The organism is Salinilacihabitans rarus, assembly GCF_024296665.1.
Taxonomy (GTDB): domain Archaea; phylum Halobacteriota; class Halobacteria; order Halobacteriales; family Natrialbaceae; genus Salinilacihabitans; species Salinilacihabitans rarus.
Genome location: NZ_CP100762.1, coordinates 1,107,281 through 1,161,067 on the forward strand (window position 1 = coordinate 1,107,281; position 53,787 = coordinate 1,161,067).

Annotated in this window: 62 protein-coding genes and 2 tRNA genes (2 of these 64 only partly in view); 38 read left to right on the forward strand and 26 right to left on the reverse strand. The window is 71.3% G+C overall.

Annotated elements, in window-relative coordinates:
* Positions 1 to 495, reverse strand: the start of a protein-coding gene (locus NKG98_RS05825; RefSeq protein ID WP_254768722.1) for a heavy metal translocating P-type ATPase. It extends 1,413 nt beyond the left edge of the window; 495 of the gene's 1,908 nt are visible here — the first part of the coding sequence; it begins with the start codon at positions 493 to 495; its stop codon lies beyond the left edge, outside the window.
* Positions 496 to 501: 6 nt separating this feature from the next.
* On the reverse strand, positions 502 to 717 hold the full coding sequence (locus tag NKG98_RS05830; RefSeq protein ID WP_254768723.1) for a heavy-metal-associated domain-containing protein: 216 nt from the start codon (positions 715 to 717) through the stop codon (positions 502 to 504).
* A gap of 164 nt (positions 718 to 881) precedes the next feature.
* Here NKG98_RS05830 and NKG98_RS05835 point away from each other — a divergent pair, with 164 nt between their 5' ends.
* Positions 882 to 1,433: an ArsR/SmtB family transcription factor gene (locus NKG98_RS05835; RefSeq protein ID WP_254768724.1), complete on the forward strand. Its 552-nt coding sequence runs from the start codon at positions 882 to 884 to the stop codon at positions 1,431 to 1,433.
* Here the strand turns inward: NKG98_RS05835 and NKG98_RS05840 are convergent.
* Positions 1,430 to 1,906, reverse strand: coding sequence for a GNAT family N-acetyltransferase (locus NKG98_RS05840; protein ID WP_254768725.1), 477 nt, complete (start codon positions 1,904 to 1,906; stop codon positions 1,430 to 1,432). The two genes, NKG98_RS05835 and NKG98_RS05840, sit on opposite strands and share 4 nt — an antisense overlap.
* A 132-nt stretch (positions 1,907 to 2,038) precedes the next feature.
* Between NKG98_RS05840 and NKG98_RS05845 the strand changes: the two genes are divergently transcribed.
* Genes NKG98_RS05845 through NKG98_RS05855 form a run of 3 tightly spaced genes read left to right on the forward strand, consistent with a single transcriptional unit; the run spans position 2,039 to position 5,105 of the window.
* Positions 2,039 to 2,458, forward strand: coding sequence for an archease (locus NKG98_RS05845; RefSeq protein ID WP_254768726.1), 420 nt, complete (start codon positions 2,039 to 2,041; stop codon positions 2,456 to 2,458).
* A 60-nt stretch (positions 2,459 to 2,518) separates the two neighbouring features.
* Positions 2,519 to 3,595, forward strand: a complete 1,077-nt coding sequence (locus tag NKG98_RS05850; RefSeq protein WP_254768727.1) for a DoxX family protein — start codon at positions 2,519 to 2,521, stop codon at positions 3,593 to 3,595.
* Positions 3,596 to 3,644: 49 nt separating this feature from the next.
* Positions 3,645 to 5,105 (forward strand): RtcB family protein, encoded by a 1,461-nt coding sequence (locus NKG98_RS05855; RefSeq protein WP_254768728.1) that lies wholly within the window; start codon positions 3,645 to 3,647, stop codon positions 5,103 to 5,105.
* A 1-nt stretch (position 5,106) separates the two neighbouring features.
* Here the strand turns inward: NKG98_RS05855 and NKG98_RS05860 are convergent, their stop codons facing one another.
* Both NKG98_RS05860 and NKG98_RS05865 read right to left on the reverse strand, forming a co-directional pair.
* A complete protein-coding gene (locus NKG98_RS05860; protein ID WP_254768729.1) occupies positions 5,107 to 5,319 on the reverse strand; it encodes a hypothetical protein in 213 nt (70 codons plus the stop codon).
* A 53-nt stretch (positions 5,320 to 5,372) separates the two neighbouring features.
* A complete protein-coding gene (locus NKG98_RS05865; protein WP_254768730.1) occupies positions 5,373 to 6,053 on the reverse strand; it encodes a helix-turn-helix domain-containing protein in 681 nt (226 codons plus the stop codon).
* A 171-nt stretch (positions 6,054 to 6,224) separates the two neighbouring features.
* Between NKG98_RS05865 and moaA the strand changes: the two genes are divergently transcribed.
* Positions 6,225 to 7,202: a GTP 3',8-cyclase MoaA gene (gene moaA, locus NKG98_RS05870; RefSeq protein WP_254768731.1), complete on the forward strand. Its 978-nt coding sequence runs from the start codon at positions 6,225 to 6,227 to the stop codon at positions 7,200 to 7,202.
* Between the two features lie 10 nt (positions 7,203 to 7,212).
* Here the strand turns inward: moaA and NKG98_RS05875 are convergent, their stop codons facing one another.
* The 3 genes from NKG98_RS05875 to NKG98_RS05885 are packed head-to-tail and all read right to left on the reverse strand — an operon-like array spanning position 7,213 to position 10,645.
* A complete protein-coding gene (locus tag NKG98_RS05875) occupies positions 7,213 to 7,737 on the reverse strand; it encodes a DUF7519 family protein (RefSeq protein WP_254768732.1) in 525 nt (174 codons plus the stop codon).
* Positions 7,734 to 9,707, reverse strand: a complete 1,974-nt coding sequence (locus NKG98_RS05880; protein WP_254768733.1) for a DUF58 domain-containing protein — start codon at positions 9,705 to 9,707, stop codon at positions 7,734 to 7,736. The genes NKG98_RS05875 and NKG98_RS05880 overlap by 4 nt, the downstream gene beginning before the upstream one ends.
* Positions 9,704 to 10,645, reverse strand: a complete 942-nt coding sequence (locus tag NKG98_RS05885) for a DUF4129 domain-containing protein (RefSeq protein ID WP_254768734.1) — start codon at positions 10,643 to 10,645, stop codon at positions 9,704 to 9,706. Before NKG98_RS05885 ends, NKG98_RS05880 begins: the two co-directional genes overlap by 4 nt.
* Positions 10,646 to 10,813: 168 nt before the next feature.
* Here NKG98_RS05885 and NKG98_RS05890 point away from each other — a divergent pair.
* From NKG98_RS05890 to NKG98_RS05965, 16 genes are all read left to right on the forward strand, one after another.
* Positions 10,814 to 10,897, forward strand: a tRNA-Ser gene (locus NKG98_RS05890).
* 70 nt (positions 10,898 to 10,967) lie between these two features.
* Positions 10,968 to 11,474 carry a 30S ribosomal protein S13 gene (locus NKG98_RS05895; protein WP_254768735.1) on the forward strand — a complete coding sequence of 169 codons (507 nt, stop codon included), beginning with the start codon at positions 10,968 to 10,970 and terminating at the stop codon, positions 11,472 to 11,474.
* The gene (locus NKG98_RS05900; RefSeq protein WP_254768736.1) at positions 11,474 to 11,995 is read left to right on the forward strand and encodes a 30S ribosomal protein S4; all 522 of its coding nucleotides are present in this window, start codon (positions 11,474 to 11,476) and stop codon (positions 11,993 to 11,995) included. The genes NKG98_RS05895 and NKG98_RS05900 overlap by 1 nt, the downstream gene beginning before the upstream one ends.
* A gap of 3 nt (positions 11,996 to 11,998) precedes the next feature.
* The gene (locus NKG98_RS05905) at positions 11,999 to 12,388 is read left to right on the forward strand and encodes a 30S ribosomal protein S11 (protein WP_007261289.1); all 390 of its coding nucleotides are present in this window, start codon (positions 11,999 to 12,001) and stop codon (positions 12,386 to 12,388) included.
* 4 nt (positions 12,389 to 12,392) lie between these two features.
* Positions 12,393 to 13,142 carry a DNA-directed RNA polymerase subunit D gene (locus NKG98_RS05910; RefSeq protein ID WP_254768737.1) on the forward strand — a complete coding sequence of 250 codons (750 nt, stop codon included), beginning with the start codon at positions 12,393 to 12,395 and terminating at the stop codon, positions 13,140 to 13,142.
* A gap of 123 nt (positions 13,143 to 13,265) precedes the next feature.
* Positions 13,266 to 13,350, forward strand: a tRNA-Leu gene (locus NKG98_RS05915).
* On the forward strand, positions 13,339 to 13,767 hold the full coding sequence (locus NKG98_RS05920; protein ID WP_256558485.1) for a 50S ribosomal protein L18e: 429 nt from the start codon (positions 13,339 to 13,341) through the stop codon (positions 13,765 to 13,767). The genes NKG98_RS05915 and NKG98_RS05920 overlap by 12 nt, the downstream gene beginning before the upstream one ends.
* Positions 13,764 to 14,216: a 50S ribosomal protein L13 gene (locus tag NKG98_RS05925; RefSeq protein WP_254768739.1), complete on the forward strand. Its 453-nt coding sequence runs from the start codon at positions 13,764 to 13,766 to the stop codon at positions 14,214 to 14,216. Before NKG98_RS05920 ends, NKG98_RS05925 begins: the two co-directional genes overlap by 4 nt.
* Complete coding sequence (locus NKG98_RS05930) at positions 14,210 to 14,608, forward strand: 30S ribosomal protein S9 (protein ID WP_254768740.1); 399 nt, start codon at positions 14,210 to 14,212, stop codon at positions 14,606 to 14,608. Before NKG98_RS05925 ends, NKG98_RS05930 begins: the two co-directional genes overlap by 7 nt.
* A gap of 12 nt (positions 14,609 to 14,620) precedes the next feature.
* Complete coding sequence (locus NKG98_RS05935; protein ID WP_254768741.1) at positions 14,621 to 14,815, forward strand: DNA-directed RNA polymerase subunit N; 195 nt, start codon at positions 14,621 to 14,623, stop codon at positions 14,813 to 14,815.
* Positions 14,815 to 14,994: a DNA-directed RNA polymerase subunit K gene (locus NKG98_RS05940; RefSeq protein WP_254768742.1), complete on the forward strand. Its 180-nt coding sequence runs from the start codon at positions 14,815 to 14,817 to the stop codon at positions 14,992 to 14,994. The genes NKG98_RS05935 and NKG98_RS05940 overlap by 1 nt, the downstream gene beginning before the upstream one ends.
* A complete protein-coding gene (gene eno / locus NKG98_RS05945) occupies positions 14,991 to 16,196 on the forward strand; it encodes a phosphopyruvate hydratase (protein WP_254768743.1) in 1,206 nt (401 codons plus the stop codon). Before NKG98_RS05940 ends, eno begins: the two co-directional genes overlap by 4 nt.
* Positions 16,193 to 16,972: a 30S ribosomal protein S2 gene (gene rpsB, locus NKG98_RS05950; protein WP_254768744.1), complete on the forward strand. Its 780-nt coding sequence runs from the start codon at positions 16,193 to 16,195 to the stop codon at positions 16,970 to 16,972. Before eno ends, rpsB begins: the two co-directional genes overlap by 4 nt.
* A 178-nt stretch (positions 16,973 to 17,150) precedes the next feature.
* On the forward strand, positions 17,151 to 18,137 hold the full coding sequence (mvk, locus tag NKG98_RS05955) for a mevalonate kinase (RefSeq protein ID WP_254768745.1): 987 nt from the start codon (positions 17,151 to 17,153) through the stop codon (positions 18,135 to 18,137).
* Positions 18,134 to 18,889, forward strand: a complete 756-nt coding sequence (locus NKG98_RS05960; RefSeq protein WP_254768746.1) for an isopentenyl phosphate kinase — start codon at positions 18,134 to 18,136, stop codon at positions 18,887 to 18,889. The genes mvk and NKG98_RS05960 overlap by 4 nt, the downstream gene beginning before the upstream one ends.
* A gap of 49 nt (positions 18,890 to 18,938) precedes the next feature.
* Positions 18,939 to 19,733: a TraB domain-containing protein gene (locus NKG98_RS05965; RefSeq protein WP_254768747.1), complete on the forward strand. Its 795-nt coding sequence runs from the start codon at positions 18,939 to 18,941 to the stop codon at positions 19,731 to 19,733.
* A gap of 11 nt (positions 19,734 to 19,744) precedes the next feature.
* On the opposite strand, the gene NKG98_RS05970 is transcribed toward NKG98_RS05965, so the two are convergent.
* Entirely contained in the window at positions 19,745 to 20,656 is a 912-nt protein-coding gene (locus tag NKG98_RS05970) for an alpha/beta hydrolase (protein WP_254768748.1), read from the reverse strand.
* 116 nt (positions 20,657 to 20,772) lie between these two features.
* Here NKG98_RS05970 and NKG98_RS05975 point away from each other — a divergent pair, with 116 nt between their 5' ends.
* A complete protein-coding gene (locus NKG98_RS05975; protein WP_254768749.1) occupies positions 20,773 to 21,801 on the forward strand; it encodes a DUF7351 domain-containing protein in 1,029 nt (342 codons plus the stop codon).
* A 22-nt stretch (positions 21,802 to 21,823) separates the two neighbouring features.
* On the opposite strand, the gene NKG98_RS05980 is transcribed toward NKG98_RS05975, so the two are convergent.
* From NKG98_RS05980 to NKG98_RS05990, 3 genes are all read right to left on the reverse strand, one after another.
* Positions 21,824 to 22,564: an archaeal proteasome endopeptidase complex subunit alpha gene (locus NKG98_RS05980; protein WP_254768750.1), complete on the reverse strand. Its 741-nt coding sequence runs from the start codon at positions 22,562 to 22,564 to the stop codon at positions 21,824 to 21,826.
* A complete protein-coding gene (locus NKG98_RS05985) occupies positions 22,565 to 23,293 on the reverse strand; it encodes an Ntn hydrolase family protein (protein ID WP_254768751.1) in 729 nt (242 codons plus the stop codon).
* Positions 23,294 to 23,396: 103 nt separating this feature from the next.
* Positions 23,397 to 24,527, reverse strand: a complete 1,131-nt coding sequence (locus tag NKG98_RS05990) for a M24 family metallopeptidase (protein ID WP_254768752.1) — start codon at positions 24,525 to 24,527, stop codon at positions 23,397 to 23,399.
* 195 nt (positions 24,528 to 24,722) lie between these two features.
* On the opposite strand from NKG98_RS05990, the gene NKG98_RS05995 reads away from it, so the two are divergent.
* The 3 genes from NKG98_RS05995 (at position 24,723) to NKG98_RS06005 (ending at position 27,832) form a co-directional block, all read left to right on the forward strand.
* Complete coding sequence (locus NKG98_RS05995) at positions 24,723 to 26,345, forward strand: alpha,alpha-trehalose-phosphate synthase (UDP-forming) (RefSeq protein ID WP_254768753.1); 1,623 nt, start codon at positions 24,723 to 24,725, stop codon at positions 26,343 to 26,345.
* A 3-nt stretch (positions 26,346 to 26,348) separates the two neighbouring features.
* The gene (gene otsB / locus NKG98_RS06000; protein ID WP_254768754.1) at positions 26,349 to 27,191 is read left to right on the forward strand and encodes a trehalose-phosphatase; all 843 of its coding nucleotides are present in this window, start codon (positions 26,349 to 26,351) and stop codon (positions 27,189 to 27,191) included.
* A 290-nt stretch (positions 27,192 to 27,481) separates the two neighbouring features.
* Positions 27,482 to 27,832, forward strand: a complete 351-nt coding sequence (locus NKG98_RS06005) for a winged helix-turn-helix domain-containing protein (RefSeq protein WP_254768755.1) — start codon at positions 27,482 to 27,484, stop codon at positions 27,830 to 27,832.
* Positions 27,833 to 27,883: 51 nt separating this feature from the next.
* Here the strand turns inward: NKG98_RS06005 and NKG98_RS06010 are convergent, their stop codons facing one another.
* From NKG98_RS06010 to NKG98_RS06020, 3 genes are all read right to left on the reverse strand, one after another.
* A complete protein-coding gene (locus NKG98_RS06010) occupies positions 27,884 to 28,615 on the reverse strand; it encodes a zinc metalloprotease (RefSeq protein WP_254768756.1) in 732 nt (243 codons plus the stop codon).
* An 81-nt stretch (positions 28,616 to 28,696) separates the two neighbouring features.
* On the reverse strand, positions 28,697 to 28,963 hold the full coding sequence (locus NKG98_RS06015) for a hypothetical protein (RefSeq protein ID WP_254768757.1): 267 nt from the start codon (positions 28,961 to 28,963) through the stop codon (positions 28,697 to 28,699).
* 177 nt (positions 28,964 to 29,140) lie between these two features.
* On the reverse strand, positions 29,141 to 29,791 hold the full coding sequence (locus NKG98_RS06020; protein ID WP_254768758.1) for a helix-turn-helix domain-containing protein: 651 nt from the start codon (positions 29,789 to 29,791) through the stop codon (positions 29,141 to 29,143).
* Between the two features lie 87 nt (positions 29,792 to 29,878).
* Between NKG98_RS06020 and hutU the strand changes: the two genes are divergently transcribed.
* Genes hutU through hutH form a run of 4 tightly spaced genes read left to right on the forward strand, consistent with a single transcriptional unit; the run spans position 29,879 to position 35,473 of the window.
* Positions 29,879 to 31,669 carry a urocanate hydratase gene (gene hutU, locus NKG98_RS06025; RefSeq protein WP_254768759.1) on the forward strand — a complete coding sequence of 597 codons (1,791 nt, stop codon included), beginning with the start codon at positions 29,879 to 29,881 and terminating at the stop codon, positions 31,667 to 31,669.
* Positions 31,666 to 32,616 carry a formimidoylglutamase gene (gene hutG / locus NKG98_RS06030; RefSeq protein ID WP_254768760.1) on the forward strand — a complete coding sequence of 317 codons (951 nt, stop codon included), beginning with the start codon at positions 31,666 to 31,668 and terminating at the stop codon, positions 32,614 to 32,616. The genes hutU and hutG overlap by 4 nt, the downstream gene beginning before the upstream one ends.
* On the forward strand, positions 32,613 to 33,881 hold the full coding sequence (hutI, locus tag NKG98_RS06035; protein WP_254768761.1) for an imidazolonepropionase: 1,269 nt from the start codon (positions 32,613 to 32,615) through the stop codon (positions 33,879 to 33,881). Before hutG ends, hutI begins: the two co-directional genes overlap by 4 nt.
* Positions 33,878 to 35,473 (forward strand): histidine ammonia-lyase, encoded by a 1,596-nt coding sequence (gene hutH, locus NKG98_RS06040; RefSeq protein ID WP_254768762.1) that lies wholly within the window; start codon positions 33,878 to 33,880, stop codon positions 35,471 to 35,473. Before hutI ends, hutH begins: the two co-directional genes overlap by 4 nt.
* 248 nt (positions 35,474 to 35,721) lie before the next feature.
* On the opposite strand, the gene NKG98_RS06045 is transcribed toward hutH, so the two are convergent.
* Positions 35,722 to 37,695 (reverse strand): bacterio-opsin activator domain-containing protein, encoded by a 1,974-nt coding sequence (locus NKG98_RS06045; protein ID WP_254768763.1) that lies wholly within the window; start codon positions 37,693 to 37,695, stop codon positions 35,722 to 35,724.
* A gap of 190 nt (positions 37,696 to 37,885) precedes the next feature.
* Between NKG98_RS06045 and NKG98_RS06050 the strand changes: the two genes are divergently transcribed.
* On the forward strand, positions 37,886 to 38,803 hold the full coding sequence (locus NKG98_RS06050; protein WP_254768764.1) for an NAD-dependent epimerase/dehydratase family protein: 918 nt from the start codon (positions 37,886 to 37,888) through the stop codon (positions 38,801 to 38,803).
* A gap of 58 nt (positions 38,804 to 38,861) precedes the next feature.
* Complete coding sequence (locus NKG98_RS06055) at positions 38,862 to 39,692, forward strand: aldo/keto reductase (protein ID WP_254768765.1); 831 nt, start codon at positions 38,862 to 38,864, stop codon at positions 39,690 to 39,692.
* Between the two features lies 1 nt (position 39,693).
* Here the strand turns inward: NKG98_RS06055 and NKG98_RS06060 are convergent, their stop codons facing one another.
* Together NKG98_RS06060 and NKG98_RS06065 are read right to left on the reverse strand one after the other, a co-directional pair.
* A complete protein-coding gene (locus tag NKG98_RS06060; protein WP_254768766.1) occupies positions 39,694 to 40,098 on the reverse strand; it encodes a DUF8147 domain-containing protein in 405 nt (134 codons plus the stop codon).
* 40 nt (positions 40,099 to 40,138) lie between these two features.
* Complete coding sequence (locus NKG98_RS06065; RefSeq protein WP_254768767.1) at positions 40,139 to 40,453, reverse strand: YbjQ family protein; 315 nt, start codon at positions 40,451 to 40,453, stop codon at positions 40,139 to 40,141.
* An 87-nt stretch (positions 40,454 to 40,540) separates the two neighbouring features.
* On the opposite strand from NKG98_RS06065, the gene mce reads away from it, so the two are divergent.
* Positions 40,541 to 40,924, forward strand: coding sequence for a methylmalonyl-CoA epimerase (mce, locus tag NKG98_RS06070; RefSeq protein WP_254768768.1), 384 nt, complete (start codon positions 40,541 to 40,543; stop codon positions 40,922 to 40,924).
* A gap of 6 nt (positions 40,925 to 40,930) precedes the next feature.
* Here the strand turns inward: mce and NKG98_RS06075 are convergent, their stop codons facing one another.
* The 3 genes from NKG98_RS06075 to NKG98_RS06085 are packed head-to-tail and all read right to left on the reverse strand — an operon-like array spanning position 40,931 to position 43,345.
* Entirely contained in the window at positions 40,931 to 41,812 is an 882-nt protein-coding gene (locus tag NKG98_RS06075; RefSeq protein ID WP_254768769.1) for a hypothetical protein, read from the reverse strand.
* 36 nt (positions 41,813 to 41,848) lie between these two features.
* Positions 41,849 to 42,703 (reverse strand): alpha/beta fold hydrolase, encoded by an 855-nt coding sequence (locus tag NKG98_RS06080; RefSeq protein WP_254768770.1) that lies wholly within the window; start codon positions 42,701 to 42,703, stop codon positions 41,849 to 41,851.
* 3 nt (positions 42,704 to 42,706) lie between these two features.
* Positions 42,707 to 43,345 carry an FAD-dependent oxidoreductase gene (locus NKG98_RS06085; protein WP_254768771.1) on the reverse strand — a complete coding sequence of 213 codons (639 nt, stop codon included), beginning with the start codon at positions 43,343 to 43,345 and terminating at the stop codon, positions 42,707 to 42,709.
* A gap of 165 nt (positions 43,346 to 43,510) precedes the next feature.
* Here NKG98_RS06085 and NKG98_RS06090 point away from each other — a divergent pair, with 165 nt between their 5' ends.
* Positions 43,511 to 45,265, forward strand: a complete 1,755-nt coding sequence (locus tag NKG98_RS06090; RefSeq protein ID WP_254768772.1) for a 2-oxoacid:acceptor oxidoreductase subunit alpha — start codon at positions 43,511 to 43,513, stop codon at positions 45,263 to 45,265.
* Positions 45,262 to 46,125: a 2-oxoacid:ferredoxin oxidoreductase subunit beta gene (locus NKG98_RS06095; protein WP_254768773.1), complete on the forward strand. Its 864-nt coding sequence runs from the start codon at positions 45,262 to 45,264 to the stop codon at positions 46,123 to 46,125. The genes NKG98_RS06090 and NKG98_RS06095 overlap by 4 nt, the downstream gene beginning before the upstream one ends.
* A gap of 12 nt (positions 46,126 to 46,137) precedes the next feature.
* Here NKG98_RS06095 and NKG98_RS06100 read toward each other — a convergent pair whose 3' ends face one another.
* Positions 46,138 to 46,476 (reverse strand): hypothetical protein, encoded by a 339-nt coding sequence (locus tag NKG98_RS06100; protein ID WP_254768774.1) that lies wholly within the window; start codon positions 46,474 to 46,476, stop codon positions 46,138 to 46,140.
* Positions 46,477 to 46,627: 151 nt separating this feature from the next.
* Between NKG98_RS06100 and NKG98_RS06105 the strand changes: the two genes are divergently transcribed.
* Positions 46,628 to 47,407, forward strand: a complete 780-nt coding sequence (locus NKG98_RS06105; RefSeq protein ID WP_256558474.1) for a PHP domain-containing protein — start codon at positions 46,628 to 46,630, stop codon at positions 47,405 to 47,407.
* A 4-nt stretch (positions 47,408 to 47,411) separates the two neighbouring features.
* Here NKG98_RS06105 and NKG98_RS06110 read toward each other — a convergent pair whose 3' ends face one another.
* On the reverse strand, positions 47,412 to 48,074 hold the full coding sequence (locus NKG98_RS06110; RefSeq protein WP_254768775.1) for a DUF6517 family protein: 663 nt from the start codon (positions 48,072 to 48,074) through the stop codon (positions 47,412 to 47,414).
* A gap of 129 nt (positions 48,075 to 48,203) precedes the next feature.
* Between NKG98_RS06110 and NKG98_RS06115 the strand changes: the two genes are divergently transcribed.
* Together NKG98_RS06115 and NKG98_RS06120 are read left to right on the forward strand one after the other, a co-directional pair.
* On the forward strand, positions 48,204 to 49,325 hold the full coding sequence (locus NKG98_RS06115; protein ID WP_254768776.1) for a pyridoxal phosphate-dependent aminotransferase: 1,122 nt from the start codon (positions 48,204 to 48,206) through the stop codon (positions 49,323 to 49,325).
* Positions 49,326 to 49,408: 83 nt separating this feature from the next.
* Entirely contained in the window at positions 49,409 to 49,735 is a 327-nt protein-coding gene (locus NKG98_RS06120; RefSeq protein WP_254768777.1) for a DUF5789 family protein, read from the forward strand.
* A gap of 22 nt (positions 49,736 to 49,757) precedes the next feature.
* Here NKG98_RS06120 and NKG98_RS06125 read toward each other — a convergent pair whose 3' ends face one another.
* On the reverse strand, positions 49,758 to 50,036 hold the full coding sequence (locus NKG98_RS06125) for a DUF8152 family protein (RefSeq protein WP_254768778.1): 279 nt from the start codon (positions 50,034 to 50,036) through the stop codon (positions 49,758 to 49,760).
* Positions 50,037 to 50,121: 85 nt separating this feature from the next.
* Between NKG98_RS06125 and NKG98_RS06130 the strand changes: the two genes are divergently transcribed.
* A complete protein-coding gene (locus NKG98_RS06130; protein WP_254768779.1) occupies positions 50,122 to 51,516 on the forward strand; it encodes an FAD-binding oxidoreductase in 1,395 nt (464 codons plus the stop codon).
* A gap of 1 nt (position 51,517) precedes the next feature.
* On the opposite strand, the gene NKG98_RS06135 is transcribed toward NKG98_RS06130, so the two are convergent.
* Entirely contained in the window at positions 51,518 to 52,843 is a 1,326-nt protein-coding gene (locus NKG98_RS06135; RefSeq protein WP_254768780.1) for a S8 family peptidase, read from the reverse strand.
* A gap of 160 nt (positions 52,844 to 53,003) precedes the next feature.
* A protein-coding gene (locus NKG98_RS06140) for a thiamine pyrophosphate-binding protein (RefSeq protein ID WP_254768781.1) crosses the window boundary here: on the reverse strand, positions 53,004 to 53,787 show its end. It continues 932 nt past the right edge of the window; 784 of the gene's 1,716 nt are visible here — the last part of the coding sequence; its start codon lies beyond the right edge, outside the window; it ends in the stop codon at positions 53,004 to 53,006.

Consider the following 53,787-nt stretch of genomic DNA (forward strand, 5'->3'; position numbering starts at 1 on the left):
CTCGCCGTCGACGACCTCGCCGTCGACGGGGACCTTCGCGCCCGGCTTGACGATGACGGTCTCGCCCGCCTCGACCTCGCGGGCCGGAACCTCGACGTCCTCGCCGTCGCGGCGAACGATCGCCGTGTCGGGAGTCATCTCGAGGAGTTCCTGGAGCGCGTTGCGGGTCTTGCCCATCGTCCGCGCCTCGAGGTAGTTCCCGAGCGCGAACAGGAAGACCACGGCGCCGGCCTCCCAGAACTCCCCGATGTAGATCGCGCCGAGCGCGGCCAGCGTCACGAGGGTGTTGATGCCGACCGTGCCGCTCCGGAGCGTGTGGTAGGCCTTCTTCGCGACGTCGTAGCCGCCGACGACGGCCGCGAGGACCATCAGCGCCGCGCTCGCCGTTTCGAGGTCGTAGAAGTAGCCGAACCCCCAGCCGACAGCGAAGAGCGCGCCGCTGGCGACGACGACCGCCGGCTTCCGATGTCTCCGCAGGTACCGTGTGACGTTCACGGCTCGTCACCTGGGCTGGGGCGTGTACCCCTGCTTCTCGATTGTGCGTTCGAACGTCTCGGGATCGGCGGCCGCATCGTCGTACTCGATCTCGACGCGGCCGGTCGTGTAGTGGACCTCGGCGCGCTCGACGCCGTCGGCCCGCTTCAGGGCTCGTTCGACGTTGCTCGCGCACGTCGGGCAGTCGAAGTCGGTCACGCGGAACTGTGTGATTTCGGTCATTGTCGTCCCTCGATTCGAGGTAGACACCCCGACACCATAAATATCACTCAAATGATGTGTTGGGGCGCGTGGAGGGACGGTCCGACCGGTACGACGGGTCGTCTAGGGCTTTCGGCGCCGTCCTGAACGACTTATGCCGCTCGGTCGCCAACCCCCGACGTCAGATGGCCGAATTCACGTCGGACGTCACGGTGACGGACATCGCGGTGCGGGACACGAACGTCTCCAGCGCCGTCGACGAACCCGTCCGGGCGACCATCCTCGACATGCTCGCCGAACGGGAACTGACCGTCGCGGACCTCCACGAGGAACTCGCGACGGTCGGCTACGACCGGACGGAGAACACGGTCCGCCACCACGTCAACGAACTGCGCGACGCCGGCCTCGTCGAGGTCGCCCGCCTCGAGGAGCGCCGCGGCGGCACGACAAAGTACTACCGCGCGAACACCATCGTCCTCTCGTACGCGCTGCCGCCCGGCGCCGACGAGACGGTCGCCGACCTCGCCGGCGAACTCGCCCCCGAGGTCGGACGGCTCGTCGACGACCTCCGCGAGCGCCACGGGGAGACGATCGACCGGATCGCCGAGGAGATGGCCCCCTGCGAACACTGCCGGACCCAGAAGTACGAGACGTACCTCCTGCTGACCGTCCTGCGGCGGGCGTTCGTCGAGGGGTACGTCCGGGACGGCGGTCGGGGCGAGACAGACGGGGACTAACGGCGCATCAGGTCCGAGATGCGGTCGGCGATGCCGGCGTCCGACCCCAGTTTCAGGTAGTAGGCGTCGCCGCCGTCCTCGTAGTAGTTCTCGATGCGGCGTTTGATCTCGAAGCCGAGGTGCTCGTAGAACTGGAGGGCGTTCTCGTTGCTCGTCCGGGCGTGGCAGGTGACGCTGCGGTGGTCCTCGGCGACGCGGGCGACCAGCCGCTTGCCGATGCCCTCGTCGCGGTAGTCGGGGTCGACCGCCAGAAAGAGGATGTAGCCGTCGCGGCGGACGGCCGCGAAGCCGACGAGGTCGTCGTCCCGGAGGTAACAGTGGACCGTCGAGCGTCGGTAGGCGTCGGTGAAGAAGTCGCGTCGCTGCTTGAGCACGTCCTCCTCCCGTCGGATGCGCTCTTTCAGCCGCCACGCCCGTTCGACGTAGTCGTCGCTTCCGGGCGCGACGACGCGACTGTCGACGTTGACGCTCACTACCACACCGTAACAGCGACGCCAATATAATTCCACCGGCAGGCGGGGCTCCGAAACGTCGGACGCCGTTCACGGCCGGGATTCGAGTCGGAAGCGACGGACATACGACCCCGCCGGTCGAACCGACGACCGATGGCGTTCGAACTGCGCGAGCACACCGCCGACGTGGCCGTCGCCGCGACCGGGGACACCCTCGGGGAGGTCGTCGCCGCCGTCGCCGACGGCCTCGCCGCCGCCTCCTGCGACGAGATTCCCGCCGACGCCGGCGAGCGGTTCGCCCTCTCGGTCGCCGCCGAGCGCCGCGAGGCCCTGCTGTTCGATTACCTCGACGAACTGATCTACCTCCGGGACGTCCGCGCCGAACTCCCCGTCGACAACCGCGTCGAGGTCGTCGAGCGTGACGGCGACGAGCGCTGGCGCCTCGAAGCCAGCGCCCGCGGGGTCCCCCTCGCCGCGGTCGACGCCCGCGAGGTCAAGGCCGTCACCTACTCCGAGATGCGACTCGAAGAGCGCGAAGCGGGGTGGGAGGCCTACGTCGTCTTCGACGTCTGAGCCGCCGTGGTTGCGGTCGCGGGCGAGAGCGTTTTCCGTCGTCCCCGGCTATCGACGTTCGTGTCACGAGCGTCGCGGGCGGCGTCGGCCGCGGTCGTCGCAGCGTCGCTCCTCCTCGCCGTCGGTCCCGTCGCCGCCCACGAGGAGTACGTCGTCGACGGGGAGCGCGACGCCGGCGTCGAATACCTGCTCGACGCGCTGACCGAACCGGCCGTCGTCGGCCCGCTGGCGGTCGGCGCGGTCGTCGCGGGCGGCGCCGTCGTCGCCTACCTCGCGCTCCGACCGTTCCCGCGGGACGTCGCGGCCTTCAGGTCGGCGATGGCCGAGTACCGGGAGTACGTCCCGTGGCTCCTGCGGATCTCCTTCGGCATCCCGCTGATCGGCGCGGGATTCGGCGGCTACTTCGTCAGCCCCGCGGTCGAGGCCGATCCGCGCCTGTTGCAGATCGGGCTGGGCTTCCTGCTGCTGTTCGGCCTCGCGACGCGGCTCGTCGCGGTCGCCACGCTCGCGGCCTACCTCGTCGGGCTGGCCGTCGAACCCGCCCTCGCGTTGCAACTGGAGTTCGTCGGCGGGACGGCCGCGATTGCCCTCCTCGGCGGCGGGCGACCCAGCGCCGACCACGTCCTCGGGCGGATGGCCGGCGCCCCCGGGACGGTCTACGGCCGCGTCGACCCGGTCTACGACCGTATGCGGGCGTTCCGGGGGCGCGTTCGGTCGTACGAGCGGTTCGCGCCGACGGTCGCGCGCGTCGGCCTCGGCGCGACGTTCGTCTACCTCGGGGTCGGCCAGAAGTTGCTGCGTCCGGGACTCGCGCTCGCGGTCGTCGAGAACTACGACCTGACGGCGGTCGTCCCCGTCGCGCCCGAACTCTGGGTGCTCGGTGCCGGGCTCACCGAGGCGGGCCTCGGCCTCGCGCTCGTCGTCGGGGCGTTCACCCGCGCGAGCGCCGCGACGGCCATCGCGACCTTCTCGCTGACGCTGTTCGCGCTCCCCGACGACCCCGTGCTCGCGCACGTCTCGCTGTTCGGGATGGCGTCGATGCTGCTGATCACCGGGGCCGGCCCCTACTCGATCGACGCGCGGCTGGCGTCCGCCGAGGAGGAGGCCCGGACCGACGCTCCCCGGGCGACCGCCTGACCCCCGTCGGAGAGACGAACTTTTCAACGCCGGCGTCGCAGTGTCGCGTATGACCAGCTTCGACGCCGACGGCATCACCCTCGAACGGGTGCGCGAGTACGTCTGGGAGATTCCCCGGGAGGGCGAGATGCGCACGCCGGCGCGCGTGTTCGCGAGCGAGGCGCTGCTGGAGGAGATCAGCGAGGACAGGACCCTCCAGCAGTTGAAAAACACCACGCACCTCCCCGGCGTGACCAAACACGCCATCTGCATGCCCGACGGCCACCAGGGGTACGGCTTCCCCGTCGGCGGCGTCGGCGCGATGGACGCCGAGGACGGCTGTATTTCGCCCGGAGCGGTCGGCTACGACATCAATTGCGGCGTCAGGATGATGCGGACGAACCTCACCTACGACGACCTCCGCGGGCACGAGGCGGAACTCGTCGACTCCCTCTTTGCGAACGTCCCGTCGGGGCTCGGCGGCGGCGGGGTCGTCGAGGCTGGCGTCGACACCGTCGAGGAGATCCTCGAACGCGGCGTCGAGTGGGCGCTGGAGAACGGCCACGCCGTCGAGGACGACCTGCTTCACTGCGAGGACGAGGGCGTCCGCGAGGGCGCCGACGCCTCGAAGGTGAGCCAGAAGGCCAAAGACCGCGGGAAAAACCAGATCGGCTCGCTGGGCTCGGGCAACCACTTCCTCGAGGTCCAGCGCGTCACCGACGTCTTCGACGGGGAGGTCGGCGCGGCCTTCGGCCTCGAAGAGGACCAGATCGTGGTGCTGATCCACTGTGGCTCCCGCGGGCTGGGCCACCAGACCTGCAACGACTACCTGCGCCAGATCGAACAGCAACACAGCGGACTGCTCGACCGGCTGCCGGACAGGGAACTCGCGGCGGCGCCCGCGGGCTCGCAGCTCGCGGAGGACTACTACGGCGCGATGAACGCCGCGATCAACTTCGCGTGGGTCAACCGCCAGCTGATCATGCACCGCACGCGGAAGGTGTTCGAGCGCGTCTTCGACCGGCCGTGGGAGGAGATGGAGATGGAACTGCTGTACGACGTCGCCCACAACATCGCGAAGAAGGAGACCCACGAGGTCGACGGCCAGCAAGGCGAGTACTTCGTCCACCGCAAGGGCGCGACGCGGGCGTTCCCGGCGGGCCACCCCGAGGTGCCGGCGGCGTACCGCGACGTCGGCCAGCCGGTGATCATCCCCGGCAGCATGGGCGCCGGCAGCTACGTCCTGCGCGGCGGCGAGCGCTCGATGGAGCTGTCGTTCGGCTCGACGGCCCACGGGGCGGGCCGGCTGATGAGCCGCACGCGCGCGAAAAACGAGTACTGGGGCGGCGACGTCAAACAGGAGCTGCAGGATCAGCAGGGTATCTACGTGAAAGCCCAGTCTGGCGCGACGGTCGCCGAGGAGGCCCCCGGCGTCTACAAGGACGTCGACGAGGTCGTCCGCGTCTCCGACGCGCTCGGCATCGGCGACAGGGTCGCGCGGACGTTCCCGGTCTGTAACATCAAGGGCTGACTCACTTCACCCGGTAGGGGCTGTCGTCGTCTTCGTCGCCGTCCTCGCCGTCGTCGTACGGCTTCCGCGCGGTGAGCGTCACCGTCGCCTCGGGGTCGTCCTCGTCGGCCCACGGGCTGTCGTACGCCGAGAGTTCGACGTCGGTCACCTCCCAGCCTTCCGCCTCGACGAGTTCGACGAGCCGGCGCTGGTCGGCGAGCATGTCCTCGTCCATACCCGCCGTTCGGCGCTGACGGTGGTATGCGTTGCGCCGGCGAGCAGCCGCGGTCACGCCGACCGGCCCTCGTCGTCGTCCGCGAGGCCGATCTCGACGGCCTCCTCGACCAGCGTCCGGTGGGCCCGTCGCAACCGCTCGGAGAGCGCCTGGTGGGAGATGCCGAGTTCCGCCGCGAGTTCCTCCATGTCGACCTCGCGGGGGATCCGGTAGTAGCCCCGCTCCAGGGCCGCCACGAGGGTCTCGTGCTGGGCGTCGGTCAGGCCGTACCGGCCGCCGCGTTCCTCCCGGAGTTCGTGGATCTTCTCGACGTCGACGGTCAGGCCCTTCTCGTCGGCGAACTCGTAGGTCCGCGAGAGCGTCTCGCGCTCGGGAAAGAGGATGCGCAGGCGCCAGCGGGTCCGCTCGCCGACCGCGTCGAGGATCGTCGCGTTCTCCTCGGTCAGCAGGTGGACGATCATCGTCACGTCGTCGACCCAGTCCATCCGGTAGAGCCGCTCGCTTTCGAGATCGGTCAGCAGTTCGGCGTTGTCGACGCTCCGGTCGTCCGCGAGCGCCTCGCCGACCCCCTCCAGTGACTCCTCCGGCCCCGTGAACCAGACGTAGGGCATCACGCGGTCGCGCTCGTAGGCGACGACGCGCTCGACCTCCACTTCGAGGTCCGGGACGGCGTCGAGAGTGCCCGCGAGCGCGAACTCGTCGGCGGGGATCGTGAGTTCGGCGATGGTGCTCATGACCCGTACCACCACCCCCACGCCCAAGAGTAATATCCCGTCTCGACGGACGAGTTCCGCCCGCGACGGAACCGCAGCCGGTCCGTCCGCCGCCGCGGGCGTAACCGCGAACGGTTACGATCCGGCGAGATCGCCGGCGCGCTTAAGCGACCGTACCGCCAACTCCGTGGTATGCTTGCCGACGAGTTCGGGCGCGAGGTGACGGGGGTCCGCGTCTCGCTCACCGATCGGTGTAATTTCGACTGTATCTACTGTCACAACGAGGGGCTGGGGGACACGCGGGGCCCGATGGCTCCGAGCGACGACGAGATGGGAACCGACGACGTCGTCCGGTTTCTCGAGGTCGCCGCCGAGTTCGACGTCGACGCCGTCAAGTTCACCGGCGGCGAGCCGATGCTCCGCGAGGACCTGGAGGAAATCGTCGCACGCGCCCCGGACTCGATGGAAGTCTCGGTGACCACGAACGGGACGTTCCTCCCCGACCGCGCCGAGGCGCTCGTCGACGCCGGCCTCGAACGCGTGAACGTCTCACAGGACGCCCTCGATCCGGAGGCGTTCGCCGCGGTCACGAAAAGCGGCGCCTACGACCGCGTCATCGAGGGCGTGGAGGCGGCTCTCGACGCCGGCCTCGATCCCGTGAAGCTCAACATGGTCGTCTTCGAGCACACCGCGGGCTACGTCCCCGAGATGGTCGACCACGTCGCCGAGAACGAGGGGCTCCAGCTCCAGCTGATCGAGTACATGCCCGAACTCACCGGCAAGCCGGAGTGGAACGTCGAGATCGAGCGCGTCCACGACTGGCTGGCCGAGCGCGCCGACAGGATCGAACACCGCGAGATGCACGACCGCCGGCGCTACCACGTCGGCGAAGGGATGGTCGAAATCGTCGACCCCGTCGAGAACCCCACCTTCTGTGCGAACTGCCACCGCGTGCGCGTCACCCACCAGGGCTACCTCAAGGGCTGTCTCAACCGCAACGACGACCTCCGGTCGATGGGCGAGATGACCAGACCCGAGATCCGCGAGGCGTTCCGCGAGGTCGTCGCGAACCGCGTCCCCTACTACGGCGAGTACCTCGTGCGCGACGGCGACGGCGACGGCGAGTGGGAGCTCAACGAGAAGTACGTCGAGGAGTACGCCGGCGTCTAGACCCCGCCCGTCACCGCCGTCGCCGGTTCCGCGACCGCCCGCTCCCGAGACCGACCGTGAGGAGGATCGCCGCGATCAGCAACAGCACCGCCGCGGAGACTGGCCGGCCGCCCGCCCCGACGAGGTAGACCGCGTAGCCGGCCGCCGCGGCCGTCAGCCCGACGAGCAGGCTCGAAACGGCGTGGACGGCCTCCAGTCGGGCGGTCCGCGCGCCGCGGCCGAGCTGGTCGCCGAGGTCGATCGCGCCCTGGGCGAGGTCCCAGGCGACGACGGTCGCGACCGTCCCGATCAGGGTCAGTTCGACCGAGCCGATCCCGAGGCCACCCGCGACGACGCCGAGGAACAGGACCAGACAGCCGACGTCGACGCCGGGGCGGGCGCCTCTGGCCAGCCCGGCCGCGACGCCGGCGGCGCCGATCGCGCCGAGGGCGAGTCCGGCCGTCGAGCCGAGGCCCGCGGCCGCGACGGCGACGAGCGCGGCGACACCCGCGACCCCGGCGGCGACCGTCGTCGGGCGGCGGACGATCTCGCTCACCGCCGACCACCCGTGGTGGTCACGTTCGCCGCGTTCGTCCGGGCGAACGCCTCGTCGACCGTCTCGTCGGCCCGCCAGTCGACGACCGGGATGCCGGCGCGCTGGAGGTCGAACCGGCGGATGCGGCGGGCGACGCGCGCGAGTTGCTGGCTCGTCGTCCGTTCTGCCGTCGGGTCCGGGCTCACGACGGTGACGGGGTGGCCCCGGGAGTCGAGCCGACGTGCGATCTCGACCGAGCCGCGGTCGCAAAGCGGCGTGAGCAACACGACCTGCGTCTCCGCGGAGAGCCGGCGCCTGACGGTCCGCAGTTGCGTGAGCCACAGGGCGCCGTCGGTCGGCGGGATGGTGGAGAACTGCGGGTGGGTCGCGAGCAGTTCCCGGAACCGGACGCGGTGGTCGTGCCCCGAGGAGGGGGCGAGCCAGCACGGGTACCAGCCGTCGCCGCTCCGGCGGTCGGTCGGGCCGAGCCCTGCCAGCCCGACGGTGTCGCCGCGTTCGAGCAGCGTCGCCGCGATCCGGCCGGCGGCGTCGACCGAGCGGTCGACCGCGTGGGCGGCGTCGGGTTCGGGCGCGAGGTACGCGTCGCGTCTGGCGTCGACGAGCACGAGCACCCGCGCCGCCCGCTCCTCGTGGAACTGGAGGGTGGCGAGTTCGCCGGTCCGGGCGTGGCGGTTCCAGTCGATCCGGCTGAGCGGGTCGTTCCGGCGGTACTCGCGGACGGAGTGAAACTCCGTGCCGCCGCCGCCCTCGGCCGTCGTCAGCCGGCCGGAGAACGTCGCGGCCGTCGTCCGCAGCGGCACCGCCGCCGACAGCGGCCGGAGGACCGGTTCGGCGACGAGTTCGGTCGACTCCCCGACGAGGAACTCCCGCTCGGTCGACCGCGAGAGCCCCCGCACCAGCGCCAGCGCGGGGTCGAACTCGTGGCTGCCGCGGCGGGCCGTCACGACGTACTCCAGTGTAGCCGACTCGCCGGGCCTGAGCGCGGTGCCGAGCCGGGCCGAGCCCTCGACGACCGAGAGACCGGCGGGCACGCCGTCGACGAACCGCAGGTCCGGCAGGAACGAGTCGCCCTCGTTTGTCACCGTCACGGTCACGTCGACCTCCTCGCCGGGTTCGGGCGCGTCGTCGCTCACCGTCCGCTCGACGGCGAGCCGCGGCGTCGGCGCCGACCCCGCCCGCGCGAAGCCGGCGTAGCCGACGCCGACGACGCCGGCGAGGACGACGGCCGCGGACTCGGCGGCGGCGCCGACGCCGACCGCCAGCAGCGCGACGACGCCGATGCCGGTCCAGTGAGCCGTCGAGCGCTCGCGGCGCAGGTCGACGCCGTCGAGGCGGACGCTCGCCGTCCGCGGCGCGACGTCGTCGCCGTCCTCGGGGTCGTATCGCGGGAGCCGCTCCGGACTGCGCCGCTCGCCGAACCCGCCGTAGCCGATGGCGGCGACGGCGGCGGCGGTGCGCCGGACGCCCAGCCGGAACGCGGTGCTGCGGTCGAGCGCGGCGGCGATCCGGTAGCGGAGGGGGCGGGGCGAGGCCTCCACGTCGGGGGAGAGGAACGCCGCGGCCCGCTCGTCGCTCGTCCACGTTCCCTCCTCGACCCGCCGGTGGGCCTCCTCGTCGGAGAGCCCCTCGAACCGCGTGAGGACGGCGACGGCGGCCGCCCGCAGCCCGTCGGTGATCCGCCGACTCGTGGCCGAAAAGCCCGCGCTGCCGGGGTCGAACTGCTCGACGGCGGCCGAGAGGCTGGTGCCCGGCGTCGGCGCGCGGCCCCGGCGCTCGGGGTCCGGCGTCTCGGCGCGCTCGCGGACGCCGCGCCGGCCGAGCGCCGCGCTCGACCCGGCGACGATCGCGGTCAGGCCGACGAGGATCAGGGTCGAGTCGGCGAAGTTCAGCGACGCGTACCCCGCGAGGTGGACGATCCCGAGCACGAACGCGGCGACGCCGAGCGCCAGCGGGACGGGGCGGCGGGTCACCGGCGCTCACCCCCGCCGCCGGTCGCGTCCTCGCCGGCGTCGGCGTACTCGGCCTCGATCCGTTCGAGCACCGACACGGCCCGGGCCTCCATCTCGGCGGTCGTCTCCTCGTGGCCGTAGCGTACGTCCTCGAACAGGCGAGTAAGTTCTTCTACGTGCCCGCGCGCGAGGCCCGCGTCGACGGCCGCCGCCGCGAACTCGCCGGGCGTGCTCGTCTCGGGTCGGTCGACGTCGAGGAGGTCGGTCATCTCCCGCCACGCGCGGTAGACCTCGTTGTCGACGTCGGCGGCGCCGTCGATCCGGTCGGCCGCCCGGCCCGCCGCGGCGCCGACGGCGGCGACACCGGGGTCGGATTCGGACTCCGCGTCGCGGGCCGCGGAGACGAGGCCGTCGTCGTCGGCGTCGCGGCCGCTCAACAGGAGCGCGCCGACGAAGACCGCGGCGACCGCGGCGACGACCGTCAGCAGCGGGCCGAACGGCACGCGCTCGGCCTCGGCGTCGCCGGAGCCGGGGAGTCCGGGGTCGTCGGCCTCGTCGTCGAGGCCGGGTTCGATCGGCTCCGAGGTGTCGTCGAGGCCGGCGGCGGGAAAGAGGGTGATGGCGTAGACGACCGCCAGAACGACGAGCGCGAGCAGGCAGCCGAGCGCGATGGCCCTGACGGCCTCGCGGCGGTGGACGATCAGGTACCAGGCGAGCGCGATCGCTCCGAGGATGGCGACGGCGTAGACGAGGTACTCCAGGAACGCGGGGAACTCGATCGGCACCGGCTCCTCCGGCGGCGGCGGTCGGGCGGGCACGCCGCCGGCCCCTTCGCCGCCGCCGCTGCCGCCGGAGCCGCCGGGGCTGACCGGGGAGTCGATCGTGGCCGCGGCCAGCGCGAGCGCGACGATCCCGAGCAGCGCCGCGGCGAGCCGCGTGAGGAGGTCGTTGCGGGACACCTGTCGGTTCCCGTTATCCCGCCGACACCAATAAGGTACCGTCATCGACGCCGACGGACCGACCGATGGCGACTTTCGTTGCGCTTAAGTACCCCACGCGGGTACGTTTGGGTGCGATCGATGTAGGGGATCCGTCCCCGAGTCCGCGAGGGCGACGATAGACGCGGTGTCGTGGTAGCCAAGCAGGCCCAAGGCGCATGGTTGCTAACCATGTGGCGTCAAGCCTCCGGGGTTCGAATCCCCGCCACGACGTCGACTACACTGCTGGCGTTTTCCGCCAGACGTTCGCACCGCTCGCAGACCAGACACACGTACACGACACATGAGCGAGGAAGAACCGCAAGAACCGGAGGGCGAAGAAGACCTGCAGTACTTCGTCCGAATCGGGCAGACCGACCTCGACGGTACCAAGACCGTCGAGCGCTCGCTCTCGGAGATGAACGGGATCGGTCGCCGGACCGCCCGGATCATCGCCGAGGAAGCGGGCGTCGACCGGACGGCGACGTTCGGTGCGCTCGATCAGGAACAGATCGACGAGGTCGTCGAGCTCGTGGAGAACTACGCCGACGAGGTACCCGAGTGGCTCACCAACCGCCGCCGGGACTTCTACACCGGCGGGACCACCCACGAGATCGGCAACGACCTCCAGTTGACCCGACAGCACGACATCAACCGCATGAAGATGATCGACGCCTACCGTGGGGTCCGACACAAACGCGGCCAGAAGGTCCGCGGCCAGCGGACCAAGTCCACCGGCCGGTCGGAGGGCACCATCGGGGTCAACGTCGAAGAGATTCGGGAAGAAGAAGAAGCGGAGGGTGGTGAATAATGGCACTCGGAACGAAGACCAAACAGTACGAGACGCCGAACCACCCCTATCAGGGTGAGCGCATCGCCAGCGAGCACTCGCTGCTCGACCGCTACGGCCTGAAGAACAAAGAGGAGCTCTGGCGCGCCCAGTCCGAACTGCGCTCGTACCGCCGCGAGGCCCGCGAACTGCTCGGGCAGGTCCAGGGCGACGAGACCGTTCGACGCCGCGCCGACGAGTTCCTCGGCCGGCTCAAGCGCGTCGGCGTCCTCGACGAGGAGGACGAACTCGGCGACGTCCTCTCGCTCGAAATCGAGGACGTCCTCGAACGTCGCCTCCAGACGGTCGCCTACCGCAAGGGGCTGGCGAACACGCCCCAGCAGGCCCGTCAGTTCATCACCCACGGCCACGTCGTCGTCGGCGACCGGCGCCACCGAGTGCCCTCGTACGTCGTCGACGTCGACGAGGAGGGCCTCGTCGAGTTCGACGAGAACAGCCCGCTCGCGGACGAACTCCACCCCGAGCGCGCGGAGGGTCAGTAAACCATGAGCCAGGACGACGATAAGTGGGGGATCGCCCACGTGCACGCATCGTTCAACAACACCATCATGACCGTGACCGACCTCACGGGCGCGGAGACGATCGCCAAGTCCTCCGGCGGGACGGCGGTCAAGCAGAACCGCGACGAGGCGTCGCCGTACGCGGCCATGCAGATGGCCGAGTCCGTCGCCGAGGAGGTCAAGGCCGCCGGAATCACGGGCCTGCACGTCCGCGTGCGCGGCCCGGGCGGCAACCTCCAGAAGTCCCCCGGCCCCGGCGCGCAGGCGACGATCCGCGCGCTGGCCCGGTCGGGCATCGAGATTGGCCGCATCGAGGACGTGACGCCGATCCCGCACGACGGATCGCGCGCCCCGAAGGGCAAGGGCGGATACTAGAGCCATGTCAGGAGAGTACGACGTCGAGTTCGTCGAACGCGAGGACCGCAAGGCGCGGTTTCTCGTCCGCGGCGTGACGCCGGCGTTCGCCAACGGCATCCGGCGGGCGATGATCGCCGACGTGCCGACGATGGCGATCGACACCGTCCGGTTCGTCGAGAACTCGTCGGTCATGTTCGACGAGCAACTCGCACTGCGGCTCGGGCTCGTCCCGCTGACGACCCCGCCGGAGGGCGAGTTCGGCGAGGACGACGTCGTCACGCTCTCGATCGACGTCGAAGGGCCCGCCACCGCCTACTCGGGCGACCTCGAGACGAGCGACGACCTCGTCCGGCCGGCCGACGAGAACGTCCCGATCATCGAACTCAAGGACGGCCAGCGCCTCGAAGCCGAGGCCGACGCCGTCATCGACTACGGTCGGGACCACGCCAAACACCAGGGCGGCGTCGCGGTCGGCTACCGCCACCTCCAGCGCGTGGCGGTCGGCGCCGACCTCCCCGAGTTCGAGGACCAGGAACGCCGGATCGTCCGCGGCGTGATCGAGGCGGACGGCGAACTCGTTCCGACGAGCGAGTTCGACCACGACCTCTCGAAGCGCTACCCCGGCAAGGAGGTCACCGTCGAGGACGTGCCGAACGCCTTCGTCTTCCACGTCGAGACGGACGGCTCGTTCACCGTCGAGGAACTCGTCACGCGCGCGATCGACTCGATCGAGGCGCGCGCGGCAGAACTCGAAGAGGCAGTACAGCTGTAACGATGATCCGACGCCCCACCCCACGAACGGCCGACGCCGGCGCCGCGAGCGACGAGACCGGCGGGCGGTCGTTCACGCGAATCGAAAGGGGTTTTACGGGGCGGCGGATAGACGGAAGTGCGAGCAGGGATAGCCAAGTCTGGCCAACGGCGCAGCGTTCAGGGCGCTGTCTCGTAGGAGTCCGCAGGTTCAAATCCTGCTCCCTGCATCACTTCTCCCGCGCGACTGTCACCGCGACAGTCCGCACTCCCGCAGATTCCGGAGGAAACCAATGAGTACCAAGACCAACCCGAGGCTCAACGATCTCATCGCCGAGCTGAAGTCGACGTCCCGCGAGACGGACGCCGACGTCTGGCGTGACATCGCGGATCGCCTCGAGAAGCCCCGGTCCAGTCACGCGGAGGTGAATCTGGGGCGGATCGAACGATACGCACGCGAAGACGAGACCGTCGTCGTCCCCGGCAAAGTGCTGGGGTCGGGCGCACTCCAGAAGAACGTCACCGTCGCCGCCGTCGACTTCTCCTCGTCGGCGGAGACGAAGATCGACCAGGTCGGCGAGACCGTACCGCTCGAGCGACTGCTCGAAGAGAACCCCGAAGGCTCCGACGTCCGGGTGATCGCATGAACGCGAACACGGCCGAATTCGACCCCGACGTCGTCGTCGACGCCCGCGACTGCATCATGGGACGCGTCGCCAGCGAGGTCGCCCAGCGCGTCCTCGACGGCGAGCGCGTCGCCGTCGTCAACGCCGAGGACGCCGTCATCACCGGCGACAGGAACGACGTCTTCGGCACCTACCGCAAGCGCGCGCAACTGGGCTCCGATCAGGGGCCGGCCTACCCCAAGCGCCCGGACACCATCTTCAAGCGCGCCGTCCGCGGCATGCTGCCGTACAAGAAGGCTCGCGGCCGCGAGGCGTTCTCGAACGTCCGCGTCTACGTGGGCAACCCCTACGAGGACGACGACCACGAGGCGGCGGTCCTCGAGGACACGTCGCTGGATCGGCTCTCGAACATCCGCTTCGTCCACCTGCACGAAGTGAGCGAACAACTCGGTGCTAACGTCACATGGTAACGAACACGAGCGGCAAGAAGAAGACCGCCGTCGCGCGAGCGACGGTACACGACGGCGAGGGTCGCGTGCGAATCAACTCCCAGCCGGTCGAACTCGTCGAGCCCGAGATGGCGCGGCTGAAGATGCTCGAACCGTTCCGCATCGCCGGCGAGGACCTCCGCAGCGGGATCGACGTCGACGTCCGCGTCGACGGCGGCGGCATCAGCGGTCAGGCCGACGCCGTCCGCACCGCCATCGCGCGGGGCATCGTCCAGCACACCAACGACGCCGAACTCCGGGACGCCTACATGGAGTTCGACCGCTCGCTGCTGGTCAACGACGTCCGCCAGTCCGAGCCCAAGAAGTGGGGCGGTCCCGGCGCCCGGGCCCGCTACCAGAAGTCCTACCGCTAAGGTGATCCACCCATGATGATTCCGGTCCGGTGTTTCACATGCGGCAACGTCGTCGGTGAACACTGGGAAGAGTTCGACGCGCGCGCAAACGAGGGCGACGAGGACCCCCAGGAGGTCCTCGACGACCTCGGGGTCGAGCGCTACTGCTGTCGACGGATGCTCGTCAGCCACACCGACCTCGTCGACGTCGTCTCACCCTATCAGTAATGCAGGGACAGCGATACAACCGATACGAGAAAGCGCGAATCCTCGGCGCGAGAGCGCTGCAGGTGTCGTACGGCGCGCCGGTGTTGATTGAGACGGACCAGACGGAGCCGATCCTGATCGCCGCCGAGGAGTACGACGCGGGGGCGCTCCCGTTTACCGTCAAGCGAGGAAACGAATGACACTCATCACCGACGTCCGACTCAGGGAGGTACTGGACTCGCGGGGCAACCCGACGGTCGAAGCCGACGTGCTCACCGAGAGCGGCGGCTTCGGCCGGGCGGCGGCGCCCTCGGGCGCCAGCACCGGCGAGTACGAAGCGATCGAACGCCCGGCCAACGAGGCAATCGCGGCGGCGCGCGAACACGCCGTCCCCCGCCTCGTCGGCGAGGCCTACGCCGGCAACCAGCGGGAGGTAGACGCCATCCTGCGGGCGGCCGACGGCACCGACGACTTCTCGGAGATCGGTGCCAACAGCGCGGTCGCCATCTCGATGGCCGCGGCGAAAGCCGGCGCCGACGTGCTGGGCGCGCCGCTGTTCCAGCACCTCGGCGGCACCTTCCGCGGCGAGACGTTCCCGACGCCGCTCGGGAACGTCATCGGCGGCGGCGAGCACGCCGCCGACGCGACCGACATCCAGGAGTTCCTCTCCGCACCGGTCGGCGCCCCGAGCGTCGCCGACGCGGTGTTCGCGAACGCGGCCGTCCACGCCGAGGTCGCGGACCTGCTCGACGAGCGGGGCCACCCCAGCGGCAAGGGCGACGAGGGCGCGTGGGCGCCGTCGATCGACGACGCCGAGGCGTTCGAGATCGTCGAGGAGGCGACCTCGACGGTCGCCGAGGACGTCGGTTTCGAGATCGGATTCGGCCTCGACGTCGCCGCCGCGGAACTGTACGACGACGACGCCGAGGTCTACGAGTACGGCGACACGACCCGCGACGGGGACGAGCAGATCGACTACGTCGCCGACCTCGTCGACGACTACGACCTCGTCTACGTCGAGGACCCCCTCGACGAGAACGACTACGACGGCTTCGCCGAACTCACCGACCGCGTCGGCGACCGGACGCTCGTCTGCGGCGACGACCTGTTCGTCACGAACACCGAGCGCCTCGCGGAGGGGATCGACCGCGGCGCGGCCAACAGCATCCTGATCAAGCCGAACCAGATCGGGACGCTCACGGACGCCTTCGACGCGATCGAACTCGCCCGCGAGAACGGCTACGAGTCGATCGTCTCCCACCGGTCGGGAGAGACCGAGGACGCGACGATCGCACACCTCGCCGTCGCGACGGGCGTTCCGTTCATCAAGACGGGCGCCGTCGGCGGCGAGCGAACCGCCAAGCTCAACGAGCTCATCAGAATCGAAGACGACGCGACATGACCGACAACGACGCACAACAGGAGGGGCTCGACGCCGCCGAGGAGGAGATCGACGAGGAGCCGGCCGAAGGGGCCGGCCCCGCCGCCGAACCCGCCGAGGACGTCGAGCCGGTAGACGAACAGCCCGCCGAGGACGACGCCGAGGAGGACGAAGACGCCGGCCCCACGCTCGACGACGACGTCATGAGCGACGAGGAGGCCGACCTGCTGATCCCCGTCGAGGACTACCTCGGCGCGGGCGTCCACATCGGCACCCAGCAGAAGACCGCGGACATGGAGCGGTTCATCCACCGCGTCCGCACCGACGGCCTCTACGTGCTCGACGTCTCGAAGACCGACGGGCGCATCCGCACGGCCGCGGACTTCCTCGCGAACTACGCGCCCGAGCAGATCCTCGTCACGTCGAGCCGTCAGTACGGGCGGTTCCCGGCCGAGAAGTTCGCCGAGGCCGTCGGCGCCCGCGCCCGCACGGGCCGGTTCATCCCCGGGACGCTCACGAACCCGAAGTACGACGGCTACATCGAACCCGACGTGGTCGTCGTCACGGACCCGATCGGCGACGCCCAGGCCGTCAAGGAGGCGATCACGGTCGGCATCCCCGTGATCGCGATGTGTGACTCGAACAACCAGACCAGCAACGTCGACCTCGTCGTCCCGACGAACAACAAGGGTCGCAAGGCCCTCTCGGTCGTCTACTGGCTGCTCGCCAACGAGACCCTCGACCGCCGCGGCGCCGAACCCGCCTACGCGCTCGAGGACTTCGAGAGCGTCGTATAAGCCGCGATTTCGAGTTTCGCTCGCCGTCGGAGGCCGTTTTCGAACCCGGGAGCCGCCGCGCCAGTCGCCAGTCCCGCCCAGCAAGTTACCGAAACGTGTTCGTAATCCGGACTGTTCTCGGATCGAGCGGGTGCGGCGAGAAGACAGTTATTAATCGTCGTCGGACGAACGGCCGGGCATGACTCTCTCGAGCGCTCCCGGCAAGGTGTACCTGTTCGGGGAGCACGCGGTCGTCTACGGCGAACCCGCGGTCCCCTGTGCCATCGAGCGGCGGGCCCGCGTCGAGGTCACCCGACGCGACGACGGCAAACTCCGCGTCCACGCCGAGGACCTCAGCCTCGACGGCTTCACGGTCGAGTACGGCGGCGGGACCGACGACCGACCGGACGTCGACGTCCCGGGGCCGCTGGTCGCGGCGGCGATGGGGTACGTCGACGGCGCGATCGATCAGGTCCGCGAGGTCACCGGCGAGGACGAGGTCGGCTTCGACGTGACCATCGAGAGCGACATCCCGCTCGGCGCGGGACTGGGGTCGTCGGCGGCGGTCGTCGTCGCGGCCATCGACGCGGCGACGCGCGAACTCGGCGTCACCCTCGACCCCGACGAGATCGCCGAGCGGGCGTTCCGCACCGAGTACGAGGTCCAGGACGGGCAGGCCTCGCGGGCGGACACGTTCTGCTCGGCGACCGGCGGCGCGGTCCGCGTCGAGGGCGACGACCGCCGGTCGATCGAGGCCCCCGACCTGCCCATCGTCGTCGGCTTCGACGGCGGCGCGGGCGAGACGGGCGAACTCGTCGCGGGCGTGCGCGCGCTGCGCGAGGAGTACGACTTCGCCGCGAACACGGTCGCGGCCGTCGGCGACGTCGTCCGCAACGGCGAGGCGGCCCTCGTCGACGGCGACCTCGCGGAACTGGGCCGGCTGATGGACTTCAACCACGGCCTGCTGTCGGCGCTGGGGGTCTCCTCGCGGTCGCTCGACGCGATGGTGTGGGCCGCCCGCGAGGCCGGCGCCTACGGCGCGAAGCTGACCGGCGCGGGCGGGGGCGGCTGCATCGTCGCGCTGGACCCGACCGACGCGACCGAGACCGCACTCTCCTTTACGCCGGCCTGCGAGGAGGCGTTCCGCGCCGAACTCGCCGAGGAGGGGGTGAAGCGGCTCGAATGATCGTCCTGAAACTCGGCGGCAGCGTGATCACCGACAAGGACCGCGCGGAGACCCTCGACGGCGAGGCACTCGACCGGGCCGCGGACGCGGTGGCCGCGGCGTTCGACGGCGCGACCGACGACGCCCTCGTCGACGGCCTCGCGCTCGTCCACGGCGGCGGCAGCTTCGGCCACGTCAACGCCAGCGAGTACGGCGTGAGTACGACGGCGGGGACCCACGACCCCGGCGGCGTCCACGCGATCCACGGCGCGATGACGACGCTCAACCGGTTCGTCCTGCAACGTTTGCTCGACCGCGGCGTGCCGGCGGTGCCGGTCCACCCGTTCTCGGCGGCCCACCGCGACGCCGACGGCGACCTCCACCTGCCGACCGGGCAGGTCGAGACGCTGCTCGGCGAGGGGTTCGTCCCGGTCCTCCACGGCGACCTCGTCGCCCACGCCGGCGAGGGAACGACCGTCGTCAGCGGCGACGAACTGGTCGCCGACCTCGCGACGGCGCTGGGGGCCGACCGGGTCGGTCTCTGCTCGACGGTCCCGGGCGTGCTCGACGGCGACGACGAGGTCGTCGAGCACGTCGCGGCCTACGGGGACGTCGAGGACGCGCTGGGAGCGAGCGAGTCGACCGACGTCACCGGCGGGATGGCCGCGAAGGTCCGCGCGCTGCTCGACCTCGACGCCGAGGCGTCGATCTTCGGCCTCGACGCGCTCGGGGCGTTCCTCGCCGGCGCGGACGTCGGGACGACGATCGAGTGAGCCGGGCCCCCTGTCGGTTTCAAGTCGCCCGCCGTGGGAGTCCGGAGCGATGACGGGGGACGGAGCAATCGAAATCGTACCGAGCGTGCACTTCTCGGCGACCCACCGCCGACGGGTCCGCGACGCGATCCGCGACGCCGACCCCGACCTCGTGGCGGTCGAACTCGACGAGCGCCGCTTCGAGCGCCTCGAACGGGGTCGGAACCCGAACCGCCGGTCGCGGCTCGTCCCGGACGAACCCGCGAGGGGGACCGAACTCCCGCCGACGACCACGATCACCTACGAGACGCTCCGGGCGATCCAGCGGGCGGTCGTGCGCCTCTCCGGGCTCGATCCCGGACGGACCGACATGGAGGTCGCCGTCGGGACCGCGGCGGAACTCGGCGTCGACGTCGCGCTGATCGACGATCCGATCGAGGAGACCGTCGCGGCGCTCTCGCGGCGGGTGGGGCCCGAGACGCTGCCGAAACTGGTCTTCCGGTCGGCGACAATAACGCCCCAGCAGCGGCTCGATCAGCTTCGCGTGTTGACGCTCCCGTTCGAGGAGGTCAAGGAGGGCGCCGACGTCCGCCCGGCGGTCGACGGGCTCCGCCATCTCCTCCCCGAGGTCGCGGAGGTGCTGATCGACCGGCGCGACCGGGCGATGGCCGAACGTCTCCACGCGATCCGACGCCGGGGGCTCGACGCGGTCGCCGTGATCGGGGCGGGCCACCACGACGGCGTCCGGGCGGCGCTGGCCGACCTCGACGCGCGGGACGCGGCGCCGACGGTCGACGTCCCCGTCAGGCGGCCGGGACGCGAGGTCACGCGCATCCCGATCGACGAACCGTCGTCGGCGGAGTGAGCAGACGGCCGTCAGAACGTCGCGACGACCTCGTGGATACAGCCGTCCTCGCGGTAGTAGTCGCCGTGGCTCGGCACGTAGGCGACGTTGTGGTCGGTGTAGTTCGAGGGCGGAGTGCCGTCGCAACCGGCGTTGCCGACGGCCTCTCCCCACTCGGCGGTGCCGTAAGCCCAGTTGAGCACGTCGTCGTCTTCCATCCAGAAGTTGTCCGCGTGGCCGACGGCGGCCTCGATGTCCCCGCCGTAGGACCCCTCCATCGAGACGGACTCGTCGTCGGCGGCCCCGCCGAGGAGCGAGAGGGAGGCGACGTCGTCGTAGCGTCCCCAGTGAGCGAGATTCTGCAGCGCCATCAGGGCGACGCGCGCGCCCAGCGAGTGGGCGACGTAGCGGACGGCGACGCCGGGGTTGGCCGCCTTGTAGTCGCGCGTGAACGCCGCCAGTTTCGCGCCGTTTCGCTCGGCGATTTCCGTCGCGTCGTACCAGTCGAAGTCGGCGTCCCACGAGTAGCCGATCACCGGTTCGGCGTACCCCTCCGCGGCGAACGTCCCCGCCGCCTCGTCGAACGTACACAGCGCGCCCTCGGTGTCGTTGTTCCAGCCGTGGACGAACACGAGCAACTCGTCCCCGGCGGCGACGTGGACGCCGGGGACGCCGTCGCCGGCGTAGCCGTAGTTCGTCGCGTCGTTGCCGTCGGTGATGTAGACGCTGCCGTACCACGTCGTGTCGAAGTGCCCTCGCGTGGTCACCCGCGGGAACGACGTCGGCGGGTTCTCACAGTCCTCCTTCTTGCCGGCGCTGGCGGTCGACGCGCCGGCGAGTGCCGCCCCACCGACGAGGCCCGACGCGGCGAGGCCGCGGAGGAGTCGCCGTCGGGACGCGGTCGGTTCGCTGTCGGTGCCGGTCGACGTGGTATGTCGAACCATGACGGTAATGACCAACGATTACTATTTATTCTTCGGGACGTTCACGGGGACTGAAATCGACGCGAACGGTGCCGCCTCGGGAACCCTCTTGGCCGTCGCGACCGAAACGGGGTCGTATGCCGACGACGGAGGAGGACGGATCTCGGGGTCCCGACGCCCGAGTCGACGACGAACCGGCCGCCGACGACGCGTTCGGTGCCCTCGGCCACGAGGCCCGGACGCGGATCCTCGAAGCGATGCTCGACCGCGCCGGCGGCGACGGACCGTCGCGGATGACCTTCTCGGAACTGTTCGAGGCGACCGACCTCGAGACGACCGCGGGGTTTGCCTACCACCTCGACGAACTCGTCGGCGTCTACCTCCGGAAGGTCGACGACGAGGCGGGCGACGACGGCGACCGGCGGACCGACGCGGGGTACGAGTTCACCTACGCGGGACGAAAGATCGCCCGTGCCATCGCGGCCGGTTCGTACACCCGCAGCGTCGACCGGCCGCCGATCGAACTCGACGATCCGTGTCCGCTCTGCGCGACGACGGGGGGAGACGGGACGGGGACGCTCGAAGCCCGGTCGCGCGACAACGTCGTCACCGTCTCGTGTCGGGACTGCGAGCGGCCGATCCTCGAACTCCAGTTCCCGCCCTCGGGGCTCGCGTCCCACGGCGACGGGCTTCCGGACGCCTTCGACCGCCACCACCGCTACCGCGTCGCGCTCGCCGCCGACGGCGTCTGTCCCGAGTGCGGCGGGGTCGTCGACGCGGCCCTCGACTCCCCGCCCGAGGCCCTCGCCGACTCGCTGCCGCCGGAACTGCGCGAGCACGTGCAGGCCGAGCTATCGTGCGGGACCTGCGGCTTCGAACTCCGCTGTCCGGTCACGCTCGCCGTCCTCGAACACCCTGCGGTGATCTCGTTCTACGACGACCACGGCGAGAACGTCAGGGAGCGGCCGCTCTGGAACGTCGGGGCCGAGTGGACCGAGACGGTCCTCTCGGCCGATCCGGCGTGCGTGCGCGTCGTGACGGAACTCGACGGGGAGACGCTCGCGCTCTACCTCGACGGCTCGCTGCGGGTCGTCGACGTCCAGCGATCCGCGCCGGCCGAACGGTCGTCGGCGGTCGAGCCGACGGCCGACGGGACGACCGCCTGAGGCCGTCGGCGGGCGCCGAACCTCAGCCGGCCAGTCGCGCCGCGAGGTCGTCGTCCGCCATCGCGGTCGTCCCCCCGTCGTCCGCGAGCACCCGGACGTCGACGTCCGCCGGCGCGAGAGGCTCCGCGGCGGTCGAGGCGAGCGCCTCCAGCGCGAGGTCGACGCCCTCGTCGAGGGCGGCGGGCGGGTCGTCGCCGACGCGGTCTTCGAGGAGGCCCCGGAGGTCGCCGGCGCCGTCGCCGATCGCCGTCGCCCGCCACCCGTAGGGGGCGCCGCTGGGGTCGACCTCGAACGGGCCGGCCGCGTCGCGGGCGTCGCCGTCCGGCGCTGGATCGACGCCCGCGACGAGCAGGGCCGCCCCGTACGGCCGGGCGCCGCCCGACTGCGTGTGCTCCTGGACGTGATCGGCGACGGCCGTCGCCAGCGGTTCGACCCCGATCGGCTCGCCGTAGCGCAGTCGGTGGCGCTGTCCGGCGCGGCGGGCGACGTCGACCAACCGTCTGGCGTCGGCCGCGTGGCCCGCGGAGGCGACGGCGACGTGATCGTCGACGGCGTGGATCTTCTCGACGGACCCGGCTTCGAGCAGGGGCGAGCGCAGGCGCTTTCGCGCCGCGAGCACGACCCCCTCGCCGGTGCGGATCCCGACGCTCGGCGACCCGCGCTCGACGGCCTGCCGGGCGTACTCGACCTGGTAGAGCCGGCCGTCCGGCGAGAAGATCGTGTGGCCGCGGTCGTAGGCCTGCTGGCGGGCGTTCCCGTCCATCTACGCCACCTCCTCGCCGGCGACGAACTCGGCGACCGACCCGTACCGATCGAGGTCGAAGGCCGCGTCGCCGGTCTCGGGGGCCGCCCGGATCGTCGCGACGGTCGCCCCGTCGCCGCTGGCCGCGTCGCGCTCGGTCGCGCTCTCGACCGCGCGGGCGGCGACGTCCCGGAGCGCCGCGACGTCGCGATCCTCGCGGTAGTCTCCCTCCAGCGCGCCGTAGGCGAGTTGCATCCCGCTCCCGCCGGCGGCGTACGGCGCCGCCATCACCCCGCCGCCGCGGTCCACCGTGAAGACCGCCGACGCGCCGTCCGGGTCGACGCCGCCGATCAGGAGTTCGAGGACGGGGAACGCGCCGCTCCGGACCAGCCCGCCCGCGACGGTCGCGAGCGCCTCGACGGTCGGCTCGCGCCCGTGTTCGAGTTCGTACAGCCGCGCCTCGCTTCGAAGCCGGCGGACGAACGCCTGCGCGTCCGCGACGCCGCCGGCGAAGGCGACCGCCGCGCGCTCGCCGATCGGTTCGACCTTCCGCATCTCCCGGTTCGCGACGAACCGGCCGCCGAGGCTCGCCCGCGCGTCCGCCGCGAGGACGACCCCGTCGGTCCCCCGCAGGGCGACCGTCGTCGTTCCAGTCTTCACGACGCCCGAACGTTCGGTTCCGCGACCCGCCCGTCCGTCGCGCGGGCGCTCGGCCGTCCGGTCGGTTCCCGTCGGATCTCGGTCGATCATCGCCCGAGGGAAGGCGGCGCCCGGGAATAAGTGATAGCTAAAATATGCTTTAGCCGACGGGGCGTACGAACTCCGAGGGAGGTCCGGCGGGCGACGGACGACCTCACTCGGCCCGCCAGCCCCGTGGCGAGTCGTTCAGCCGCTCGCAGCCGTCCTCGGTGACGGCGACGAGGTCCTCGATCCTGACGCCGAACTCGCTTGCGAGGTAGATTCCCGGCTCGACGCTGAACACCATGCCCGGTTCGAGTTCCCGGTCCTCGTCCGCGACGACGTACGGCGGTTCGTGGACTTCGAGGCCGACGCCGTGGCCGGTGCGGTGGACGAACGCGTCGCCGTAGCCGGCCTCCTCGATGACCTCGCGGGCGACGCGGTCGATCTCGCCGACCGGGACGCCGGGTTCGACCGCGCGGACGGCGGCGGCCTGGGCCTCGGCGACGACCTCGTGGACGCGCTCGTACTCCGCGGGCGGGTCGCCGTCGAAGACGACGGTTCGGGTCTGGTCGCCGGGGTAGCGCGCGGTCCCCGAGTCGAGGTCGGCCCCGACGAACGCGCCGAAGTCGAGGACGACGGGGTCGCCTGCTTCGATCTCGCGGTCGCCCGGGTGGTGGTGCGGGCGCGCGCCGTTCGGCCCGGCGGCGACGATCGTCTCGAAGGCGGGGTCGCCGCCGCCGTACGCCGACAGCAGGCGCTCGATCTCGGCGGCCAGTTCCGCCTCCGTGGTCCCGACCACGTCCGCGCCGCGCGCGCGGATCTCCCGCGAGACGCGGTCGGCGAGTTCGCCCGCCCGCCGGAGCGCGTCGAGTTCGACCTCGTCCTTGCGGAGGCGCAGGTCGGCGAGGACCTCGCTCGCGAGGCCGAACTCCGCGTCGGGTAGCACCCGCCGCAGGTCCTGGGTGAACAGCGCCCACATCCGGTCGTCGACGAGGACGCGGCCGCCGGCGAGGTCGCGGTCCGCGACGACGGCCGCCAGCGCGTCGACGGGGTCGTCGCCGTCCTCCCAGAGGCGGAGGTCCTCGACGGGGGTCTCGGCGAGTTGCTCGCCGTACATCGCGGGCGCGACGAACGCCGGCGCCCCCTCGCGCGGGACGACCAGCAGCAGGTGCCGTTCGGACGGGGACTCCTCGAAGCCGGTGACGTAGGTGAGGTTCGGGCTCGGGAAGCAGACGACCGCGTCGGCCACGCCGTCGAGCCGTCGCCGACACGCCGCGAGTCGCTGCTGGAACGGATCGTGCATGGTCGGCGTTCGTCCGCGTCCGAAAAGAACGTTCCCGACCCGGGCCGCGCCGCGGCTCTCGGGCGCCTATCGTGTGATATCGTGGCACAGGGCGCCCGTACGGTCCGATTTGCCTGAACGGTACGTGGGGTGATTAGAGCCCCCTGCGTGCGCAAGCGGCGAAGGAACTTGCCGAGAGGCTGTGCCTTCGGTCGAATGCGTTTCACGGAGGAGCGATCGTCGTCGACGGAGTGGCGCGGCACGGAAACGCGATACGAAGAACGCGATCGGGGCCGGGAGGCCGATCCGGGCGGGGACGGCCCCGAGTCGCTGATCGTCGTCTCGAACCGACAGCCGTACCGACACGAGTACGCGGACGGGGAGACCGCCGGTGGCGGCGAGGACGGCGAGGCCGACGAGAAGCGAATCGTCGTCGACGAGCCGACGGGCGGGCTGACCGCCGGGCTCGACCCCGTGCTCTGTGAGACAAACGGGACGTGGATCGCGTGGGGCGACGGCGACGCCGACCGCGACGTCGTCGACGAGGACGACTGCGTGGCCGTCCCGCCCGGCGACGGGGAGTACACGCTCCGGCGGATCTGGCTCTCGGAGTCGGTCGTCGAGGGCTACTACTACGGGTTCAGCAACCGCGTCCTCTGGCCGCTCTGTCACGGCTTCCCCGACCTGATCGAACACCGGGCCGGCGACCTCGAACGCTACCGGCGGGCCAACGGCCGGTTCGCCGACGCCGTCGCCGAACACGCGTCGCCCGACGACGCGGTCTGGCTCCAGGACTACCACCTCGGGTTCGCGCCGGCGATGATCCGCGAGTCGGTCCCCGCCTCGACGACCGTCGCGCAGTTCTGGCACATCCCGTGGCCGTCGCCGACGACGTTCCGGGGGTGTCCGGCGGCGGTGGAACTGCTCCGGGGCCTGCTCGGCAACGACCTGCTCGGGTTCCACGTCGACCGCTACGTCGAGGCGTTCCTCGACTGCGTCGACCGCTTCCTCCCCGAAGCGAACGTCGACCCCGGCCGGGGGACCGTCCGCTACCGCGACCACGAGACGCGGGTCGTCTCGACGCCGATGGGCGTCGACGCGGCCGCCCACGACCGCCAGTCGCGCGCGGTCGACCCGTCGCGGTGGGAGGCGATCCGCGAGCGCTACGACGTGCCCGCGGACACCGCGGTCGGCCTCGGGGTCGACCGCCTCGACTACACCAAGGGCATCCCCGAGCGGCTGGCGGCGATCGAGCGGCTCTTCGAGCGCTACCCGGACTGGCGCGGCCGCTTCACGTTCCTCCAGAAGGCGACCCCCAGCCGGACGGACGTGCCCGCCTACCGGCGGCTTGGCGAGCACGTCCGCGCCGAGGTCGACCGCATCAACGACCGGTTCGCGACCGACGACTGGCGGCCGATCGTCTACACGGAAGACCACCTCCCCCGCGAGGAACTGTGCGCGCTCTACCGCCGCGCGGACGTGATGGTCGTCAGCCCGCTGTGTGACGGGATGAACCTCGTCGCCCAGGAGTTCGCCGCCGCGAGCGTCGACGGCGACGGGGCCCTCGTGCTGAGCGAGCGCGTCGGCGCCTCCGACACCCTCGGCGAGTTCGCCTACACCGTCGACCCGACCGCGATCGACCCCTTCGCCGAGACCGTCGCCGACGCGCTCGCGGCGTCCGAACCCGAGCGCCGTCGCCGGATGCGCGGGCTCAGAGAGCGGGTCTTCGAGTTCGACCTCGGGTGGTGGATGGATCGCCAGTTCGACCACATCCGCCGGATCCACGCCGGGGAGCGCGCGGGCGTCGACGACGCCGGCCACACGTCGCCCTCGGTGTGACCGATGACGGAGACCCGCCCCGACCCCGTCGACGAGCGTCTGCCGCGGTTGCGCGCGGCGCTTCGCGACGCCGACGAACTGCTGGTCTGTCTCGACTTCGACGGGACGCTCGCGCCCATCGTCGCGGACCCCGACGACGCGGCGACGACGCCCGCGACCGGGGCGGCCCTCCGGACGCTGGACGCGACGCCGGACGTCACGACGGCGGTCGTCACCGGCCGGAGTCTGGCCGACGTCCGCTGGCGCGTCGACCCGCCGGACGTGTACGCCGGCAACCACGGCCTCGAACTCGCGCGGGAGGCCGCCGGATCGGTCGCGGTCCACCCCGTCGCGAGAAAGCGCGCCTCGCGCGTCGAGAAGGTCTGTGCGGCGCTGGGGCTCGCGCTGGACCCGATCCCGGGCTGCCGGGTCGAGAACAAGCGCCTGACCGGGACGGTCCACCTGCGGTCGGTCCCCCGGGCGGCGCGCCCGGCGGCCCGACGGCTGACCCGGCGCGTGCTCGACCGACTGGACGACGACTCGCTGTCGCTGTCGGCCGGGAAGGCGATCCTCGAAGTTCGCCCCGACGTACCGTGGGGGAAGGGGGACGCGGTCGACCTGCTCGCGTCCTCGCACCCGGGCGACCCGCTCGTGGCGTACGTCGGCGACGACGTCACCGACGAGTCGGCGTTCCGGGCCGTCGAACCGGAGGGGATCGGCGTCCACGTCGGCGACGGCCCGTCGGTCGCCTCCTGCCGGGTCGACTCGCCGGCCGCGGTCGCCTCGCTGTTGCACTGGATCGCGAGCGTCTTCGCCGCCGACGAACCGGTCGGCGAGGGCGCCGTCGTGCCCGCGAGTCTGCGGTGAGTCGGCCGCGGCCTCGGCGACGCGTCGAAAGGGGAAAGGAGAACGATGGGGCTGCCCGGACCCCTCCGGGGGGAGAGAGCGGGTCCGGGCGAGGGGGGACGCCCGCGCGACGACGATCGGGATCGGGTACCTGATAGCCACGCGACGGGCGGACGTCCGCACCCAGTCGGGACGACTCACCGGGGCCACTTAGTAGTTTCTATTAGAAATAGCACACCGATATCGGCGGCTCGGGGCCGAAAGAATTAGTTACCACTGGATATACGTTGACACTACGAGAGTGACCGACAGTGAAACTCCGTCAACCGACTGACTTCCTCATCCTCGAATCCCTCGAGGACAAGGGGCGAAACGTAGCGACGAACCTCGCAGCCCACACGGGCAAGAGCCGAAAGAACATCAACACGCGCCTGCCGGTGCTCGAGGACTACGGCCTCGTGCGCAAGATCGGGCCGGCCGAGCGCTCGGGCCTCTACGAGATCACCTCGCTCGGAAAGGCCGCGCTGGTCTACCGCGACCAGTACGACGAGGTCGACGACTTCGAGGCGCTCATCGAGGGGCCAAACGCCGGCGGAGCCGAGAACGGCGACGCGCAGGCGAATTTCGCCCGCGGCGAGGACGAATCGTCCGACGAGGAGTAACCGCTCGTCGAACCGCCGCGTCTCGCGAGTGTCCGCGAGTGATCGCTTTCTTCACGGCGTCAGTCCGCCGCTGTACCGTTCGAGGTGCCGCCGCGCACAGGCCGAGAATTCCAGCGAGAGCGCCCGCTCGCCGTCGAGCGGCGGGTAGACGTCACCGCAGGTAGAGCGGTCGCGCTCGTAGTCGGGGTCCCACGCGTAGGCGCTGAGCATCGGCGTCGCGACGACGGCGCCGTCGCGCCGGTAGGCGACGCCGTGGCCGTGCCGGAGGCCGAGGGCGTGGCCGACCTCGTGGACGAGCACCTGGATCGCCCTGTTCGGGTCGTCGTACGGGAGGACGATCCGCTCCGGGTCGGCCGGGTCGAGGGCGTCGACGTGGCGCGCGCCCCCGACGGAGGCGACGTGGGGCACCCCGTACCCCGTCGGGGCGGTGGAGATCTGGCCGTCGGTCACGAGCAGGTTGACGTCGCTCGCGGGACGGACGCCCCCGCCCGCGACGCCCGCGGCGACCCGGGCCGGCCACTCGCCCCCGCGGGTCACCGCGGCGCCGTCCTCGGTCGAGACGTCGACGACGCCGCCGTAGGAGAGGTCGAGCGACGGCGCCGCGAGGTCGAACGCCAGTCGGAGGTACTCGCCGACCCGGGCGGCGACGGAGTCGTAGGTCGCCGCGCGCTCGGAGAGCCAGTACCGTATCTCGAGGCGGTCGACCGGGTCGCGGGTCGCGTACCCGAGCGTCCCGAGCGACGCCAGCGTCCCCGCCGCCCCGAGCAGCGTCCGTCGCTTCACGCGCGGGTGTTCCGATCCCGGCCGCGAGAACCTCCCCCTTCACAGTGACAGTCTTTATATCGAATGAATCGACGCGGACACTCACGGGGCCGACCGCCGGGTGTCGACGGCGCGCGCGACGCGGCCCGCCGCGCGGACCTCGACCCACTCCGGGAGCGCCTCCAGAGTCGTCGGCACGAGCATCACCAGCGTCCCGTCGTCGGTCGCGACGAGCCTGCGGCCCGTCCCGCGCTCCCTGAGACACGGCCGCCACTCGCCGGCGTCGAGTTTCCGCTGGACCTGCCAGTCGGTGTAGTAGCGGCCGTCCGATCCCTCGTACACCGGGCCGACGTCCGTCACCACGGGCATCCCCCCGCCCGTCGGTCGCCGGCCCCGTCGACGTCTGTTCCCACCATCGCAGACCCTACTCGCCGGGTGCCCGCCGGCACCCTTCGGGCCTCGGGTTAACATGCCCGCGATTTATCCGCGTTCGTGACTGTCGCGTCGCCGTGAACGGCTCCTCGGGCCGACGGTCAGGCGAGGCGATCAGTACAGGTACGAGACCATCGACGTGATCAACTTCCGTTCGGCCCGGCGGAGGTGGTCCTCCGCGGTCCGCCGGCTGACGCCCAGTTCGTCGGCCAGTTCCCGCGTCGTGGTCCCGCGTGGGAGGTCGTAGTAGCCGCGCTCGACCGCCAGCGAGAGGGCGGCCCGCTGTCGCCCCGTCAGCGTCGGCACCACGTCGTCGAGGGTCAAAAGCGGCGAGGAGTGAGAGGGCGCGCCGACCTCGCGTTTGGTCCGGACGTCGATTTCGAAGCCGTCGGCGACCAGGTCGCGGTAGAGGTCGGTGAGGCTCCGCGAGTCGAGCGCGAGCACGCGACAGTGCTTCGCGCCGTCCTCGTACCACAGCGGCGGCAGGAGGAGGCAGTTGTGCGACTCGAGGTACCGCTCGATGTACGTCGTCTCGTGGCGCTTGAGACACGAACTCGTGATGACGATCGCTTCCCCGTCCCCGCGGAGTTGATCCTCGATCCCGATGTCCGCGCGGATCCGCGAGAGCAGGGGATCGATCGCCGAACCGGCGACGTACAGCAGGTCCGAGTGGTCGTTACACCAGAGTTCGATCCGGCAGTCCGTGCCGGCGGTCGGCTGGGTGTAGGCGCTCGAATCGGAGACGGTGAACGTGGCCTCGTACACGTGGTACCAGTTCCCACCCGACGGTTTATAAAACCCTTTCCGAATGGAACGCTCCCGGTATTGCCCCTTCGCGAAGTTGTGACACGCATGACCGACGACCGAACCGCGACGCCCGGACGCGACGCGCCGAGCGAGCAGTGGCGCGAGTACCGGGGAGCGCCGACCGGAACGGACATCGAGTGCGAGGGGTGGCGCCAGGAGGCGGCGCTCCGGATGCTGAACAACAACCTCGACCCCGAGGTCGCCGAGAGGCCCGAGGACCTCGTCGTCTACGGCGGGACGGGCCGGGCGGCGCGCTCGTGGGACGCCTACGACGCGATCTGCGGCGAACTTCGGGACCTCGCGGACGACGAGACGCTGCTCGTCCAGAGCGGCAAGCCCGTCGGCCGCTTTACCACCCACGAGCGCGCCCCGCGCGTGCTGATCGCGAACTCGAACCTCGTGGGCAAGTGGGACGACTGGGAGCACTTCCACGAACTCGAAGCGAAAGGGCTGATCATGTACGGCCAGATGACCGCCGGGTCGTGGGCGTACATCGGCACCCAGGGGATCATCCAGGGGACCTACGAGACGCTCGCGGAACTCGCGCGCCAGCACTTCTCCGGTCCCGCGAGCGACGCGAGGGGGACCTCGGAGGACGTTCCGTCCTCCGGTGGCGACCTGACGGGACGGATCGTCGTCACCGGCGGCCTCGGCGGCATGGGCGGCGCCCAGCCCCTCGCGGTCACGATGAACGGCGGCGTCTGCGTCGCCGCCGAAGTCGACGAGGCGCGGATCGACCGGCGCATCGAGACGGGCTACTGCGAGGAGAAGACCGACGACGTCGAGGAGGCGATCGAACGCGCCGCGGCGGCCGCCGGGGCGGGCGAACCGTACTCGGTCGGCGTCCACGTCAACGCCGCCGACCTGCTCGAGACGCTGCTCGACCGCGGGTTCGTCCCCGACGTGATCACCGACCAGACCGCCGCCCACGACGCCCTCGAAGGCTACTACCCGTCCGGCTACACCGTCGACGAGGCCGACCGCCTGCGCGAGGAAGAGCCCGACCGCTACCTCGAAGAGAGCCTCGACACGATGGAACGGCACGTCGACGCGATCCTCGAACTGCAAGAACGGGGCGCGATCGCCTTCGAGTACGGCAACAACATCCGCGGGCAGGTAAAAGAGCGCCGCGGGATGGACGAGGCCTTCGACTTCCCCGGGTTCGTCCCGGCGTACATCCGCCCGCAGTTCTGCCGCGGACGCGGGCCGTTCCGGTGGGTCGCCCTCTCCGGGAACCCCGAGGACATCTACCGGACCGACGAGGCGGTCCTCGAACTGTTCCCGGAGAAGGAGTCGCTGCGGCGCTGGATCGAACTCGCCCGGGAACGGGTCCAGTTTCAGGGCCTGCCCAGCCGGGTCTGCTGGCTCGGCTACGAGACCGACGACGAGGGGCTGACCGAGCGCGCCCGCTTTGCCCTGCGGATCAACGACCTCGTCCGTGAGGGCGAAATCGAGGCGCCGATCGTCGTCACCCGCGACCACCTCGACGCGGGGTCGGTCGCCAGCCCGAACCGCGAGACGGAGGCGATGAAAGACGGCTCGGACGCGGTCGCCGACTGGCCGATCCTCAACGCCTTGCTCAACTGCGCGGCGGGCGCGGACATCGTCTCGGTCCACGACGGCGGCGGCGTCGGCATCGGCAACGCGCTCCACGCGAACAACCACGTCGTCCTCGACGGCACCGAACTGGCCGCCGAGAAGGCGACGGCGGTGTTCACGACCGACCCCGGGACGGGCGTGATCCGCCACGCCGACGCGGGCTACGAGGAGGCCATCGAGGAGGCCCGCGAGTCCGGCGTCCGCGTGCCGATGGCCGACCGGGAGGTGGAGGAGTGACCGCCTTCGCGGAGCCGCCGCGCTGGGAGCGCCCGTCGAGCGACCCGAACGACGAGACGTTCGGCGACGTCGTCGCGGCGGCGACGCTCGAAACGGCCGCCGCGTACGACGCCGTCCTCGTCGGCGAACCCTACGACGGCGCGGTGATCGGCCGTCGCGGCGCGCGCGAGGGGCCGGCCGCGATCCGCGAGGCGCTCGCGGGGACGAAGACCCACCACTTCGACGCCGGGCCGGTCGCGGCCGTCGGCGACCTCGGCGACGTCGCGCTCCTCGCTTCCGACGCCGACGGGGAGTCGTCCGCCTCGGTCGCGGACCTCCAGCGGCGGCTCCGGGAGACGACCGCCGCGGTCCACGACGCCGACGCCCTCCCCGTCTTCCTCGGCGGCGACAACTCCCTGACCTACGCGAACGTCGCCCCGCTGCTCGAACGGGGTACCGTCGGCGTCGTCAACCTCGACGCCCACCTCGACGTCCGCGAGGTCCGCGAGGACGCCACGAGCGGAACGCCGTACCGCCAGCTCCTCGACGACGGCCTCGCGGCCTACGCCTGCGTCGGCGCGCGCCACTTCGAGACCTCGGAGGCGTACCACGGGTTCGTCCGCGACCGGGGCGGCGAAGTCGTCACCGCCGAGGAGGTCGGCGCGGACCCGGTCGAGGCGGCCCGACTCGCGCTCGACGCGATGGACGACGCCGAGTCGGTCTACGTCAGCCTCGACTGCGACGTGCTGGACGCGAGCGCCGCGCCGGGGGTCAGCGCCCCGACGCCGGGCGGGGTCTCCACGCGGGAACTGTACCGGCTCCTGCGGGTGCTCGCGGGCGACGACCGACTCGCCGGCTTCGAGGTCGTCGAGTGTGCCCCGCCGCTGGACCGCGACGGACTGACGGTCGACGCGGCCGCCCGCGCGGTCGCGCACGTCCTCGCGGGCGCGACGGGGGTGAGCCGATGAGCGACGCGGGCGGCGGCGGGACGACCGTCGTCCACGGCGCCGCGGAACTGGTCGTCGGCCCCCGCGACGGGACGCCGGGCGACGGACGCCCGCTCGACGTGGTCGAGGACGGCGCGTTCGCCGCCGTCGACGGCGAGGTGGTCGCCGTCGGACCGACCGCGGCAGTGACCCGCGAGTACCCGCCGGAGAACGCCGACGCGGCCGTCGACGCGAGCGGCCGGGCCGTCGTCCCCGGCTTCGTCGACCCGCACACCCACGCCGTCTTCGCGGGCGACCGCTCGGACGAGTTCGCGGCCAAGTTGCGGGGGAAAAGCTACCGGGAGATCCTCGCCGAGGGCGGCGGCATCCTCCGGACGGTGCGCGCGACGCGGGCGGCAAGCGACGACGCGCTGGTCGAGAACCTGCGCGGGCGCCTCGACGCGATGCTCGCCCGCGGGACGACCACGGTCGAGGTGAAGTCGGGCTACGGCCTCGAGACGGAGACGGAGTTGCGCCTGCTCGACGCCATCGACCGCGCGAACGACGAGCACCCGGTCGACGTCGTGGCGACGTTCCTCGGGGCACACGCGGTACCGGAGGGCCGCGACCCGGACGACTACGTCGACGAGGTCGTCGAGGAACAGCTACCGGCCGTGGCCGACCGAGGGGTCGCCGAGTTCTGCGACGCCTTCTGCGAGGAGGGGGCCTTCGACGTCGCCCAGTCCCGGCGGGTGCTCGAAGCCGGCCGCGAGCGCGGCCTCGCGCCGAAGGTCCACGCCGAGGAACTCTCGCACCTCGGCGGGACGAAACTCGCCGCCGAGGTGGGCGCGACGAGCGCGGACCACCTCCTGTACGCCACCGACGAGGACGTCGCGGCGCTGGTCGAGGCGGGGACGGTCCCCGTGTTACTGCCCGGTACCGCCTTCGGCCTCGGCGCCGACTACGCCGACGCGCGGGCGTTCCTCGACGCGGGCGCCTCGCCGGCGCTCGCGACGGACTTCAACCCCAACTGCCACTCGCTCGATATGGGCTTCGTCCAGACGCTCGCCTGCGTCGAGATGGGGCTGACGCCGGCGGAGTCGCTGCGCTCGGCGACGCGAAACGCCGCGCTCGCGCTCGGCCGCGACGACGGCACCGGGACGCTGCGACCGGGCGCGCCCGCCGACGCGCTCGTGCTCGACGCGCCCTCGTACGCCCACGTCGCCTACCGGTTCGACACGTCGGCCGTGGAGACGGTCCTCAAGGGCGGGCGACCGGTCGTCGAGGGCGGGGAGGTGCTCGCGTGACCGTCGAACTCGACGGCGAGACGCTGACGCCCGACGAGGTCGTCGCGGTCGCCCGCGAGGACGAGCGGGTCGCCCTGACCGACGACGCCCGCGAGCGGATCCGCGCGTCGCGCGAGCGCGTCGTGGACGTCGTCGAGAGCGGCGAACCGGTCTACGGGCTGAACACCGGCTTCGGCGACCTCGTCGACCAGCGCATCCCGCCCGAGCGGATCGAACAGTTACAGACGAACCTCGTGCGCAGCCACGCCGCCGGGGCCGGCCGGGAACTGGCCCGCGAGGAGGTGCGGGCGATGATGGTCACCCGGATCAACGCCCTCGCGAAGGGCTACTCGGGGGTTCGCGAGGTCGTCGTCGACCACCTCGTCGCGATGTGCAACGCGGGCGTCCACCCCGTCGTCAAGTCCCGCGGGAGCCTCGGCGCCAGCGGCGACCTCGCCCCGCTTGCGCACATGTCGCTCGTCCTGCTCGGCGAGGGCGAGGCCGACGTCGACGACGGGCCCGACGCGACCCGCCGACTCCCCGGCGACGAGGCCCTCGCGGCGGCCGGCCTCGACCCGCTGTCGCTCGCGCCGAAGGAGGGGCTCGCGCTCGTCAACGGGACGCAGTTGACCGTCGGGGTGGCGGCGCTGGCGGTCGTCGACGCCGAACGGCTCGTCCGAACGGCGGACCTCGCCGGCGCGTTCACCACCGAGGTCGCCCTCGGGACGACCGCGAGTTCCGACCCGGCGATCCACGACGTCCGGCCCCACGACGGCCAGCGCGAGAGCGCGGCGCGGGTCCGGCGGGTCACCGCCGGGAGCGAGGTCGTCGAGGCCCACCGCAACTGCGACCGGGTGCAGGACGCCTACTCGCTGCGCTGTCTCCCGCAGGTCCACGGCGCCGTCCGTGACGCCGTCGCACACCTCCGGGCGGCCGTCGAGGTCGAACTCAACAGCGCGACGGACAACCCGCTGGTCTTCCCCGCCGACCGCGTCGACGACCGCGCCTCGGGGACCGACCGCGCGGCCGTGCTCTCGGGCGGGAACTTCCACGGCGCGCCGCTTGCGCTGCGCCTCGAGTACCTCCGGCTGGCGCTGGTCGACCTCGCGGCCGTCTCCGAGCGCCGGATCGACCGCCTGCTGAACCCGAACCTCCAGGAGGCACACCTGCCGCCGTTTCTCGCGCCCGACAGCGGCGTCCAGTCGGGGTACATGATCGCCCAGTACACGGCCGCCGCGTTGCTCAACGAGATGCGCGCGCTCGGCGCGGCGTCGACGGACAACACGCCCGTCAGCGGCGGCCAGGAGGATCACGTGAGCATGAGCGCGGGGTCGGCGACGAACCTCCGGCGCGCGCTCGCGAACGCGCGGACGGTCGTCGCGACGGAACTCGTCTGCGCCGCCCAGGCCGCGGAGTTCGTCGACGACGCCTTCGACGCCGACGGGCCGCTCGCCCTCGGCGCGGGGACCGGCGCCGCCTACGACCTGATCCGGCAGGTCGTCCCCCCGCTCTCGACCGACCGGCCCGTCCACGCCGACGTCGAGGCAGTCGAGTCGCTGCTCGACCGCGGCCTGTTCGAGGAGGCGGTCGCGGAGGCCCTCGGCGACGCGTAGCGGCCCGGGCGGCGCCGCCGAGCGCCCCGGCTGTCGGGTAACGTTATGCCGCTCGAATTCGTACCCCCGGACGCCTTCGACGTACGGAGGCGACCGGTCGCGAGGGAAGAGACCATTCGAGTCACGACCACCTACCGCCCCTCGCACCCGGTTCGGCGGCGGCGGGCGCCGACGCGGCAGGCCGTACGCGCGCGGATGGTACAACCGTGGTGGCTAATCGTTTAGCGTCGCGGCCGTCGACCCCGTGCTCACGCCGACGTGCCGCCGCCCTCCTCGAAGAACTCGGAGAGCAACTCCCGGAGCCCCTTGCGGAGGTGCTGGTGCATCGTCGGCGGCGAGATGTCCATCGCGTCGGCGACGTCCTCGCCGGTGCTGCCGCGGGGCCAGTCGAAGTAGCCGCCGTAGTACGCGAGTCGGAGCGCCGTCAACTGGCGGTCCGTGAGCCGATCGAGGATGCGCTCCCGGCGCTCGGCGGCGGTGTGGACCGGCCGGTCGACCTCGCGTCTGGCGACGAGTTCGGTGCGCTCGTAGATCCCTCGCAGCGCCTCGACGATGCTTCGCACCTCGGCGTCGCGGGGGACTTCGATCAGCAACTGCCCGACGCCGTCCTCGACGGTGACGTCGCGGATCGTCGCGCCGTGGTTCGCGAGGATCCGGACGCCGGACTCGTGGAGCCTGATCTCGACGGTACAGCGGCGCTCGCCGTCGTGGATGAGTCGACACTCGTCGACCGACTCGTGGGCGTTCGCCTCCGCGAGCACTGCCTCCCCGTCGATGCCGTCGATCGTGATGTACTGGTAGGTCTTCCCGCGGGCGGTCGTCCCCGCCCACTCGAGCAGGCACCGGCAGTCGTACTCCGCGGAGAGGTCGAACGAGAACGAGTCGCCGCCGTCGATCCGTAACTCGAGTTCGACCACCGAACTCGCGAACAGCAGGCGACGGTTCTTCACGGCGTTGATCGCGAAGCCGATGGTCTCCCCGAGGACGCGGAACGCCTCTCGTTCGCGGGCGCCGAAGGCGTCGTCGCGGCTGGCAAGCACCGCGAGGACGCCGTAGACCGTCCCGTCGTGGTCGATCGGGACGGCGAGTCCGGACCTGACGTCGTGTTCGCGGGCGGCCTCCCGGAGGCGCTCGTCCATCGGCTCCTTGCGGTGGAGCCGGTTGTTGGTCTGGATCGTTCCGGTCCTGATCGCCCGCAGCGACGGCCGCTCGTAGTCGACCGACAGCCCCTCGACCGCGTCGAGGAACGACTCGGCGGCCCCGGCGCCGGTCCGGTAGGAGACCGCGCCGTCGCCGACCGCCTCGCCGATCCACGAGCCGATGTAGAGGTCCGACTCGACGAGTTGCTCGCAGACGTTGCGCTCGATGGCCGACCGGGTGGGCGCCTCGACCAGCGTCTCGATCACCCGCCGGACGACCGCGTTGATCCGGTCGAGGGTTTCGAGGTGGTCGCGCCGCCGGCGCAGCGACCGCTCGCGCTCGACGCGTTCGGTGACGTCCCGCGCCAGCCACACGACCGCGCGCCGGTCCCCGATGGGTCGGTCGATCGGGACGACCCGCGCCTCGAACTGCCGGTCGCCGTCGGTCGTCGCCGTCTCGTACTCGACGGTCTGGACCTCGCCGGTCTCCAGCGCCCGGTCGAGACAGTCCCGGAGGTCCGCCGCGACGTCCGCCGGGAAGGCGTCCTCCAGCCGACGGCCGACGAGGTCGTCGGCGGAGACGCTGTAGAGGTCGGCCGACTCCGGGCGAACCTTCACGTCGAGGTACGTCCCCTCCTCGTCGAGGACGAACGCCTCGTCCGGGAGGGCGTTCGCCAGCACGCGGTGGAGGGGGTCGCGGTCGACCGCCTCGGCGGGGTCGTCCGCGCAAATGGCCTCGCGGACCGTCTCGGCGGGGTCGTCGTCGACCGCCGGCGAGGCGTACGCCGCCGCGCCGTGGCGGAGCGCGACCGCGGCGAGCGCCTCGTTGCCCGCCGGCGGGGCGACGGCCGCGGGCGTCCCGGGCGCGTACTCGTCGACCGCCGCCAGCAGGTCGGCCGCCCGCTCCGGGCTCTCGACTGCCAGAACGACCCCGTCCGGGTCGCCGTCGGACAGCCGATCCGGGAGGGCAGACGGCGCGACGACCTCGACGACGGTCGACTCGTCCCGAAGTCGGTCCGGTAACGAGCGATTTCGCTCCCGCGTTGCGACGAGGACGGTATCGGTCCGGCGCTCGGATGCCATGTGCTGGTCGCGGATCCCGACGGTGCGTCGGTCCGTGTCGTTGCGTCGTCACAACCGGGGGCGGGGACAAAAGTCTGGCCATCTACCACCGGACGATCACGTTCCCGTCCCCGGCGTAACGTTCGCGTACTCGTGACAGTACGTGATCATAATAAAATCGTTCTAATAACCCGACGTGGACGTGCCGGCCATGGAGGGAGAGCGGATCCTCGTCACCGGCGGCGCCGGGTTCATCGGGTCGAACCTGACGAACCGCCTCGCCGCCGACAACGAGGTGGTCGCGCTCGACGACGGCTACCTCGGTACGGCAGAGAACCTCGACGACCGGGCGACGTTCGTCGAGCGCAGCGTCCTCGACGACGACCTCCCGACCGACGTCGACGTCGTCTTCCACCTCGCCGCGCTCTCCTCGTACCGAATGCACGAGGAGGAGCCTCGCCGCGGCGCCCGGGTGAACGTGGAGGGGTTCGTCAACGTCGTCGAACAGGCCCGGCGCGACGGCTGTGAGACGGTCGTCTACGCCTCGACGTCGTCGATCTACGGGGACCGGACCGCTCCCGCACCCGAACTGCTCGACGTGACCGCCAACACCGGCTACGAGGCGTCGAAACTCGCCCGCGAGCGCTACGCCGAGTACTTCTCGAACCACTACGACCTGTGCCTCGCGGGGATGCGCCTCTTCTCGGTCTACCAGGGGTACCACGGCGCGGAGAGCCACAAGGACGAGTACGCGAACGTGATCGCGCAGTTCGCCGACGACGTCGCCCACGGCCGCTCGCCGGAGATCTACGGCGACGGGAGCCAGACGCGCGACTTCACCCACGTCGAGGACGTCGTCTCCGGGCTGGAACTGGCCGCCGAGTGCCGGCTAGACGGCGTCTACAACCTCGGGACGGGCGAATCCCACTCGTTCGACGAGGTCGTCGACCGGATCAACGCCGAACTCGGAACGGACGTCGACCCCGAGTACGTCGGGAACCCCATCCCCGCGGACGTCTACGTCCACGACACCTGCGCGGACCCGATGCGGCTTCGCGCGGCGACCGGCTGGGAGCCCGAGGTCGACTTCGAGGAGGGCGTCCGGCGCGTCTGCGAGCCGTACCGCTGAGCCGCGGTCGACGCGCGCCGGCCCCGCTTTGATTAGCCCGCCGCCCGAACGCGACCCCGTGAGAACGAACGCCACGACGGGGACCGTCGTCGCGGGCGGCGCCGAGGTCCCGGCGCTCGGGTTCGGCACCGCGCGTACGACCGGCGAGGAGTGTCGGCGGGCGGTCGAGGCCGCGCTCGACGCGGGCTACCGCCACGTCGACACCGCGACGATGTACGACAACGAGGCCGCCGTCGGCGAGGCGCTGGCGGAGAGCGACGTCCCCCGGGAGGAGGTCTTCGTCGTCACGAAGGTTCACCCGGACGACGCCGCCTACGACGACGCCGTCGAGTCGGCCCGCGGGAGCCGCGACCGACTCGGCCTCGACCGGATCGACCTGCTGTTGCTCCACGCACCGAGCGACGTCGCCCCGCTCGCGGAGACGATCGAGGCGATGAACGACCTGCAGGCCGACGACGTCGTCGACCACGTCGGCGTCAGCAACTTCTCGGTCGCGCAACTCGATGAGGCGGTCGACCGCTCCGAGACGCCGATCGTGACGAATCAGGTGCGCTATCACCCCTACGAGCACCGCCACGACCTGCTGTCCTACTGCGTCGAGAACGAGGTCCTGCTGACCGCGCACACGCCGCTGGCGGAGGGGGCCGTCGTCGGCGACGAACGGCTGGACGCGATCGGCGAGCCCCACGGCAAGTCCGCCCCGCAGGTGGCGCTGCGGTGGCTGCTCCAGCAGCCGTACGTGGCCGCGATCCCGAAGGCCGCCAGCCGCGCCCACGCCGAGGAGAACCTCGACGTCTTCGACTTCGAACTCTCCGACGAGGAGATGCAGGCGGTGTTCGAAATCGGCGGCGGCCTCCCGGAGGACCTCGCGGCGACGCTGGGGCTGTGACTCACCGCGAGCGCGGCCGGCCGCGGGCGCCGCCGAGGCCGCGACTCGCGTACGCCGAGACCGCGAGGGCGAGGGCGATCCCGACGACGACCGCCGTCGAGAGCCGCGAGCGAACCGGCGGGACGGCGTACCGGACGGCAAGCAGGGCGACGACTCCGTAGCCGAACGCGGCCGCGGCGTCGACGAGCCGTCGCGCCCGGCCGCCCCCGCTCCCGTCCCCGTTCTCGCCCGACGCGACCGACAGCGCGACGACCGTCGCGACGCCGCCCGCGACGAGGCCGGCCGGCAGGCCGACCAGCAGCGAGAACGCGATCCGGCCCGCCAGCGCCTCGGTGACGGCGGCGGCGACGACGAGGAAGGCGGCCAGTCCCGTCCCGACCGCGGCGACGACGGGGCGGGCGCTCATCGCGTCGCCCCGTCGGCCGGGGTCCCGGTGGCCCGCGACATCACTCCAGACGGACGGCGGTCCCGTAGGCGAGCACCTCGGCGCCGCCGTCGGTGACCTGCGAGGTCTCGAGGCGGACGTTGACGACCGCGTCGGCGCCCATCCGCTCGGCGTCCTCCTCCATGCGGGTGATGGCCTCGTCGCGGGCCTTCGTGAGGAGTTCGGAGTAGGCCTTCAGTTCGCCGCCGAAGACGTTACGGATGCCCTGGGTGATGTCGCGGCCGACGTTTCGCGCCTCGACGGTGTTACCGCGGGCGACGCCCAGCACCTCGACGACCTCGCCGTTCGGGACGGTTTCGGTGTTCGCGATCTGCATACCCGGTCCGTTCTCACGGGGAGAGCATACGCTTTGCCCCGGGCCCGACCGACAGTATAACGCCCCCGGCGCGCGCAGGTCGACCCGATGCGATTCGACCACGCCGGCATCGCGACCGACGACGCGACCGCCCTCGCGGCGCTGTTCTCGGACCTGTTCGACGCCGAGGTCGTCCACGAGGAGGAGTTCGACGGCATGGCCGTCGTCTTCCTCGACCTCGGGAACGGCTACTTCGAACTGCTCGAACCGCTCGCGGGCGGCACGATCGCCGACTACCTCGACCGCCACGGGCCGGGAATCCACCACCTCGCCGTCGAGACCGACGACGCCGCCGCGGCCCTGGAGACGGCGCGGGACCTCGGGATCGAACCGATCGACGACGAACCGCGGCCGGGCGCGTGGGGCCACACCGTCGCCTTCCTGCACCCGCGGGACACCGGCGGCGTGTTACTCGAATTCGTCGAACACTGACACCCGTCACTCGCCGACGTCGAACGATCCGACGTCGACGAGGTCGCCGTCCCGGTCGTGGCGGACGTCGACGCGCCCCGGCGGCCCGTCCGCGAGGTCGACCCGCGCCTCGTAGTCGACTTCGCCGAGGCACTCGACGCAGGCCTCGGCCGCGCTCTCGCCGACCGCGACGACGACCTCGAGGACCTCGCCGTCCGGGTCGGCGGCGACGCACGTCGGGAGGACGACGTGACACGGCGTCGGCGTTCCGATCGTTCCCTCGACGACGACCGACCCGTCCTCGACGGCGACGTCCGCGCGCTCGACCGCCTCGTCGCTCGCGCAGGCCTCGTCGAGGCGGTCGAACGCGACGTCTTCGACCGGCGTCTCCCCCCGGACCGTCCGCGAGGCGGTTTCGATTCCGTCCTCGTCGACGGTCACGGCCGTCCGCGAGAGGCGGTCCCAGCCGCCGGAGCCGTCGACCCGCGTCCGGGTCCGCGACCCGTCGCTCTCGACGGCGACGTCGGCGTCGTCGCCGAACGCCAGCACCTCGAGGTACGCCCCCGCCGGGAGGTCGACCGTCTCGTCGAGCGTCTCCGGACCCGAGGCGACGTCGACCGCGACCGCGACCGTCTCGTCGGTCGCGTTCCGGACCCAGACCTCGCTCGGGCGGGCGGCCTCGTCGTCCCCGGTCGTCCCGACGAGGAACCGGTCGAACGGTTCGTCGGACGCCCAGTCGGGCCGCCCGGCGCGACAGGGCGACTCCTCGTCGCCCGCGTCGTCCCCGTCGTCGCTCGAGAGGGCTCCGTCGAGGGCGGTCCGGTCGACTGCCGCGGCGCCCAGTCCGCCGGCGGCGGCCACGGCCGCCCCCGCGGCACCGACGCGGACGAGCACGTCGCGTCGCTTCATGGGCGGTCGAACGACACCCGTCCGTAAACCCCTTTTTCAGTCGGTACTGACCGTATCGGCCGGTGATACGGCGACGGCCGCCGGCGACGCTCCGGTGCGCTCGCGGGTGCCGACGCGGTCGTCGAACCACTCGACGGTCGCCTCGACGACCCGCGCCCGCGCCTCCCCGTCGTCGATCGCGGGCGGGTCGTCGCCGCGCTGGTCGCCGTAGGCGCCGAACTGGGCGTGGTTCATCCCCTCGACCTCGACGACCGTCGCGTCCGACCCGAGCAGGTCGCGGTTCGCACGTTCGGTCGCCGCGTCGATGACGCCGTCGGCGCCGCCCTGCACCGAGAGGACTGCGAGCCCGGTCCCCCGGAGGTCGTCGCCGTCGTCGCAGTAGGCCGCGAACAGGACGACGCCGTCGACGCGGCCGGGATCGTCGGCGGCGTACCGGCAGGCCATCGCCCCGCCGAGCGAGTGACCGCCGACGACCCACCGGTCGACGTCGGGGTGGGCGGCCGCGACGTCGGCCGCCGCGTCGGCGTCCAGAACCGCGAGGTCGAGGGGCATCTTCGGGATCACCACGAGGACGTCGCGCTCGGCGGCGAGGTCGGCCAGCGTCGGCGCGTAGGCGGCGGGGCGCACCCGGGCGCCGGGGTAGAAGACGAGGCCGACGGTCTCGTCGGTCACCTCGCCCCCGCGGACGATCACGTCGTCATCGACGCGCTCGACGGTGACGTCCTCGCGCGCGTCGAGGCGGTCGAGCGCCGCCGGATCGGCGCGGTAGGTCGTCCCGAGGAAGACGGCCGCGCCGAGCGCGGCCGCGACGACGAGGAGGGCGACGAGGACGAGCGCGACCGTCCGCCTCCGGCCGCGAACGGCCTCGAACGCCGCTGCGACGCGGCCCACGGCTCACCCGAAGTTCTCGATCTGCGCGTCGTTGGGGTCGCCCCCGGCGGCCTCGATGGCGTCGGCGACCCGGCCGACGAACGGCGCGAAGCCGAAGACGTAGAACTGGCCGTCGCCGAGGTGGGACTCGACGGCGTCGGCGAGGCGGCCGCCGCCGCCGTCGTCGATGATCGTCACGGTCGCGCCGGCGTCCGCGAGGGCGTCGAGGCGGTCGACGTGGGCCGGCGAGAGGTCCTCGTAGACCACCGCCGCCTCGTGGCCGGCCTCGTGGGCCGCCTCGGCGATGGCGACCGCGGGGCCGACGCCGGGCCCGCCCGCGACCGCGACGACGTCCCGGTCGCCCTCGTAGGCGATCCGGCCGTACGGCCCCTCGACCCGGATCGTCTCGCCGCCTTCGAGTTCCGCGAGCCACGGCGAGAGGTCGCCCTCGAGGTCGACGCCGACGGTGAGTTCGAACGTCCCCTCGACGTCGGGCGAGGAGATGGTGTAGTGGCGGGCGATCTCCTCGTCCTCGGGGGCCGCCTTCAGCAGGACGAACTGCCCCGGCAGCGCGTCGAACCCCTCCGGCGTGGCGAGTTCGAGCGCGACGGTGTCCGGCCCCACGTCGCGAACGTCCTCGACGGTGACTTCGGTTTCGTCCATGTCGGAGCGGTTGTTCCGGGGGGCTGAAAGGCGTTCCCATCCCTCATCGGGCGGGCGCCGACTGTCGAAATTATTCACTACAATCCGGGTAACTATTGGGGGAAATCGCGGGAGGGTGGGCTTTCAGAAGTCTTTTGATCGCCCCCGGGCAAGGTCCGTTAGGACATGACAGAGGACCTCAACTGGGCGATTGGAGGCGAAGCCGGCGACGGCATCGACTCCACGGGGAAGATCTTCGCCCAGGCACTCTCGCGGGCCGGACGGCACGTCTTCACGTCGAAAGACTTCGCGTCGCGAATCCGCGGCGGCTACACCGCCTACAAGATCCGCACCTCCGTCGACCGCGTCCAGAGCGTCGTCGATCGGCTCGACATCCTGGTCGCGCTCACCCAGCGGACCATCGACGAGAACCTCGACGAGTTACACGAGGGAAGCGCCATCATCTACGACGGCGAGCGCTCCTGGGAGGCCGAGATTCCCGAGGAGGCGACCGGCGTCGACGTGCCGCTGAAGTCACTCGCCGAGGAGGCCGGCGGCGCGATCATGCGCAACACGGTCGCACTCGGGGCCGCCTGCGAGATCACCGGCTTCGACGTCGAGTACCTCGACGAGTCCCTCGAGAAGCGCTTCGGCGGCAAGGGCTCGAAGATCGTCGAGAACAACAAGGAAGCGGCGCGTCTCGGTCAGGAGCACGTTCAGGAGAACTACGACCTGGACCACCTCGGATACGATCTCGAGACGACCGACGAGGACTACGTCCTGCTCAACGGCAACGAGGCGATCGGGATGGGGGCGATCGCCGCCGGCTGTCGGTTCTACGCCGGCTATCCGATCACGCCCGCGACCTCGATCATGGAGTACCTGACGGGCCGGATCGACGACTACGGCGGCCACGTCGTCCAGGCCGAAGACGAGCTATCGGCGGTCAACATGGCCCTCGGGGGCGCCCGCGCGGGCGCCCGGTCGATGACGGCCACCTCCGGTCCGGGCATCGACCTCATGACCGAGACGTTCGGCCTCGTCGCGACCAGCGAGACGCCGCTGGTCATCGCCGACGTGATGCGGTCGGGTCCCTCGACGGGGATGCCCACCAAGCAGGAGCAAGGCGACCTGAACATGACGCTGTACGGCGGCCACGGCGAGGTGCCGCGGTTCGTCGTCACGCCGACGTCGATCGCCGAGTGCTTCTGGAAGACGATCGAGGCGTTCAACCTCGCCGAGAAGTACCAGACGCCGGTCTTCCTCGTCTCCGACCTCGCGCTGTCGGTGACCGAGCAGACGTTCCGGCCCGAGACGTTCGACATGGACGCCGTCGAGATCGACCGCGGCAAGATCGTCGACGAAGACGAGGTCGAGGAGTGGCTCGACGGGCAGGGCCGCTTCCGCGCCCACGCCGCCACCGAGGACGGAGTCAGCCCGCGTGCGCTCCCCGGAACGACCGACGCCGCGCACATGAGCACGGGCCTCGAACACGACGAACTCGGCCGACGGACCGAGGACACCGACACCCGCGTCGAACAGGTCGACAAGCGAAACCGCAAGGTCGAGACCGCGAAGGAACGCGAGGACTGGGACTACCGCGAGTTCGGCGACCCCGACGCCGACACCCTCGTGATCACCTGGGGCTCGAACGAGGGCGCGCTCGTCGAGGCCCTCGACTACCTCGAAGCGGAGGGCGTCGACGTCCGCGTGATCTCGGTGCCGTACGTCTTCCCCCGGCCGGACCTGAGCGAGGAGATCGACGCCGCCGAGGACGTGATCGTCGTCGAGTGTAACGCGACCGGTCAGTTCGCGGACTTGCTCGAACACGACACGCTCACCCGCGTCAAGCGCATCAACAAGTACACCGGCGTCCGCTTCAAGGCGGACGAACTCGCCGCGGAGATTCAGGCGAAACTCGAAGCGGAGGTTCCAGCATGAGTTCAGAGGTTCGATTCACCGACTTCAAGTCCGACAAACAGCCCACGTGGTGTCCCGGCTGCGGCGACTTCGGGACGATGAACGGCATGATGAAGGCGCTCGCCGAGACCGGCAACGACCCCGACAACACGTTCGTGGTCGCCGGCATCGGCTGTTCCGGCAAGATCGGGACGTACATGCACAGCTACGCCCTCCACGGGGTCCACGGCCGTGCGCTCCCGGTCGGCACCGGCGTGAAGATGGCCCGGCCCGACCTCGAGGTCATGGTCGCCGGCGGCGACGGCGACGGCTACTCCATCGGCGCCGGCCACTTCGTCCACGCCGTCCGCCGGAACGTCGACATGACCTACGTCGTCATGGACAACCGCATCTACGGGCTGACGAAGGGGCAGGCCTCGCCGACCAGCCGCGAGGACTTCGAGACGTCGACGACCCCCGAGGGGCCGAAACAGCCGCCGGTCAACCCCCACGCGCTCGCGCTCGCCGCCGGCGCGACGTTCATCGCCCAGTCGTTCTCCTCGGACGCGCTGCGCCACCAGGAGATCATCCAGCAGGCGATCGAACACGACGGCTTCGGCTTCGTGGACGTCTACTCGCCCTGTGTCACGTTCAACGACGTCGACACCTACGACTACTTCCGTGACACCTTGGTCGACCTGCAAGACGAGGGCCACGACCCGACCGACTACGACGCCGCCAAGGAGGTCATCCTCGACTCCGAGAAGGAGTATCAGGGCGTCATCTACAAGGACGAGAACTCGGTGCCGTACCACGAACTCCACGGCGTCACCGAGGACATGTCCGAGATCCCCGAGGGCGCTCCCGAGGACGCCACGGACCTCGTCCGCGAGTTCTACTGACCGCCGGCGCCCTCAGCGGAGGACCGGCGCCGCCGGGTCGACCTCCGAACACCGAACGGAGAGGTCGTCGACGCGGTCGGCCAGTTTCTCGATCTGGTCCCGGTACCGTGCGTCCAGCGCCACCAGCCCGTGTGCCGACCGGGTCTCGATCCGCAGCGTGACCTCGAAGGGGTCGTCGTCGCCCCGCGAGAGTTCGATCTCGGCGACGTCGTCGATTTCGAGGGAGTCGAGGACCCACTCGTACAGCCACGCCTCGTGGCTCGTGCGGTCCTCGGAGGTGACGTAGTCGATCACGTAGCAGAACGGCTCGGAGGTCGCTTCCTGCCGGTCGAGCGATCGCTCCTGGTTCATACACGACTAGAGGACGACGACGTCGAAGAACCGTTTCCTCGATACTACAGCGGTTTTTACGTGCGCTGTGGTACGATCGTCGAACGCGAGTCGGCGCCGACGGCGGGTCCGTCGGGCGGACGTTTTAGTACGCGGACGACGACTCCCCGCAGTGGCGCTCACCGCCGACTACCACGCACACTCGAACTACTCCGACGGGCGGCCGCTCCCGTCGATGATCGCGGCCGCCGAGCGGGCCGGTCTGGAGGCGATCGGGTTCACCGACCACTGCAACGTCTCCCCGCGCGAGCCGCTCCGGCTGTCGAAACGCGAGTTCGGGTTCAACCTCGACCTGACCTACGAGCGCCGCCGGGAGGCGCTCGAAACGCTGGGCGAGCGGTTCGCGGTGACGGTCCACGACGGGGTCGAACTCGACTACGACCCGCGCGACGAGGACGCCATCGCGACGTTCCTCGCGGACGCCGACTTCGAGTACGCCGTCGGGAGCGTCCACGCCCTCGACGGAACGACGATTTTCGACGAGGGCCACTTCACGGCGAAGTCGGAACGCGAGGTCGAGGCGCTCGTCGACGAGTACTACGAGCGGCTGGTCGCGCTGATCGAGTCCGAACTGTTCGAGGTGGTCGGCCACGTCGACGCCCTCGAACGCACGCCGTCGCTGCGGGGATACACGACCGCCGACCACCGCGTGGCGGTCGCGGACGCCCTCGCGACCTCGTCTACCCTCCCGGAGATCAACGCCGGCGCGATCGGTGGCTACGGCGAGTTCCACCCCGCGCCGACGTTCCTCGACGCCCTCGTCGAGCGCGGCCTCCGGTTCGTCCCCGGCACCGACTCCCACCGACCCGGAGAGATCGACGAGCGCGCGGCCGCGCTCGAAGACCGGTTCGCGGCGGCCGGAGTCGAACCGGCGACGCCGTTCGACGGCTGACGGGTCAGTCCCGCGGGGCCGGGTGCTCGACCGACGCCATCAGCGTCTCGACCTGCTCGGTCTCGTCGGACAACAGCTCCGGATAGGTGCCGACGAGTACGATCAGGTCGTCCTCGTGGCCGAACGCCGCCACCGCGAGGACGAGTTCGACGACCTGTCCGTCGACCTCCGCCTCGGCGAGGAGCCGGTCGACCGAGCGGGACTCCCCGAGGATCGACACGTCGACCGTCCCGTCGTGACGGACGTCGCGGAGTTCGCCGAACTCGCCGGCGAAGTCGTCGGCGAACGCGTCGACCAGTTCCTGGCTGTCGAGGTCGTCGAGCGGGTTGACCGACGAGCCGAACAGTTCCATCGCCGGGACCGATATCGCGGCGAACGACGCCGCCTCGACCGACCGTCCCTGGATCTCGACCGTTTTCACGTAGAGGCCCAGCCAGAACGTGGCGTGGACCTCGCGCTCGACGCCGACGTCGACCGTCTCCTCGAACGACTCCGATCGGACCTCGACCTCCTCGTAGCCGGTCTCGGCGAGTGCCTCGTCGGTCGGCAGCGCCGGGTCCGCCTGGAACTCGAACGGGGCCTCGCCGAACGCGGCGTCGAGACACCCCGCCGAGAACGCGAGCGCGCCCGTCGCACCGGCCGCCAGAAAAGACCTGCGGGAATTCATTACACGGCACATTCGGCGGAGTGAACATATTCTTTTCGGCCTTGGAACATACGATTAGAATACTGTCACGTCGAACGACCGGACGACCGGACACCAAGAGTTATCGGGATCGCCCCCGCCCCTTGGGGTATGACACGGTTTGCCGACCGGGTAGAACAGGTGTCGATCAGCGGCATCCGCGAGGTGTTCGAGGCCGCAGGCGAGGACGCGATCAACCTCGGTCTCGGCCAGCCGGACTTTCCGACCCCCGAACACGTCCGGCGTGCGGCCGCCGAAGCCATCGAGGCCGGCGAGGCGGACGCCTACACCTCGAACAAGGGGACGCGGGACCTCCGCGAGGCCGTCTCGGCGACGTACGACCGCGACTACGGCCTCGCGGTCGACCCGGCCGACGTCATCGTCACCGCCGGCGGGAGCGAGGCGCTGCACCTCGCGCTCGAGGCCCACGTCGACCCCGGCGAGGAGGTGATCGTCCCCGACCCCGGCTTCGTCTCCTACGACGCCCTCACCCGGATCGCGGGCGGAACGCCGCGGCCGGTCGGCCTCCGGGAGGACCTCACGCTCGATCCGGCGGCGGTCGAGGACGCGATCACCGACGAGACGGCGGCGTTCGTCGTCAACAGCCCCGCGAACCCGACTGGCGCGGTCCAGTCCGAGGCCGACGTGCGCGAGTTCGCCCGCATCGCCGACGAACACGACGTGCTCTGTCTCTCCGACGAGGTGTACGAGCACATCGTCTTCGAGGGCGAGCACCGCTCGCCGGCGGAGTTCGCCGAGACGGACAACGTGGTCGTCGTCAGCGCCTGCTCGAAGACCTACTCGATGACCGGCTGGCGGGTCGGCTGGGTGATCGGTTCGACCCGCCGGATCGAGCGGATGCTCCGGGTCCACCAGTACTGTCAGGCCTGTGCCTCCGCGCCCGCCCAGTACGCCGCCGAGGCCGCCCTCTCGGGCCCGCAGGACCGCGTCGACGAGATGGTCGCGGCCTTCGAGGAGCGCCGCGACGTCGTCGTCGATGGCCTGACCGACGCCGGCCTCGACGTGCCGATCCCCCACGGCGCGTTCTACGCCATGCCCGCGGTGCCGGAGGGGTGGTGCGACGAGGTGCTCTCGCGGGGCGTCGTGGTCGTCCCCGGCGAGGCCTTCGGCGCCAACGGCGAGGGGTACGCCCGCCTCTCGTACGCGGCCGGCATGGAGGAGTTGAAGGAGGCTCTCGAGATCATCGACGACGCGACGCGGGCCGTGCGGTAGCCCGCCGACCTGTCGCCTGCGGCGACGAAGATCCACCCCCAGCGGTATGTACCCGGGTGTGGTAGGGACCGGGCGACCGAGCCATGACCGACCGACACTCCGCCGACGACCGCGAACTGGGAATCGAGTTCGGCGACCTGCGAGCGGCCCTCGAAGATCCGACGTACCCCGCGACGAGCGAGGAACTCGTCGAGAGTTGCGGCGACTGCACGATCGAACTCCCGGGCGGCGAGGAGACGTTCGGCGACCTGCTCGCGGTGCTCCCCGAGGAGACCTACGAGTCCCCGGGCGAGGCCCGTCGGGCGCTTTTCAACGCGGTCGACAGCAGGGCCATCGGCCGAAAGTACTACTCCGACCGCACGCCCCCGGCGAACGGGGAGCGACGCGAAGACGACCCCGTCTCGTTCTGACCGCCGGTCTTCGGGCCGGCTCTCACTCCGCGAGGATCTCCTCGCAGAGCCCGCGGGCCGCCTCGACGTGCGCATCGGCCGCCTCGTGGCCCGTCCCCTCGGCTTCGGCGAGCAGGCGTGTGACCTGTCGCACCCGCTTTCGCGTCGTCGCCGCGTCGAGATCGCCCGTCGCGGCGTCGCGGGCGACCGCCTCGGCCTCGCCGAGCCAGCGGTTCGCCCGCGGGTCGATCGGCAGCGACGCCGTCGCCTCCAGGTGGTCGTGGAGGTCGCGAACCCGCTCGTCGAGCGCGTCGTCGGTCACGCGGGACCGTACGGTCGCGGGTGCCGTGACCGTTGGGGTGCCGGACGCCGGAACGCTTGTTACTGACGGTGCTAGACGGTGTCTCATGACACACGACTGCGCGTTCCTCGCGGACCTCCCCCTCGGGGACGACCAGGTGTCGTTCGACGAGGGGCGCCGGGAGGCGCACGCGGCCGACTGGGGCGCACAGCAACGCGGCGGGGCGCGGACGCCGGACGCGGTGGTCTGGCCCGAGTCGACCGACGACGTCGCGGCCGTCCTCGCGGCCGCGACCGACCGGGACGTCCCCGTGACGCCGTACGCCGCCGGCACGGGTCTGGAAGCGAACGCCGTCCCCGCTCGCGGGGGGATCAGCCTCGACCTGACCCGGATGGACGACGTGCGCGACTACCGGCCCGAGGACTTCCAGATCGACGTCGGGCCGGGGATCATCGGCTCGGCCGTCGACGAGTACGTCGCCGACGACGGCCTCTTCTTCCCGCCGCTGCCCTCCTCGGGGGACATCTCGACGGTCGGCGGGATGATCGCCACCGACGCGAGCGGGATGAAGACCGTCAGGTACGGCGAGGTGCGCGACTGGGTGTTGCGCCTCGAAGTCGTCCTCGCCGACGGCACCGTGATCGAGACGGGGTCGCGGGCGCCGAAGACCTCGAGCGGCTACAACCTGACCGACCTGTTCGTCGGCAGCGAGGGCACCCTCGGCGTCGTCACCGAGGCGACGCTCGAACTCGCGGGCCGGCCGGAGCAGGTCCGCGGGGGGAGAGCCATCTTCGAGACGCTCGACGACGCGACCGCGGCGGTCTCCGACGCCGTCCGGACGGGCGTCGACGTGGCGACGATCGAACTCGTCGACGGCCTGAGCGCGCGGATGGCCAACCGCTACCTCGGGACGGACCTGCCGGACGCGCCGATGGTCTTCTTCGAGTTCCACGCCGAACACGGGGTCGAGGAGGAAATCGACCTCTGCCGGACGCTCTTCGAGGCCCACGACGTCGCCCGCTTCGAGGTGGCGGCCGCCGACGACGGAATGGATCGCCTCTGGAAGGCCCGCCGGGAACTGGCCTACGCCGTCGCGTCCTACGACCCCGACCTCGAACCGATCCACCCCGGCGACGTGACGGTGCCGATCAGTGCTTATCCCGAAATCGTCCGCGAGACCAAGCGTATCGCCGACGAGCACGACCTGCTCGCGCCCTGCTTCGGCCACGCCGGCGACGGCAACCTCCACTACACCGTCCTCGTCGACCGCGACGACCCCGAGCACGTCGAACTGGGCGAGGCGGTCTACGAGCGGGTCGTCGAACGCGCCCTCGACCTCGGCGGCACCGCCACCGGCGAGCACGGCATCGGCGCGGGCAAGCGGAAGTACGTAGAGCGCGAGCACGGCGCGGGCGCCGTCGAGGCGATGCGCGCGGTAAAGCGGGCGCTCGACCCGACGGAGACGCTGAATCCGGGGAAGATCTTCCCCGAGGGAGAGTAGGTTACAGCAGGCGCTCGACCGTCGCGAGGGCGTTCGTCCGTCCGAAGCCGGAATCGGAGTCGCTCCCGCCGTCGGTCCCTTCCGCGCCGGCCGCGATAGCGCGCTCGACCTGCCGGGCGTTCGCCCCGGGTTCGAGTTCGCGCACGAGCGCGGCGAGGCCGGTCACCTGCGGCGCGGCCATCGAGGTCCCCATGAGCCAGCCGTACGCGTGGCCGTCGATCGTCGTGTCGACGTAGGGACCGGAGAGGAGCCCCTCGTCCGGCACCGTCGAGAACACCGCGTTGAGCGGCCACGGACGCTCGACCGCGTCGGGGCCGGCGACGATCGTCTTCTCGACCGTCTCGTAGCCGCCGCCGGGCGCCGCGACGTCGATCTCGTTCGTCCCGTAGTTCGAGTAGAACGTCCGCTCGTCGTCCGGCGTGGACGCCCCGATCGACACCACGCCGGCGAGGCTGTTCGGCAGCGTGAACAGCCCGCCCTGCTGGAGGTTCGCGTCGGAGTTCCCCGCGGAACCGACCAGCAGCGTCCCCGCCGCCGTGGCGGTCTGTGCGACCGACTCCATCAGCCGACGGTACTGGTAGGCGTTGAACTCGGGCGGGATCGGCGAGGTGCCGATGCTCATGTTCGCGGCGTCGGCGCCGACGTCGGCGGCGTACTCGATCCCGGCGAGGACGTCGCCCCACGTGCCCGTGTCGGGGCCGAGGATGCGAACCGAGACGACCGTCGCACCCGGCGCGGTGCCGAGCATCCCGACCTCGCCGGTCGCGGCGGCGGTTCCGGCGACGTGGGTGCCGTGATAGCCGGAGTCGCCGGTGTGTTCGGCCGGCCGTCCGTCGATCATCGTGGCGCTCGCGTCGACGTCGACGTTCAGGTCCGGATGCGAGTCGTCGACCCCCGTGTCGAGGACCGCGATCGTTCGGCCGGCGCCCGTGGCGTGCTCGTGGGCCTCGCGTACCTCCTGTACCTGCTTGTCCCAGAGGAGTTCGTCGTAGACCTCGTCGACGTCGGTCCCGTCGGCCTCGGCGGGCGACGCCTCGACCTCGGGCGTCACGAGTTCGACGTCGAGGTCCGGCACCGCCGTCGAGACCCCGCTGATCGCCCCGAGGTCCGCGGCCGCGTCCGCGGAACCGGCGACGAGCAGTACGTTACCTCCCGCGAGCGCGTTCAGCACCTCGAAGCCGGCGGCCTCGATCCGGGCGGCGGCGTCGTCGGTCGCGCCGACGACGTACCGCGCCCGGCCGTCGCTCGCCGACGCCGGTCCGGTAAACGCCAGCGTGGCGCTCGCAGCACCGATTCCCCTCAGTACGGAGCGTCTGTTCAGATTCATGGTAGTCTAACCCGCGTGACGGGTTAGCTACCGATACTGTAATGACCCCGTAAATAACGTGGCGTTTCGACAATCGACGGGCGATACGCCAACATTCATAATGGTTGGTGATGGTCACCGCCCGCGACCGCCCGTAACCGGCGGCGAGCGGACCGCGGCGTCAGTCGTGGACCAGTACGTCGAGCACCGTCGGGCCGTCGGCGTCGAGCGCCCGTTCGAGCGCCGGGCCGATCCCCGACGGCTCGTCGACCAGTTCGGCGTCGGCGCCGTGGCTCTCGGCGTTCGCGACGACGTCGACCGGGGGTTCGAAGTCCGTGCCGACGAACTCGTGGCCCTCGATCTCGACGCCGAGGAGGTCCGCGGCGTTCTCCTTCAGGATGCGGTAGTTGCGGTTGTCCACGACGACGACGGTGAGGTCGACGTCGTAGCGCGCGGCCGAGTAGATCGCCTGCGGGTAGTAGAGGTACGAGCCGTCGCCGACGTAGCCGATCACGTCCCGGGGGTCGTCGCGGTCGTTCTCGGCGATGGCGGCGCCGACGGCGGCCGGCAGCCCGTAGCCGAGGCCGCCGCCCTTGTTCGAGAGCAGCCCCTCGGGTTCGAACGGCCGGCGAGTCAGCAGCGCGTACCGCGCGGTGACGCCCTCGTCGACGACGTAGGCGTCGGGGGCGACCTCGTTCATCGCGTCGACCAGTTCGGCCTTCGACGCCCGCGGGTCGTCGGTGTCGCTCTCGCCCATCGCCCGCACCGTCCCGTCGAGGGCCTCTTTCGTCGCGTGAACGGTTTCGAGGCGGCTCTCGCGGGACTCCGCGTCGAGGCGGTCGGCGACGCGCGCGGCGAGGGCGGCCATCGCCTCGCCCGGATCGGCGAGCACCGCGGCGTCGGCGGGCTGGTTCTTCCCGAGTTCCCACGCGTCGTCTCCGACGTGGATGCACGTCGTGTTCGAT

What these genes read in the sequence shown, in the direction of transcription:
- NKG98_RS06015 (WP_254768757.1), bottom strand. Translation starts at nt 28,963, where the DNA reads ATGCCCGTGGTGACGGACGTCGGCCCGGTGTACGAGGGATCGGACGGC.
- NKG98_RS05970 (WP_254768748.1), bottom strand. Translation starts at nt 20,656, where the DNA reads ATGGTTCGACATACCACGTCGACCGGCACCGACAGCGAACCGACCGCG.
- NKG98_RS06100 (WP_254768774.1), bottom strand. Translation starts at nt 46,476, where the DNA reads ATGAACCAGGAGCGATCGCTCGACCGGCAGGAAGCGACCTCCGAGCCG.
- mvk (WP_254768745.1), top strand. Translation starts at nt 17,151, where the DNA reads ATGACTCTCTCGAGCGCTCCCGGCAAGGTGTACCTGTTCGGGGAGCAC.
- NKG98_RS05985 (WP_254768751.1), bottom strand. Translation starts at nt 23,293, where the DNA reads ATGATCGACCGAGATCCGACGGGAACCGACCGGACGGCCGAGCGCCCG.
- NKG98_RS05865 (WP_254768730.1), bottom strand. Translation starts at nt 6,053, where the DNA reads ATGAGCACCATCGCCGAACTCACGATCCCCGCCGACGAGTTCGCGCTC.
- mce (WP_254768768.1), top strand. Translation starts at nt 40,541, where the DNA reads ATGCGATTCGACCACGCCGGCATCGCGACCGACGACGCGACCGCCCTC.
- NKG98_RS05980 (WP_254768750.1), bottom strand. Translation starts at nt 22,564, where the DNA reads ATGGACGGGAACGCCCGCCAGCAGGCCTACGACCGCGGCCACACGATC.
- NKG98_RS05910 (WP_254768737.1), top strand. Translation starts at nt 12,393, where the DNA reads ATGTCAGGAGAGTACGACGTCGAGTTCGTCGAACGCGAGGACCGCAAG.
- hutU (WP_254768759.1), top strand. Translation starts at nt 29,879, where the DNA reads ATGACCGACGACCGAACCGCGACGCCCGGACGCGACGCGCCGAGCGAG.
- NKG98_RS05965 (WP_254768747.1), top strand. Translation starts at nt 18,939, where the DNA reads ATGACGGGGGACGGAGCAATCGAAATCGTACCGAGCGTGCACTTCTCG.
- NKG98_RS06135 (WP_254768780.1), bottom strand. Translation starts at nt 52,843, where the DNA reads ATGAATCTGAACAGACGCTCCGTACTGAGGGGAATCGGTGCTGCGAGC.
- NKG98_RS06085 (WP_254768771.1), bottom strand. Translation starts at nt 43,345, where the DNA reads ATGGACGAAACCGAAGTCACCGTCGAGGACGTTCGCGACGTGGGGCCG.
- NKG98_RS05935 (WP_254768741.1), top strand. Translation starts at nt 14,621, where the DNA reads ATGATGATTCCGGTCCGGTGTTTCACATGCGGCAACGTCGTCGGTGAA.
- NKG98_RS06090 (WP_254768772.1), top strand. Translation starts at nt 43,511, where the DNA reads ATGACAGAGGACCTCAACTGGGCGATTGGAGGCGAAGCCGGCGACGGC.
- NKG98_RS05895 (WP_254768735.1), top strand. Translation starts at nt 10,968, where the DNA reads ATGAGCGAGGAAGAACCGCAAGAACCGGAGGGCGAAGAAGACCTGCAG.
- NKG98_RS05930 (WP_254768740.1), top strand. Translation starts at nt 14,210, where the DNA reads ATGGTAACGAACACGAGCGGCAAGAAGAAGACCGCCGTCGCGCGAGCG.
- NKG98_RS05830 (WP_254768723.1), bottom strand. Translation starts at nt 717, where the DNA reads ATGACCGAAATCACACAGTTCCGCGTGACCGACTTCGACTGCCCGACG.
- NKG98_RS05925 (WP_254768739.1), top strand. Translation starts at nt 13,764, where the DNA reads ATGAACGCGAACACGGCCGAATTCGACCCCGACGTCGTCGTCGACGCC.
- NKG98_RS06075 (WP_254768769.1), bottom strand. Translation starts at nt 41,812, where the DNA reads ATGAAGCGACGCGACGTGCTCGTCCGCGTCGGTGCCGCGGGGGCGGCC.
- NKG98_RS05860 (WP_254768729.1), bottom strand. Translation starts at nt 5,319, where the DNA reads ATGGACGAGGACATGCTCGCCGACCAGCGCCGGCTCGTCGAACTCGTC.
- NKG98_RS05975 (WP_254768749.1), top strand. Translation starts at nt 20,773, where the DNA reads ATGCCGACGACGGAGGAGGACGGATCTCGGGGTCCCGACGCCCGAGTC.
- eno (WP_254768743.1), top strand. Translation starts at nt 14,991, where the DNA reads ATGACACTCATCACCGACGTCCGACTCAGGGAGGTACTGGACTCGCGG.
- hutI (WP_254768761.1), top strand. Translation starts at nt 32,613, where the DNA reads ATGAGCGACGCGGGCGGCGGCGGGACGACCGTCGTCCACGGCGCCGCG.
- NKG98_RS06050 (WP_254768764.1), top strand. Translation starts at nt 37,886, where the DNA reads ATGGAGGGAGAGCGGATCCTCGTCACCGGCGGCGCCGGGTTCATCGGG.
- NKG98_RS05835 (WP_254768724.1), top strand. Translation starts at nt 882, where the DNA reads ATGGCCGAATTCACGTCGGACGTCACGGTGACGGACATCGCGGTGCGG.
- NKG98_RS05855 (WP_254768728.1), top strand. Translation starts at nt 3,645, where the DNA reads ATGACCAGCTTCGACGCCGACGGCATCACCCTCGAACGGGTGCGCGAG.
- rpsB (WP_254768744.1), top strand. Translation starts at nt 16,193, where the DNA reads ATGACCGACAACGACGCACAACAGGAGGGGCTCGACGCCGCCGAGGAG.
- NKG98_RS05995 (WP_254768753.1), top strand. Translation starts at nt 24,723, where the DNA reads ATGCGTTTCACGGAGGAGCGATCGTCGTCGACGGAGTGGCGCGGCACG.
- NKG98_RS05990 (WP_254768752.1), bottom strand. Translation starts at nt 24,527, where the DNA reads ATGCACGATCCGTTCCAGCAGCGACTCGCGGCGTGTCGGCGACGGCTC.
- NKG98_RS06045 (WP_254768763.1), bottom strand. Translation starts at nt 37,695, where the DNA reads ATGGCATCCGAGCGCCGGACCGATACCGTCCTCGTCGCAACGCGGGAG.
- NKG98_RS06095 (WP_254768773.1), top strand. Translation starts at nt 45,262, where the DNA reads ATGAGTTCAGAGGTTCGATTCACCGACTTCAAGTCCGACAAACAGCCC.
- moaA (WP_254768731.1), top strand. Translation starts at nt 6,225, where the DNA reads ATGCTTGCCGACGAGTTCGGGCGCGAGGTGACGGGGGTCCGCGTCTCG.
- NKG98_RS06060 (WP_254768766.1), bottom strand. Translation starts at nt 40,098, where the DNA reads ATGAGCGCCCGCCCCGTCGTCGCCGCGGTCGGGACGGGACTGGCCGCC.
- NKG98_RS06120 (WP_254768777.1), top strand. Translation starts at nt 49,409, where the DNA reads ATGACCGACCGACACTCCGCCGACGACCGCGAACTGGGAATCGAGTTC.
- NKG98_RS06110 (WP_254768775.1), bottom strand. Translation starts at nt 48,074, where the DNA reads ATGAATTCCCGCAGGTCTTTTCTGGCGGCCGGTGCGACGGGCGCGCTC.
- NKG98_RS06115 (WP_254768776.1), top strand. Translation starts at nt 48,204, where the DNA reads ATGACACGGTTTGCCGACCGGGTAGAACAGGTGTCGATCAGCGGCATC.
- NKG98_RS05845 (WP_254768726.1), top strand. Translation starts at nt 2,039, where the DNA reads ATGGCGTTCGAACTGCGCGAGCACACCGCCGACGTGGCCGTCGCCGCG.
- otsB (WP_254768754.1), top strand. Translation starts at nt 26,349, where the DNA reads ATGACGGAGACCCGCCCCGACCCCGTCGACGAGCGTCTGCCGCGGTTG.
- NKG98_RS06065 (WP_254768767.1), bottom strand. Translation starts at nt 40,453, where the DNA reads ATGCAGATCGCGAACACCGAAACCGTCCCGAACGGCGAGGTCGTCGAG.
- NKG98_RS05900 (WP_254768736.1), top strand. Translation starts at nt 11,474, where the DNA reads ATGGCACTCGGAACGAAGACCAAACAGTACGAGACGCCGAACCACCCC.
- NKG98_RS06130 (WP_254768779.1), top strand. Translation starts at nt 50,122, where the DNA reads ATGACACACGACTGCGCGTTCCTCGCGGACCTCCCCCTCGGGGACGAC.
- NKG98_RS05905 (WP_007261289.1), top strand. Translation starts at nt 11,999, where the DNA reads ATGAGCCAGGACGACGATAAGTGGGGGATCGCCCACGTGCACGCATCG.
- NKG98_RS05940 (WP_254768742.1), top strand. Translation starts at nt 14,815, where the DNA reads ATGCAGGGACAGCGATACAACCGATACGAGAAAGCGCGAATCCTCGGC.
- NKG98_RS05960 (WP_254768746.1), top strand. Translation starts at nt 18,134, where the DNA reads ATGATCGTCCTGAAACTCGGCGGCAGCGTGATCACCGACAAGGACCGC.